Genomic DNA, 56,220 nt, shown 5'->3' with positions numbered 1-56,220 from the left:
TATCCGGCGCACAAGAGGCGCAAAGAGGGGCTTATCCGGACCACCGGGTAAGCCCCTCACTCATTTGGGTGACAAGTGGCCTCAATTTGCGTGATCGGTGCACTCGGTAGACAGAATCGACCCGGCCGTAAGGGCCGGCCTGCTTGCTCCACCGGGCCTAGGGGGGACATCGGCATGATCCGTATCAGGACTGGAGTCCCCTGCCGGGCGACGCTTCGGGGGAGAGTGCGCGCCAGATGCCCGCGCGTCCGCCGCGGAGGTCCCCGGGCAGGCGCCACCCCTCCGCTCGTGCCCATAGAGCGTCAAGGAGCCCGGCGTGTGCTCACGCTGGGCCTGCCGACGGTGTGGGGCGCCGTCGCCATCACGTACAAACTGGCCTGCCCGCTCGCCACACAGGACAGCATGGGGGCGCGGATCGTCAGCAGCGCCGTCTTCTTCGCCGTCGGCACCGGGCTCATACTTCACGTCCGCCGGGTGCTGCTGCGGGAGTTGCGGCAGATCCGCGAGGTCGCGGGCGCCGCGCAGAACGTACTCCTGAGACCGCTGCCGCCCCGCGTCGAAGGGCTCACTCTCGCCGTCGGACGGCTCTCCGCGTCGCGGGGCGCCTCTGTCGGGGGCGATCTGTACGAGGTGGCCGCCACCGAGCACGGCGTCCGTGTGGTCATGGGTGATGTGCGGGGCCACGGCCTCTCCGCCATCGGGACCGTCGCCGCCGTGCTCGGCAGTTTCCGCGAGGCCGCGCACGAGGAGCCCGAACTGCCCCTGGTGCTGCGCCGTTTGGAGCGGGCCCTCGGGCGCCATCTTCGCGAGCGCTCGCGCGGCGAGCATCCGGCGAGCGGCAACGCGGCGCCGGAGAGCCCGCTGTCCGAGGAGTTCGTCACCGTACTGCTTCTGGAGATCGGCGCGGACGGCGAGATCTCGGCGCTCAACTGCGGCCATCCCTGGCCCTACCTGCTCAGTGACACCGCCCGTCCCCTGACGGACAGTGAGCCGCTGCCGCCGCTCGGGTCCTTCCCGCTCCCCGCCGAACTTCCGGTGCTCGGCTGCGGACGGTTGCTGCCCGGCGAGGCGCTCGTCCTGCACACGGACGGCATGGAGGACGCGCGGGACGCGGCGGGGACGTTCTTCCCGTTGCGGGCCGCGCTCGCCGAAGCGGCCGACGACGCCCCGCCGGTCTCCCCGCAGGGCCTCATCCACGAGGTCTACGCCGAACTCCTGCGCCATACCGGTCAGTTGCCGTCCGACGACGCGGCGCTGCTCGTGCTGCGCAACGACCGGAAGAGGGTCCCGGTCCAGAAGTCGGAGCCGCCGGAGCCGCCGGAGCCGGAACCTGAGCGGCACGCCCGCTCCATGACCGGCGGCTGACGACCGGCGGGTGACCGGGAGACAGTTCCCGGAGAGCGGCATACGTCATCCGCCCCGCCATGGAGTTGTTCGGCAGACGGCGGGACGGATGACGCCAGTGAGGGCCACCGTGCTTTTTCGAGGGGGGAGCCGGTGGCCCGTCCGGCCTCCTTAACTGATGAGGCATCTCAGTCAAGCGATCCCACCCACCGTGCGGCAGAGCGCACACCCCCCGGATCCGGGCACTCCGTTCACACCCCGTGTGAAGGGACCTCCACTAATCTGAACAGCACCGAGCCACCGGAGGGCACCCATGCAGCCCAACACTCTGCTCGACGCGATCCTCGACGAAGCCGGCATCTCCCACGCGGGACTCGCCGCGCATGTGAACCAGGTCGGCAGGTCCCGGGGTCTCGCGTTGCGGTACGAACACACCGCCGTGTCACGCTGGTTGAAGGGCCAGCGGCCGCGCGGCCAGGTGCCCGACCTGATCTGCGAGGTGCTCGCCGCCCGGCTGCAGCGGCCCGTCACCCTGGACGACATCGGCCTCGGCCTGCCCGGCGCCCCCGCCGTCCGGACCGGCTCCGCCGCCTCCACGCTCTCCGGTTTCGTGGAACGGGCCACCGCCCTCTGGCGCTCGGACGAACAGCAGCGGCCGCACCTGCTCGGCGCGCCCGCCGTCACCGGAACGCCCGCCGTGATGCCCGTCTGGGAGTGGGAGAACCCGCCCGACGACGTCGACGTGTCCCGCGGCGGACGGCACCCCGTCAGCACGGCCGACATCGAGATGATGCGCGCCGCCCGCGCCCACTACGAGCAGATGTACCGCAAGACCGGCGGCATCGCGACCCGCACCCGCATCGTCGGCTTCCTCAACGCCGAGGCCGCACCCCTGCTGCGCGGCAGCTATACGGACGAGATGGGCCGTCAACTGCACCGTTCCACGGGCGGGTTGGTGGCCATCGCGGGGATCTGCGCCTATGACTCCGACGCGCACGGCCTGGCTCAGCGCTACTTCCACCAGGCGTTGCGCCTGGCCAAGGCCAGCGGCGACACGGGGCTCGGCGCGTATGTGATCGCGCTCCTCGTCAACCAGTCGCTGTTCATGCGCGAGTACCGGCAGGCCGTGGCGTTCGCGGAGGCGGCGCTGCGGGCGGCGGGGCGCGACCTCACCCCGGCGCTCGCCTCCGACCTGTACGCGATGCAGGCCAAGGCGTACGCGCACCTCGGCGACGGCAGGAGCGCGCTGTCCTGCATCCGGCGTGCGGAGGCGGCGGCCGATCGGATTCTGCGCGGCCGTGAGCCGGACGAGACGGGCTATGTCCAGCCCGGTCTGGTCAATGTGCAAGTGGCGGAGGCACTGCTGAGCCTCGGCGATCTGGTCAGCGCCCGCGAGCACGCCGCGGCGGCCGTGGACACTCCGGCGCACGACCGGGGGCGGGTGCACCGGCTCGCCATGCTCAGCCAGATCGAACTGCGCCAGGGCAACACCGACGAGGCGGTGGCCACGGCGGTGGAAATGGCAGAACAGGCCCGGGGAATGGAGTCCCAGAGACTGCGCGACCGGCTGCGCGCGGTGCGCGAGCACCTCGTCCGCAGTGACTGCGCGGGCACGGCCGAGGCGGCCGAACTCATCGCCGGGGCGCTGCGCGTACCGCTGTGACGCGCTCCGCGCGCCGCCGTCCGGGCGTCGCGCGCACACCGTTCTGAGCCGCGCACACGCTGCTCGGATGTTTCCCCTGCTGCGATATTGCCATCTAATCGTCGGAAGGTGGCAGAACCGTGCAGTGGACGAAACAGAGCGAACAAACTGTGTATGGAAACCGGTGGTTCACGGTCAATCTCGCCGATGTCGAACTGCCCGACGGCCGGCATCTGGACCACTTCCTGATACGGCTGCGGCCCGTCGCCGTGGCCACCGTCGTCAACGACGCCAACGAAGTGCTCCTGCTGTGGCGGCACCGCTTCATCACCGACAGCTGGGGCTGGGAGCTCGCGGCAGGCGTCGTCGAGGACGGCGAGGACCTCGCGTACGCGGCGGCACGCGAGATGGAGGAGGAGACCGGGTGGCGGCCGGGCCCGCTGCGGCACCTCATGAGCGTGGAACCGTCCAACGGGCTCACCGATGCCCTGCATCACATCTACTGGTCCGACGAAGGGACGTACATCGGTCATCCCGAGGACGACTTCGAGTCGGACCGCCGTGAGTGGGTCCCGCTCAAGCTGGTCCCCGACATGGTGTCCCGCGGCGAGGTGCCGGCCGCCAACATGGCCGCGGCGCTCCTCCTCCTCCACCATCTGCGCCTCGGTCAGGACGCGAGCTAGTCAGCGACCGATGGCCTGCCAGACCGCCACCGCGACCGCCGCGACCGCCGCGAGAGCGGCGATGGTCGGCAGTGGCCAGCGTGTGTTCTCCAGCGCGGCGACCCGGGCCTCCATGGACTCCACGTTCTTGGCGGTCTGTTCGTCGTGCTGAGTCAGCAACGCCAGCCGTCCGTCGACGCGGGCGAGCCCCACGTCCAGGCTGCGACGCAACTCAGCGAGTTCTTCCGGGACCACGGCACTCTCGCCGTCGGTGGTCACGAGACCACTCCTCTCTGTAATGGCGCATCCCCCCTTCATCCGCACAGAAAGTGAACTCGCACGGCGGGCGGGGCGGGAGAGTGTGCGATGGGCATATGCGAGCCCCCAGCGCACACGGTGTGTGAACGCCGCGGGCCCGGCACTCGAAGGAGTGCCGGGCCCGTCGGGTACGGAGAGTGTTCGTACGGGGAGTGAGAGCCTGTCGTCGAACCCCGTCAGGCGTACGTGTAGAAGCCCGAGCCGGACTTCCTGCCGAGGCGTCCGGCGTCCACCATCCGCTGCAGCAGCGGGGGAGCGGCGTACAGCGGCTCCTTGTACTCGGCGTACATGGAGTCGGCGACCGAGGCGACCGTGTCCAGGCCGATCAGGTCGGAGAGCTTGAGCGGACCCATCGGGTGGGCGCAGCCCATCTCCATGCCGTTGTCGATGTCCTCGCGGCTCGCGATGCCCGACTCGAACATCCGGATCGCGGAGAGCAGATACGGGATGAGCAGCGCGTTGACCACGAAGCCCGAGCGGTCCTGGGCGCGGATCGCGTGCTTGCCGAGGATCTTCTCGACCACGGCCTGGGCGCGGCTGATGGTGCCCTCGGACGTGGTCAGCGCGGGGATCAGCTCGACGAGCTGCTGCACCGGCGCCGGGTTGAAGAAGTGGATGCCGATGACCTGGTCGGGACGCGAGGTCGCGACGGCCAGCTTCACCAGCGGGATGGAGGAGGTGTTGGAGGCGAGGATCGCGTCCTGCCGGGTCACCACCTGGTCGAGGACCTGGAAGATCTCGGTCTTGACCTGCTCGTTCTCCACCACGGCCTCGATGACCAGGTCACGGTCGGCGAACTCGCCGAGGTCGGTGGTGAAGCTGAGGCGATCCAGCGTCGCGTCGCGCTCCTCGTCGGAGATCTTGCCGCGCTCGGCCGCCTTGGAGAGCGAGTTGTACAGCCGCGTCCGCCCGATTTCCAGGGCCTCGCCGGTGGTCTCCGCGACCTTCACGTCCAGTCCGGAGCGGGCGCAGACCTCTGCGATTCCGGCGCCCATCTGGCCACAGCCCACCACTCCGACGCGTGCGATATCGGTCATGGAGTCGGTCACCTCGTGCCTTTCGCTGATCAACGGGACCGGCAGGCCCCCGTACCCCCGTTTGGATGCGGTGCCTGCCTCGGCCGTGAACGTTACTCCGCAATGAGGGGTCCATGGCGGGCCGGGTCGGGCATGCTGTCCGCAACCGGCAAGGGGTGCCGGTGCACAGCGAGCTCAGGGGGCATGCAGATGAGGCGTATGTCACGTCGAGGTTTCTCGGTGGTGGCCGCGGCGACGGTCGTCGGTCTGGCGGCGGCGGGTGACGCGGCCGCCGCTCCCGACCGGCGCCCGAAGAAGAAGCGCGAACTGCGGGGCATGTGGCTGGCGAGCGTCGTCAACCGCGACTGGCCCTCCAAGCCGGGACTCCCGGCGGCACAGCAGCGCAGCGAGCTCCTGGCCTTCCTGGACTCGGCCGCGAGCCGCAGACTCAACGCGGTGGTCTTCCAGGTGCGGCCCACCGCCGACGCGCTGTGGCCTTCGCCGTACGAGCCGTGGTCGGAGTACCTCACCGGGACGCAGGGCAAGGACCCGGGCTGGGACCCGCTGGGCACCGCCGTGCACGAGGCGCACCGCAGGGGCCTGGAACTGCACGCGTGGTTCAACCCCTTCAGGATCGCCAACCACACCGACCCGTCGCGTCTGGTGGCCACGCACCCCGCGCGGGTGCACCCCGACTGGGTCGTGCCGTACGGCGGGAAGCTCTACTACAACCCGGGCCTGCCCGCGGTGCGGCGCTTCGTCCAGGACGCGATGCTGGACGCCGTCCGCAAGTACCCGATCGACGCGGTGCACTGGGACGACTACTTCTACCCGTACCCCGTCGCGGGCCAGGTCTTCGACGACGACGCCGCCTTCGAGGAGTACGGCGGCGGCTTCCCGGACCGGGCGTCCTGGCGGCGGGACAACATCGACCGGTTGGTGCGCGAGATGTCGGGCCGGGTGAAGAAGGCGCGGCGGCAGACGCAGTTCGGGATCAGCCCCTTCGCGGTCTGGCGCAACATCGCGACCGACCCGACGGGCTCGGACACCCGGGCCGGGGTGCAGACCTACGACGACCTGTACGCGGACACGCGCGGCTGGGTGAAGAAGAGCTGGATCGACTACATCGTCCCGCAGGTCTACTGGAACATCGGCTTCCCCGCGGCGGACTACGCCAAGCTCATCCCGTGGTGGAACGACGTCGTGCGCGGCACCGGCGTGCGCCTGTACATCGGTGAGGCGCTCTACAAGGCGGGCGACCCCGCGCAGCCCCCGGCCTGGCAGGACCCGGCGGAGCTGTCCCGGCACCTCACGTACGCCAAGGGCTACGACGAGGTGCGCGGGCACATCTACTTCTCCGCCAAGGAGGTCGGCGTCGACAGGAACGGCGCGATGGCCCGGGTGGTCGCCGACCACTACCAGGAGCCGGCGAAGCCACCGCGCGGATCCGCCTGAGCTACGGAGCCGGGTCCTGATGCCGTACGACGGTGTCGGGGCCCGGCGACATCAGGGTCTCGTGTCCGTCGTCGAAACGGACGCGGTACGGCGGGCTGCCGTCCGGGCCCAGTACCTCGATGATCTCCGCCGTCCGGTTGTGCTGCCCGACGATCCTGCCGTGCACCAGCAGTCGGTCACCTACGGTTGCGCGCATGTGGAGTGCTCCCTCGTCCGCTCTGCGGTCGCGATCCGTGGCCGTCAGTCTACGACGGGTGGCGGGAGTTGAAGCCTGGTGCGGCGTACCGCGGCTCAGCCGCGGGCCCGTTGGGTGACCGCGATGCAGACGAGGACGGCGGCGGCCGTGAGCGGCGCGGCCACGGTGAGGTGCTCGCCGAGCAGGAAGACCGACCAGACCAGGGTCAGCAGCGGCTGGGCGAGCTGCAGCTGGCTGGCCTTGGGGACACCGATCACGGCCATGCCCCGGTACCAGACGACCAGGCCGAGGAACTGGGAGCCGATCGCGGCGTACAGCAGGCCCGCCGTGCTGTGCCCGGTGAGCTGGAAGGACTCGTGGGGCAGGGCCAGCAGCGCGCCCACGATGTTGAGCGGCAGGCACAGGATCAGCGCCCAGCCGATGACCTGCCAGCCGGGCATCTCGCGGGCCAGCCTGCCGCCCTCCGTGTAACCGGCCGCACAGATCAGCAGCGCGCCGAAGAGGTAGAGGTCGGCCGTGGTCAGGGCGCCGCCGCTCTGCTGCACGGTGAACGCGATGACGGCGGCGGCCCCGGCGAGCGCCGCCGCCCAGAACGCCCGGGAGGGGCGCGCCCCGGTGCGCAGCGCCGAGAAGACGGCCGTCGTCAGGGGGAGCAGGCCGACGACCACGGCGGCGTGCGCGGTGGTGGAGGTCTGCAGCGCGAGTGTGGTGAGCAGCGGGAAACCGACGACGACGCCCGCGCCGACCACGGCGAGCCCCGCCCAGTGGCGGCGGTGCGGGACCGCGACGCGCAGGGCGAGCAGACAGCCGCCCGCGACGAGGGCGGCGAGCACGCCGCGCAGGGTCACGAAGCTCCACGGGCCGATGCCTTCGAGGCCCCAGGCGGTGGAGGGGAAGGTGAGGGAGAAGGCGGTGACGCCGAGGGCGGCCAGCACGGTGCCGGTGCGGCGGGTGCCGGAGGGGCGGGGCGTCCGAGGTGTCTCCGCGGGGGCCGGGACCGCTATCCGGTTCGGGAGAGTAGCGCTATCCTGTGCTGTCATGCATGACAGTAGCAGTGTGGCTGAACTGGCGAAAAGTCTACGGAGTGAGCTGGATCGCTACTCCCCAGGCGGAAAGCTGCCGTCGAGCCGGTCGCTCGTCGAACGGTTCAAGGTGAGTCCGGTGACCGTGTCGCGGGCCCTCGCGCAGCTGGCCGCCGAAGGGCTCGTCGTCACCCGGCCAGGCGCGGGCGTCTTCCGCGCCGAAGCGTCGGCGCCCGCCGCGCCCGCGGGGGACACCTCGTGGCAGGAGGTGACGCTGAGCGCCGACGCCGCCGCGGAACTCGTGCCGCGCTCGGTCGACGCGTCCGGGGTCCTGGCCACGCTCGCCGCGCCACCGCCAGGCGTCATCGAGTTCAACGGCGGCTACCTGAACCCCGCGCTGCAGCCCGAGCGCGCGATGGCGGCGGCCCTCGCGCGGGCGGGGCGGCGGCCCGGCGCGTGGGGGCGGCCGCCGGTCGACGGCCTGCCCGAGCTGCGCGAGTGGTTCGCCCGGGGCATCGGCGGGGCGATCACGGCCGCCGAGGTGCTGATCACGGCGGGCGGCCAGAGCGCGCTGACGACGGCCCTGCGGGCGCTCGCTCCGCCCGGCGCGCCGGTCCTCGTCGAGTCCCCGACGTATCCGGGCATGCTGGCGATCGCGCGGGCGGCGGGACTGCGGCCCGTGCCCGTCCCCGTCGACACCGACGGGGTGCGCCCCCAGCTCCTGGAGGCCGCGTTCCGGGCGACGGGCGCCCGCGTTTTCGTCTGCCAGCCGCTGTTCCAGAACCCGACCGGCGCCGTGCTGTCGGCCGAGCGTCGCCCCGAGGTCCTGCGGATCGCCCGCGAGGCGGGGGCGTTCGTCATCGAGGACGACTTCGTGCGCCGCCTCGTCCACGAGGACGCCGGGCCGCTGCCCCGCCCGCTCTCGTCCGACGACCACGACGGCGTCGTCGTCCACGTCTGCTCGCTCACCAAGGCCACCTCGCCGAGCTTCCGCGTCAGCGCGCTCGCCGCCCGCGGCCCCGTCCTCGAACGGCTGCGCGCCATCCAGGTCGTCGACCACTTCTTCGTGCCGCGGCCGCTCCAGGAGGCGGCGCTCGAACTGGTCGGCTCCCCGGCCTGGCCGCGCCATCTGCGGGCCGTCGCCGGGGAGTTGAAGGAGCGCAGGGACGCCATGTCGGCGGCGCTGCGGCTGCGCCTGCCCGAGTTCACGGTGCCGCACATCCCGGCGGGCGGCTACAACCTGTGGCTGCGGTTGCCCGACGGCGTGGACGAGTCAGCGTTCGCCTCCGCGGCCCTTCGCGCGGGCGTGGCCGTGGCTCCCGGCCGCCCGTACTTCGCGGCCGAGCCCTCCGCCGGCCACGTCCGGCTGAGCTTCGCGGCGGTCGCCGGAGTGGGGGAGATCACCGAGGGGGTGCGCCGGCTGCGGGTGGCGTGCGACGAGGTGCTGGGGTAGCCGCCGACGACCTGTCCCGCCAGGCGGAATCCGCTCGACTTCGCCGTGCGACGGCTGCGAGGCTCGTCCCATGAACGAGAGTGCTGACCTCCCCGACGGGTACGAGATATCCGCCGATCCCGCCCGTATAGACGCCGCCCGTGTCCACCACTGGCTCTCCACCGACGCCTACTGGGCGCTCGGGCGCAGCCGTGACAAGCAGGACGCGGCGATCGCGGGCTCGGTCAACTTCGGGGTGTACGAGGAGAGTTCGGGGGAGCAGGTCGCGTACGCGCGCGTGGTGACCGACCGGGCCACGTTCGCCTGGCTGTGCGATGTGTACGTCGCGCCGGACGCGCGTGGCAAGGGGCTCGGTGTCGCGCTCGTCGGCGCGGTCTGCGCGCACCTGGAGCCGTACGGCGTGCGGCGGACGCTGCTCGCCACGGCGGACGCGCACGGCGTCTACGAGAAGCTCGGCTTCAAGGCCCTGGAGACCCCGGAGAACTGGATGGCGCGCGGCACCCAGTGAGGCGCCGCGTCCGCCGGTACTCCGTGACGAGCAGCAGGTCCTTCGCCGGGCCGCCGACCCGCCACCGCGTGCGCCAGCTGTCCGAGCCGGTCACCTCGAACTCGCCGCGGTAGAGGTCACGCACGCAGGGGTGGTCCGCCGTCCAGCTGCCCGTGCGCAGGTCCAGGTCGTGGAAGAAGCGGCCGTCGGCGAACTCCACGCGGGCGGTGCCGCGCTCCTCGCCGGGCAGGAAGCGCAGCGTGCGCTCGGCCGGGCGTGCGGTGCCGTGCCAGGTGAAGGTGCCCGACTCGTGGTGGAGGAGGCCGCCGGTGTCCGGGGCGGGCAGCGGCGAGAAGAGCACCGTACCGGTGAAGCGGCCCTCGGAGCCGTCCGTGAGGTCGCGGACCGTTCGCTCGACGCGCCACTCACCCGCGAGATGGGCCAGGACGTCCGGTACGGGACGGAACGCGGAGACGGCGCCGAGGTCCGCGCCGGCACCGGTATCGGCACCGGCACCGGCACCGGCACGGGTATCGGCACGGGTATCGGCACCGACGCAGACGTCGGCGCCGATACCGGTTGTCTCGTCGGGAAAGGACATACCCGCAGGCTACGTGTCCCTACTTGTTCACGGCCGCGAGGCTGCGCTCGTCGTACCGCGTGCCCGCGACCCGGCCCGCGGGGGCCGCCGCGTCGATCGCGGCGAGCTCGTCGGCGGACAGCTCGATCGCGACGGCCCCGAGGTTCTCCTCCAGGTACTTCTCGCGCCGCGTGCCCGGGATCGGCACCACGTCGTCACCGCGGTGTTGCACCCAGGCGAGCGCGAGCTGCCCGGCGGTGACACCCTTCTCGGCGGCGAGCGCGTCGAGCGTGTCCACGATGGACAGGTTCCGCTCCAGGTTGCCGTCGGTGAAGCGGGGCTGCGTGCGGCGCAGGTCGTCCTCCGGCAGCCCGTCGAGCGAGGTGTAGCGGCCGGTGAGGAAGCCGCGCCCGAGCGGCGAGAACGGCACCAGGCCGATGCCGAGCTCGCGGCAGACCGGTGCGATCTCCGCCTCCAGATCCCGGGTCCACAGCGACCACTCGCTCTGCAGCGCGGCGATCGGGTGCACGGCGTGCGCCCGCCGCAGGGTGCGCGCACCGGCCTCGGAGAGCCCGAGGTGGCGCACCTTGCCCGCCGCGACCAGCTCGGACATCGCGCCGACGGTCTCCTCGATCGGCACGGTCGTGTCGACCCGGTGCTGGTAGTAGAGGTCGATGTGGTCGACGCCGAGGCGGCGCAGCGAGGCGTCGCAGGCCTCCCGTACGTACGCCGCGTCGCCCCGGATGAGGGTGGGCTCGCCGAGCCGGTTGGCGAAGCCGAACTTCGTGGCGACGACGGCCTGTTCGCGCCGCGGACCGGCGAGGGCGCGGCCGATGAGCTGTTCGTTGTGGCCGCCGCCGTAGAAGTCGGAGGTGTCGAAGAGGGTGACGCCGAGGTCGAGGGCGCGGTGGATCGTCGCGACGGACTGCGCGTCGTCCGACGTGCCGTAGCCGTGGCTCATCCCCATGCATCCGAGGCCCTGCGCGGAGACGGTCAGCGCGCCGAGCCGGCGCGTGGGAAGGCTGGTCATGGTGGTACCTCCTGGGATGTGCCCGGTGATCGGCTCCGACACTAGGAGCTGGAGCGGACTCCAGGTCAAGGCGGTGCTGCCGGGAACCGGAGCGCGTGTACGGGGGCTGTCCCCAGGGGGGTTCGGCCCGGTAGCCCGATGGTCCGGGGGCGCGCACGTTTCTAGCGTATGGATCACCTCTTAACCTGCCCGACGGATTACCTTCCCACCGCACCAAGGAGCACGATGCGCGTCGCGTCAGCAGTCACCGCGGGCCTCGGCCTCGTCGGATTACTCGCGAGCGGAGTGGCCGCCGCGGACCTTCCCGAAGCGCCCAAAGGCCAGCACCAGAAGCTCAGTTGGGGACGCTGCTCAGCGGAGCAGAAGGAGCTGAACGAGGCGGGCGCGCAGTGCGCGAAGGTCACCGTGCCGCTCGATCACGCCGACCCCGGCGGCCGTACGATCGAGATCGCGGTCTCCCGCGTCAAGGCGAAGTCGCCGGGTGAGCGGCGCGGCATCCTGCTCTCGAACCCGGGCGGGCCGGGCGGCTCCGGGCTCGCCAACACCCTCGCTCTGCGGCCCGCGCTGAAGGATGTGGCGGACCGCTACGACCTGATCGGCTTCGACCCCCGCTTCCTCGGTGAGAGCACCCCCGTCACCTGCGGCGAGGCGCCGCCGCCCGCCCCACCCACCGGGACGACCACGCCGCGCCGCGACTTCGAGGACTCCGTGCGGTCCGCGCGCGACACCGCGCTCCGCTGCCAGGAGCACGGCGACAACGCCGAGTTGCTCCCGCACGCCTCGACCCGCAACGTGGCCCGCGACATGGACGCCATCCGGGCGGCGCTCGGCGAGCGCAGGCTGTCGTACTACGGCATCTCGTACGGAGCCGACCTCGGCGCCGTCTACACCCAGATGTTTCCGCGCCGGGCCGACCGGATCGTCCTGGACTCCTCGACCGACCCGGCGGCCACGCAGTACGAACTGTTCCAGCGGTCGGGTGCGCCCGCGGAAGCAGCCCTGAAGGGCCAAGTGCGCGCCGATGTGCGGAAGTTGCTGGCGCGCGCCGAGCGGTACCCCATCCCTGTCGAGGGGCTCAGCCTCAACGCCCCACTGCTGCGGATCATCTTCAAGCAGCTCGTCCAGCACGAGGAGAACGACCCGCAGCTCGCCGGAGTCGTCGCCGACCTGAAGAAGGCGGCCGCGGGGGAGCAGTTCGAGCCGGGGTCGGCGCTCAAGGGCCTGCTGGAGCTGCTCTCCTCGCCGGAGCTCGCGGACAGCATGGTGGGCGGCGCGATCTTCATGTGCGGCGACGGGGGCTGGCCCGCGGGCGGCTGGCCGAAGAACCCGGAGACGTACTGGAAGAACATGCAGCGCAGCCGCGCCACCCAGCCGGTCTTCGGGCCGTACGTCAACGGAATGATCGCCCCGTGCGCGTTCTGGGGGACCCAACCCCGCGAACCCGGCACGAAGATCCGCAACGGTGTGCCCGTCCTGCTGCTCCAGGCCAAGTACGACAACAACGTCCCGTACGAGGGCGCCCTCGCCCTGCACCAGAAGCTTGAGGGATCCCGCCTCGTCACGGCGGACATCCGCTCGCACGGCGTCTACGGACGCGGCAACGACGGCCTCACCCCGGTCCCGTGCGCCGACGACGCCGTGAACACCTACCTGCGCGACGGCAAGCTGCCCGCCGAAGACATCACCTGCGCGAAGACGGAGCCGAAGGCGGACCTGAAGACGGACCCGAAGACGGACCTGAAGACGGAGAAGACCCAGTGAATGAGATCAGCAGGCGCACCGGCCTCACGGCGGCCGCAGCGGCACTGCTCGCGGGGACGGCCGCGGTCCCGGCCTCGGCCGCCTCGCATGCTCCCCATGCTCCCCGTGCCCCCCGTACCCCGCACGGCCCGCGCGGCCCACGCGGGCGTGCCCTCCAGCGCGGCGTCGACGCCATCCGCGCCACCGGCGCGAGCGGCGTCCTCGCCGAGGTGCAGGACGCGCGCGGCCGCACCACCGCACGCGCCGGAGTCGCCGACCTCGACGCCCCCGGGAAGGGCCCGGTGCCCTGGGACGCGTACTACCGCGTCGGCAGCGACACCAAGACCTACACCGCGACCGTCGTCCTGCAACTCGTCGGCGAAGGGCGGCTGAAGCTCACCGACACCGTCGAACGGTGGCTGCCCGGGGTGATCCGCGGGCACGGCAACGACGGCCGTCGGATCACCGTCACCAACCTGCTGCGGCAGACCAGCGGCCTCAACGAGTACATCACCGAGGACAGCGGCGGCTTCACCCCCGAGGCGTACCGGCGCAACCGCTTCCGCTCACAGACGGCACAGGAGCAGCTGACGGAGGCCCTCGGCAAGCCGCCGCAGTGGCTGCCGGACGCCGACGACCCGGCGAACGAGCGGCGCTGGGAGTACTCCAACACCAACTACGTCGTCGCGGGGATGCTCGTCGAGGCGGTCACCGGGCACCCCTGGGCCCAGGAGGTCCACGAGCGGATCATCGAACCGCTCGGCCTGCGCGCCACGTTCACGCCCGGCACCTCGCCCTACGTGCCGCAGCCGACGGCCACCGGCTATACGTACTTCCCGGACGAGACCCGCCCCACGGAGACGAGCCTCGGCTTCGGCGGAGGCGCGGACGGCTGCCTCATCTCCACGACACACGACCACGGTGTCTTCCTCCGTGCCCTGTTCGGCGGGCGGCTGCTGCGGCCTGCGCAGCTCGCGGCGATGAAGAGGACCGTGCCCGTGCGGGACTGGATACCGGCCGACGGGGTCCGCTACGGCCTGGGCATCGCCTGGCGTCCCGTCGCCGGGCGTGCGGACGGCGTCTGGTTCCACGGCGGGACCAGCCTCGGCTTCGTCAGCGGGGGCGGCGTCACCGCGGACGGCGCGACGGCCGTGACCAGCGCGGCGTTCACTCTGCGCGTCGACGACGCCGAGGCACACGAGGCGCAGGCGCGGGCGGAGCTTCGGCTGGTGGACGAGGTGCTGGTCGCGGGGGTGTGAGGAGGGGGCCGCGCCGTTCAGGCGGGGGAGCTCGGGCCGGCGCCGCGCGGCAGGCGGGACGTCCCGCCCGGGCCCTGGTCCCCCGGTGCCGCGCGCTCGGGCCGTGCCGCGTTCCACCGGGGCAGCCGCGTCGCTGCCAGGGCGCCGAGCGCGGCCACCACCGCCAGCGTTGTGAGCGTGGGGGGCATCGCGGAGAGGAACGCGCTGTCCGGCCACTGAGGACCACGTTCTCCCGTACGTGGCGCGAGGGCGGTCATCGAGGTCGTCGCCACGGCGATCCCCACCGTGGGGCCGACGTTCATCGCCGTCTGCTGGAGGCCGCCGGCGACCCCGGCGTCGGCCACCGGGGCATGGCGTACGACGACGGCCGTGGCGGCCACCATCACCGTGCCGAACCCCGCCCCGAGGAGCGCGAACCCGCCGCCGGTCGCGAGCGGCCCCGACGCCTCGTCCAGGCGGGAAAGGGCCAGCACGCCGAGGGTGAGCACCGCCATCGCCGCCGTGATCGTCCGCCGTGGCCCCTGCCGCCGCAGCAGTACGGCGGAGAGCGGCGCGCTCACCACCATCAGCACCGCGAGCGGCAGCGCCCACAGGGCGCAGCGCAGCGGGTCGAGCTCCAGTACGTCCTGGAGGAAGTACGTTCCGACGAACAGTGCCCCGAACATCGCCGCGGACGCCGCGACGAGTATGCCGAGCGCGGGCCCGACCGCGGTCGAGCGGAGGAGGCGGGGCGGCACCAGTGGGCTCGCCGCCCGCCGTTCGTGCCGGACGAACGCGCCGCCCGCCACGACTGCCGCCAGGAGCCCTGCCGAGGTGGTCCCCGTCCAGCCCTGTTCAGGCACGGCGACCAGCGTGTGCACCAGGCACGCCAGCGTCACCGCGAGCAGTCCGGCGCCGGCCGGGTCGAGTCCGGGAGGGGTGCCCTCCCTGTTCCGTGCCGCAGGAACCCGCACCACCAGTGCCAGTACGCCGATCAGGAGCGCGGGCACGACGCTGAGGTAGAACACGGAGCGCCAGCCCAGCTGGGTGGCGAGCGCCCCGCCAAGCACCGGGCCCGCCGCCGCGGAGAGGCCGATCGCGCTGGTCCGCAACGCGATCGGCATCCCGAGCCGCTCCGGCGGGAAAGCGGCCCGCAGCATGCCGAGCGTCGCGGGTTGGAGCAACGCCCCGAAGATTCCCTGGGTGACGCGCAGCGCGATCACCCAGCCCACGCCGGACGCGAGGCCGACCCCCGCCGACGCGGCCGCGAAGCCGAGCGTCCCCACGGCGAAGACCCGCCGGTGCCCGTACCGGTCGCCGAGCCGCCCGGCGAAGACGAGCAGACTCGCCACGGCGATCAGATAACCGGTGCTCGTCCACTGGACCTGCGTGAACGAGGCGTCCAGATCGCGTTGGAGGGCGGGCTGGACGACGGTCAGGGCGGTGCCGTCCAGCGCGACGACCATCGCGCCGACGACGCTGCAGGCGAGGGTGAGGTTCCGCTGGAGGCCCGGCCCGGTCGTGGAGTCCCGCTGGAGCCCCGGCCCGGTCGTGGAGTCCCGCTGAGCCGCCGGTCCGGTCGTACGCGGGCCGGCCCGTCCCGGAGTCATGCGCCCTCCGGTCCGAGATGCGCTTCGAGCGCCGCGTCGAGCAGCGCGTCCACGTCCTCGGCGCCCGTCGCGAGGCGCAGGCTGCCCCACCCCCACAGCTGCGCGATGCCGTGCAGGTTCGCCCAGAGCGCGCCCGCGACGACCCGCGCTCCGGGGCCGGACGCGGGACGGGCCTCGGCGACCAGGCCGACCAGGACGTCGAAGAGCGGCAGGCTCGTCTCGCGCAGGCCGAGCTGATCGCTCTCCAGCAGGTCGTGGCGGAACATCAGCTCGAACATCCCGCGGTGGGTCACCGCGAAGTCGAGGTAGGCGCGGCTCAGGCCCCTGAGCTGCGTACGAGCGTCCAAAGGGCCTTCCGCGCCGACGCCCTCACCGGCGTCCTCACCGCCGCGGCCCACCGCCCGCCCCGCCTCGGCCGCCAGCTCCGCGAAGCCGCGCCGTGCGATCGCCGAGAGCAGCGCCACATGCGTGGGGAAGTGGCGCCGGGGAGCTCCGTGCGAGACCCCCGCCCTGCGGGCGATCTCCCGCAGGGTCAGCGCCTGCACCCCCTCGGCCTCGACCAGTTCGACGCCGACATCCACCAGCCGGGCCCGCAGCCCGGCGTCACGTTCGTCCATAGACACTGTCTACCTCACCGCGTAGACAGTGTCTACCAAGATTGGGGTCCTTAGGGCCCTGTCCGTACGGGGGGAGGGAGGAGATATCTTGATGTCGAGCAATGTTGCAGACGCGGAGCGGAGCACCCGGTGACTGACTCGACCATCATCTACACCCACACTGACGAGGCCCCGGCCCTGGCGACCCATTCGTTCTTGCCGGTGGTCCAGGCCTACGCCTCGACGGCCGGTGTCGGCGTGGAGACCCGCGACATCTCGCTCGCGGGGCGCATCATCGCGAGCTTCCCCGAGCGTCTGGAGGAGAGCCAGCGCATCTCCGACGCCCTCGCCGAGCTCGGCGAGCTGGCCAAGACGCCCGGGGCCAACATCATCAAGCTGCCGAACATCTCGGCGTCCATCCCGCAGCTGAAGGCCGCGATCGACGAGCTGCAGGGCCAGGGCTACGCGCTCCCCGACTACCCGGACGACCCGAAGACCGACGAGGAGCGCGACATCCGCGCCCGCTACGACAAGGTCAAGGGCAGCGCCGTCAACCCGGTCCTGCGCGAGGGCAACTCCGACCGCCGCGCCCCCGCGTCGGTCAAGAACTACGCCAAGGCCCACCCGCACCGCATGGGTGCCTGGACGGCCGACTCGAAGACGAACGTCGCCACCATGGGCGAGAACGACTTCCGCTCCACCGAGAAGTCCGCGGTGCTCACCGAGGCCGGTTCGCTGCGCATCGAGCTCACCGGTGACGACGGCTCCACCACCGTCCTGCGCGAGTCCGTACCGGTCCTCGCGGGCGAGGTCGTCGACGCCTCCGTCATGCGCGTCGCCGCGCTGCGCGAGTTCCTCAAGCAGCAGGTCGCCCGCGCCAAGTCGCAGGGCGTGCTGTTCTCCGTGCACCTCAAGGCCACGATGATGAAGGTCTCCGACCCGATCGTCTTCGGCCACGTGGTCCGCGCCTTCTTCCCGAAGACCTTCGCCGCGCACGGCGAGACCCTCGCCGCCGCGGGCCTGACCCCGAACGACGGCCTGGGCGGCATCTTCAAGGGCCTGGACTCGCTGCCCGAGGGCGCGCAGATCAAGGCGTCCTTCGAGGCCGAGCTGGCCGAGGGCCCGGAGCTGGCCATGGTCGACTCCGACAAGGGCATCTCCAACCTGCACGTCCCGAGCGACGTGATCGTCGACGCCTCCATGCCGGCCATGATCCGCACCTCCGGCCACATGTGGGGCCCCGACGGCGAGGAGCACGACACCCTCGCGGTCCTCCCCGACAGCAGCTACGCGGGCATCTACCAGGTCGTCATCGACGACTGCCGCGCCAACGGCGCCTACGACCCGTCGACGATGGGCTCCGTCCCGAACGTCGGCCTCATGGCGCAGAAGGCCGAGGAGTACGGCAGCCACGACAAGACCTTCGAGATTCAGACCACGGGCAACGTGCGGGTTCTCGACGGCGCGGGCAACGTCGTCCTGGAGCAGGCCGTCGCCGCCGGCGACATCTTCCGCATGTGCCAGACCAAGGACGCGCCGATCCAGGACTGGGTCAAGCTCGCCGTCACCCGCGCCCGCGCCACCGGCAACCCGGCCGTGTTCTGGCTGGACGAGACCCGCGCCCACGACGCCGTGCTCATCGGCAAGGTGAAGCAGTACCTCGCCGACCACGACACCGAGGGCCTGGACATCCGCATCATGTCCCCGGTCGAGGCGACCGCGTTCTCCCTGGAGCGCATCCGCCGCGGCGAGGACACCATCTCCGTCACCGGCAACGTCCTGCGCGACTACCTCACCGACCTGTTCCCGATCCTGGAGCTGGGCACCAGCGCCAAGATGCTGTCGGTCGTCCCGCTGATGAACGGCGGCGGCCTCTTCGAGACGGGCGCCGGCGGCTCCGCCCCGAAGCACGTCCAGCAGCTGGTCAAGGAGAACTACCTGCGCTGGGACAGCCTCGGCGAGTTCCTCGCCCTCGCGGTCAGCTTCGAGCACCTCGCCACCACGACGGGCAACGCGCGCGCCCAGATCCTCGCCGACACCCTGGACCGCGCCACGGCCACGTTCCTGGAGAACGACAAGTCGCCGAGCCGCCGCCTCGGTGGCATCGACAACCGCGGCAGCCACTTCTACCTCGCCCTGTACTGGGCGCAGGAGCTGGCCAAGCAGACCGAGGACGCGCAGCTCGCGGAGGCGTTCGCGGCCCTGGCCAAGACGCTGGCCGAGCAGGAGCAGACCATCGTCGACGAGCTCGTCGCGGTGCAGGGCTCCCCGGCCGACATCGGCGGCTACTACCAGCCGGACGTGGCCAAGGCCTCCGCGGTCATGCGCCCGTCCGCGACGCTCAACCAGGCACTCTCCATCCTGGGCTGACGCTCGCACGCAGTAGTGAAGAAGGGGCCTCCCGCCATGTGGCGGGAGGCCCCTCCTGCTGTGCGCTACGAGCTGTGCGCTACGAGCTGTGCGTTACGAGTGGCGCCGGGGCTTGCCGCGCTTGGCGGGCTTGGCGGGCTTGCTGCCCTTCGCCTGCCGGGCGGGCGCCCCGCGGCGCCCCTTGTCGGCCGCGGGCTTCCGCTTCGGCTGCGCGGCGGCCTTGGCCGGAGCCTTGTCCTTCGCCGGGGTCTGCGCGCGGCCCCGCGAGCTGTTCACCGTACGGCCGCGGACGATCCCGATGAAGTCCTCCACCATGTCGGTGGTCGCGTCCTCCGGCCACGACAGGGCCACGCGCGACTCGGGGGCGCCCGTCACCGCGCGGTAGGTGAGGTCCTTGCGGTGGTGCAGACGGGCCAGCGACTGCGGTACGACGAGAAGGCCCACGCCCGCCGCGACCAGGTCGACGGCGTCCGCGGTCGTCGCCGGACGCTCGTACGCGGGCAGGCCGGGCCGCGTCTCCCAGTCCAGGGTCTCGTCGAGCGGGTGGAACACCACCTCGTCGGCGAGATCATCGGGGGACACCTCCTCGACCGCCGCGACGATGTGGTCCTTGGGGACCATGACGACCGTCGTCTCGGTGTAGAGGGGGATCGCGCTGAGATCCGTACGGTCGATGGGGAGCCGTACGAAACCGGCGTCCGCGCCGCCCGTCCGCAGCACGCCGGGCGCCTCGGCGGCGGACACCGGGAGGAGGGTCAGCGGGATGTCGGGCAGTCGCTCGTTCCAGATCCGCACCCATTTGGCGGGCGTCACTCCGGGGACGTAGGCGAGCCGGAACGACGGGGGTACTTCCGAGCCTGTCACCTCGCCAGGCTACCCGGCGTGGTCAGGAGTAGCGCACACGCTCGATACCCTGGACCCATGACGTCGCACCAGACCACCCAGACCATGAAGCCCGCGACCGCGGCGAAGAAGCTGGGTGTGTACCTCCAGGCCACACCCGCCGAGTTCCAGGAGGGTGTCGTCTCGCGCAGCGAGCTGAACGCGCTGCAGGCCGACCCGCCCGAGTGGCTCCAGGAACTGCGGCGCAACGGCCCGCACCCCCGCCCCGTCGTCGCGGCCAAGCTCGGTGTCTCCATCGCGGGCCTCGCGCGCGGCGGCGTGACCGAGGCGCTCACCACCGAGCAGATCGACGCGCTGAAGGAGGAGCAGCCCGGCTGGCTGCGCCAGGAGCGCGCCACCCAGGCTGAGGTGCGCAAGGAGACGGTGCGGATCAAGGAGAAGCAGGCAGAGCAGGCGGAGCAGCGCGCCGCACGCGCGGAGGACTAGTAGGACTTTGTTAGGTGGCTGGTCAGGTTGAGGGTCTGGTGGGCGCCGGGATCGGCGCCTGGCCTGCGGGCTCGCGGCGCGTGCGCTGCCGGTTCCTGTCCCGCATCAGCTGCCGCGTCTCGCGGTCGACGGCCCACGCGTCCGCCACGGGACCCAGATGCCCGAGCTTGTCGGGGTTGATCACCAGGCGGATGGCGTGGACGCGTCCGTCGGCCACGTCGAGCGCCAGCGTGTGGAGCACCTTGCCGTCCCGGGCGCGGAAGACCGCGCCCGGCCCGCCGTTGAGCTCGTGCGCCTCGAACGTCACGCCGGTCGCGGTCATCGCGGGGAAGCTGGCGGCGAGCAGCTGCGCCACCTTCGCGGCGCCGATGACCGACCTGGAGAGCTGCGGGCCCTTGCCGCCGCCGTCACCGGCCATCGACACGTCGGCGGCGAGCAGCTCCCGCAGGCCCGCGACGTCCCCTTCGGAGAGGGCGTCGAAGAACCGCGACGCCAGCTCCTCGCGCTCCTTGCGGGCCGCCTCGAAGCGCGGCTGCCCCGCCTCCATGTGCCGCCGCGCCCGCACAAGCAGCTGCCGGCACGCCGCCTCCGACCGCTCCACCGCCTCGGCGACCTCGTCGAAGCCGAAGCCGAACACCTGCCGCAGCACGAACACGGCCCGTTCCAGCGGGCTGAGGCGCTCCAGGAGCAGGAGCGCCGCCACCGACACCGATTCGGCCAGCTCCACCGACCGCTCCGGATCCTGGTACGGGTCGTTCAGCAGCGGCTCCGGGAACCACGGGCCCACGTACTGCTCGCGCCGCACCCGCGCGGAACGCAGGACGTCGATCGAGATCCGCGTCACCGCCGCCGACAGATACGCCTTGGTCGACGTGGGCAGGGTGGTCGTGGCGGCGAACCGCAGCCACGTCTCCTGCACCGCGTCCTCGGCCTCACTCACGCTGCCGAGAATGCGATAGGCGATCGAGAACAGCAGCGGACGCAGCTCCTCGAACTCCTCGACCTTGCTCATGCGGGCCCCCGTACCTGATGTCAGTGCATGCGCCCGGGCTCGTAGTCGCCCGCCGGCTGCTGAGTGATGATGTTCAGCCGGTTCACCATATTCATGAAGGAGATGTGCACCACCAGCGCGGTCAGTTCCTCCTCGTCATAGTGCTCGGCGGCACGCGCCCACACCTCGTCGCGGACCCCGCCGGCCGCGTCGGCGACCCGGGTCCCCTCCTCGGCCAGCTCCAGCGCGGCACGCTCGGCCTCGGTGAAGACGGTGGCCTCCCGCCACGCGGCCACCAAGTGCAGCCGCAGCGCGCTCTCGCCCGCGGCGGCGGCTTCCTTGGTGTGCATGTCGATGCAGCCCGCGCAGCCGTTGATCTGGCTGACGCGAAGGGCCACCAGCTCCTGGGTCGCCGACGGCAGCGACGTCTCCTGGAGAGCCTTGACGCCCGACAGGAAGTACTTCATCGCCTTGCCGGCGTTCGGCTGGGTCATGTAGTTCAGTCGCGCGTCCATGGTGTTCCTCCGCGGTCGTCAGTGCCTTACGACCCCTGAGACGAGGTAGCCCGGCCCCCTGTGACACGGCCCGATGTGCGCTGCGTCACGCCCGCCCGGCTCAGCCCCAGGTCTGGCCCGCCGGTTCCTTGACCGTGCGGTTGAGCCGGTTGAAGAAGTTGGTCAGCGCGATCTCCAGGCTGAGCGCGCCGATCTGCTCCTCGGTGAAATGAACATTGACCTCGTCCCAGATCTTGTCGGAGACGCCCTCCGCGCCGTCCTGAAGCCGGGTGGCGCCCTCGGCCAGCGCCAGCGCCGCGCGCTCCGCGTCGGTGAAGAACGGCGCCTCGCGCCACGCCACCACGCTGTGCAGCCGCTCGTCGGTCTCGCCGGCCTTCCGCCCTCCGGTGACGCTCGCGTAGACGCACGCCGAGCAGCCGTTGATCTGGCTGGCGCGCAGGTGGACCAGCGTCAGCAGCTTCGGGTCGACGCCCCCGGCGCCGATCGCCTTGTGAAGATGCTTGATCGCGGTCCACAGGTCGGGGTTGTCCGTGTTCTTGTTCTTGAGACGGTTTTCCATCTGCGAGTGCTCTCCTTCATCGGGTTACGTTGCGGGGCTCGTGCCCGTCACCCCTATGACGGAGCAGCTTCCAGAGAGGTAACAGACATGCCGGGCACCGATCCCACACCTTCGATCGCCGACGTCTTCGAGTCCCACCGCGACCGGCTCCGGGCCGTCGCCCACCGCGTGCTCGGGTCGCACGCCGACGCGGAGGACGTGGTCCAAGAGGCGTGGCTGCGCCTCTCCCGCCAGGACGCCGGCACCATCGACAACCTCGGCGGCTGGCTGACGACCGTGGTCGGCCGCCTCAGCCTCGACGTCCTGCGGTCGGGCCGGACCCGCCCGGAGGTCTCCCTCGACGACCGGCTGCCCGAATACACCGTGACGCTCGACGACTCTCCCGCCCCGGAAGAGCTCGTGGCGCTCGGGGACTCCGTCGGGCTCGCGCTGCTCACGGTCCTCGACTCGCTGCGCCCGGACGAACGCCTGGCGTTCGTGCTGCACGACGTGTTCGCCGTGCCCCACGGGGAGATCGGCACCATCCTCGGCAAGTCCGCCGACGCGACCAAGATGCTCACCAGCCGCGCCCGCAGGAAGGTGCGGGGCGCCCGGCAGTCGACGGACGGCGGGCGGCAACAGCGCGAAGTGGTGCGGGCCTTCCTGGCGGCGGCCGGAGAGGGGCGGTTCGAGCAGCTCCTCGAGGTTCTCCACCCCGAAGTGGAGTTCACCGTCCACACCCCGAACGGCCGGTTCGTCACCATCGGGGCCACGGAGGTCGCCGGCCGTGCGCGGCTGGCCGGCAGCGCGGCACGAGGACACGCGGCGACCGTCAACGGCCGCCCGGGCGTCATCTCCTGGAGCGAGGACGGCACCCCCCTCGCCCTCCTCGCCTTCACCGTCGCCGCCGGCCGCATCACGGAGATCACCGCTGTGGTCGACCCGGCGGAACTCGCGCTCATGGCCCTTCCGGACCCGGTGTGACCTGGTGACCCCTCGCCCCGGCGACCGGCGGCTCCCGGCGTACCCGTCCCGGTCGCCGCAGCCGCGCGTTGCAGACGTGCGTTGCATAAAACTGCGATGGAACGTATAGTCATGCCATCCAAGAGGAGGGTTCCATGAGGGTACGCGCAGCGGTGGCAGGAGCGAGTGGGTACGCGGGCGGCGAACTGCTGCGGCTGCTGCTCGGTCACCCCGGGGTCGAGATCGGCGCCCTCACCGGCAACTCGAACGCGGGCCAGCGCCTCGGCGCACTGCAGCCGCATCTGCTGCCGCTCGCCGACCGGGTCCTGGAGCCGACCACCGCGGAGGTCCTCGACGGCCACGACGTCGTCTTCCTCGCCCTGCCCCACGGGCAGTCCGCCGCCGTCGCCGAGCGGCTCGGGCCCGACGCCCTCGTCGTCGACATGGGCGCGGACTTCCGGTTGAGGGACGCGGGGGACTGGGAGAAATTCTACGGGAGCCCGCACGCCGGCACCTGGCCCTACGGCCTGCCCGAACTGCCGGGCGGCCGCGCCGCGTTGGCGGGCGCCAAGCGCATCGCCGTGCCCGGCTGCTACCCCACGGCCGTCTCGCTCGCACTCTTCCCCGCGTACGCGGCGGACCTCGTCGAGCCGGAGGCGGTGATCGTCGCCGCGTCCGGCACCTCCGGCGCGGGCAAGGCCGCCAAGCCGCACCTCCTCGGCTCGGAGGTCATGGGCAACATGTCCCCGTACGGGGTCGGGGGAGCGCACCGGCACACGCCCGAGATGATCCAGAACCTGAGCTCCGCCGCGGGCGGCCCCGTCACCGTCTCCTTCACACCGACCCTCGCCCCGATGCCCCGCGGCATCCTCGCCACGTGCAGCGCGAGGGCCAAGGCGGGCGTCACCGCCGAGTCCGTACGGGACGCGTACGCGAAGGCGTTCGCCGACGAGCCGTTCGTGCGGCTGCTCCCCGAGGGGCAGTGGCCCGCCACCGCCTCCGTGTACGGCTCGAACGCCGTGCAGATCCAGGTCGCGTACGACGAGGCGGCCGGGCGCGTGATCGTGATCAGCGCCGTCGACAACCTGACCAAGGGCACCGCGGGCGGCGCCCTGCAGAGCATGAACATCGCCCTCGGCCTCGACGAGGCCACCGGGCTCACTACGATCGGAGTCGCGCCGTGAGTGTGACGGCAGCCAAGGGATTCACGGCGGCGGGCATCGCCGCCGGCATCAAGGAGAACGGCAACCCGGACCTGGCCCTCGTGGTCAACACCGGGCCCCGCCTGGCCGCCGCGGGCGTCTTCACCTCCAACCGCGTCAAGGCCGCCCCCGTCCTCTGGTCGGAGCAGGTCCTCAAGGGCGGGCTCGTCTCCGCCGTCGTCCTCAACTCCGGTGGCGCCAACGCCTGCACGGGATCTCAGGGCTTCCAGGACACGCACGCCACCGCCGAGAAGGTGGCCGACGTGCTGTCCCTGAACGCGGGCGAGGTCGCCGTCGCGTCGACCGGACTCATCGGCGTCACCCTCCCCATGGACAAGCTGCTGCCCGGTGTCGAGAAGGCCGCCGGTGAACTCTCCGCGCACGGCGGCGAGAAGGCCGCCATCGCCATCAAGACCACCGACAGCGTGCACAAGACGTCCGTGGTCACCAAGGACGGTTGGACCGTCGGCGGCATGGCCAAGGGCGCGGGCATGCTCGCCCCCGGCCTCGCCACGATGCTCGTCGTGCTCACCACGGACGCCGACCTCGGAGCCGACGTCCTGGACCGCGCGCTGCGCGACGCCACCCGGCTCACCTTCGACCGCGTCGACTCCGACGGCTGCATGTCGACCAACGACACGGTGCTGCTGCTCGCCTCGGGCGCCGCCGAAGTCACCCCGGAGTACGCCGAGTTCGCCGAGGCCGTCCGCGAGGTCTGCGCCGACCTCGGACGCCAGCTCATCGGCGACGCCGAGGGCGCGAGCAAGGACATCAGGGTCGACGTCGTCAACGCCGCCGACGAGGCCGACGCCGTCGAGGTGGGCCGCTCCATCGCCCGCAACAACCTCCTCAAGTGCGCCCTGCACGGAGAGGACCCCAACTGGGGCCGGGTCCTCTCCGCCATCGGCACCACCTCCGCCGCCTTCGACCCGAACCGGCTGAACGTCGCCATCAACGGCGTCTGGGTCTGCAAGAACGGCTCCGTCGGCGAGGACCGCGAGCTCGTCGACATGCGCTACCGGGAGGTCGTCATCACCGCCGACCTCGCGGCCGGCACCGAGACCGCGACGATCTGGACCAACGACCTCACCGCGGACTACGTCCACGAGAACAGCGCGTACAGCTCATGAGCACTCCCACCGCGCGCAAACACACCGCGCTCCCCAAGGCCCAGACCCTCATCGAGGCGCTGCCCTGGCTGACCCGGCACCGCGGCAAGACCGTCGTCATCAAGTTCGGCGGCAACGCCATGGTCGACGAGGAGCTGAAGGCCGCCTTCGCCCAGGACGTCGTCTTCCTGCACCACGCGGGCCTCAAGCCCGTCGTCGTGCACGGCGGGGGCCCGCAGATCAGCAGGGCCCTCGACCGGCACGGCATCGTCAGCGAGTTCAAGGCGGGCCTGCGCGTCACCACCGAGGACGCCATGGACGTCGTACGCATGGTGCTCGCCGGACAGGTGCAGCGTGAGCTCGTCGGCCTGCTCAACCAGCACGGCCCGCTCGCCGTCGGCCTCACCGGCGAGGACGCCCACACCATCACCGCCACCAAGCACCGGCCCCGCATCGAGGGCGAACTGGTCGACATCGGCCGGGTCGGCCAGATCACCGAGATCGACACGGGCGCCATCGAGGCGCTCCTCGCCGACGGCCGCATCCCGGTCGTCTCCTCCATCGCCCGTTCCCAGGACGATCACCATGTCTACAACGTCAATGCTGATACGGCGGCTGCGGCACTCGCTGCGGCGCTTGATGCCGAGACCCTGATGGTCCTCACCGACGTCGAGGGCCTCTACGAGGACTGGCCGGACAGCGACGAGGTCATCAGCCGCCTCACCGCGCAGGAACTGGAGAAGCTCCTGCCGGAGCTGGCCAGCGGCATGGTCCCGAAGATGGAGGGCTGTCTGCACGCGGTGCGCAACGGCGTCGAGACGGCCCGCGTGATCGACGGACGCGTCCAGCACTCGATCCTGCTGGAGATCTTCACCGACGAGGGCATCGGCACAATGGTCGTGCCCGACCAGGACGACAGCACCACCGACGCGAAGGGGGAGTCATGAGCAACCAGGAGCTGACCGCGCGCTGGCAGGGCGCGCTCATGGACAACTACGGCACGCCCCGGCTGCCCCTCGTGCGCGGCGCGGGCACCAAGCTGTGGGACGCCGACGGCAAGGAGTACCTCGACTTCGTCGGGGGCATCGCGGTCAACGCCCTCGGCCACGCCCACCCGGCGCTCGTCGAGGCCGTGAGCACCCAGATCGGTTCGCTCGGCCACGTCTCGAACCTCTTCGTCGCCGAACCGCCCGTCGCGCTCGCCGAAAAGCTGCTGGGGCTCTTCGGACGCGAAGGCCGGGTGTACTTCTGCAACTCCGGCGCCGAGGCGAACGAGGGCGCGTTCAAGCTCGGCCGGCTGACCGGCCGCCCGCACATGGTCGCCACCCAGGGCGGCTTCCACGGCAGGACGATGGGCGCGCTCGCCCTCACCGGACAGCCCGGCAAGCAGGAGCCGTTCGTACCGCTTCCCGGAGACGTCACGCACGTCCCGTACGGCGACGTGGAGGCCCTCCGCGCGGCCGTCACCACCGACACCGCCTTCGTCATCATCGAGCCGATCCAGGGCGAGAACGGCGTCGTCGTACCGCCCGCCGGCTACCTCAAGGCGGCCCGGGAGATCACCGAGGCCACCGGGACGCTCCTCGTCCTCGACGAGGTGCAGACCGGAATCGGTCGCACCGGCCACTGGTTCGAGTACCTGGCGCACGACGGCGTGCAGCCCGATGTCGTCACGCTCGCGAAGGGTCTGGGCGGCGGGCTGCCGCTCGGCGCGACCGTCGCGTTCGGCGCCGCGGCCGGACTCTTCGGGCCCGGTCACCACGGCACGACGTTCGGCGGGAACCCCGTCGCGTGCGCCGCGGGCCTCGCCGTGCTCGACACCATCGAGGCCGAGGGACTCCTGGAGAACACGAAGCGCGCGGGCGAAAGGCTGCGCGACGGAATCGAGTCACTGGGACACCCGCTGGTACGCCATGTCAGGGGCGCGGGCCTGCTGCTGGGTATCGTGCTCACCGAGCCGCTCGCGCCGCGGGCGCAGCAGGTGGCTCAGGACGCCGGCTTCCTCGTGAACGCGCCCGCCCCCGATGTCGTACGGCTGATGCCGCCGCTGAACGTGCGCGACGACGAGGTGGACGCGTTCCTCGAGGCACTCCCCGGCATCCTGGGCAGGGCTCTTGAAGCCGACGGGGACGGACGATCCGGAGAATGAGACGACGATGAGCCAGGCGCAAGGCAACGAGCACGGCGACCACGCGGGTCCCGCCGTGCCGCAGACCCGCACCGCACGCCACCGCCGGATCGTGGACATCCTCAACCGGCAGCCGGTGCGCTCCCAGAGCCAGCTGGCGAAGCTGCTCTCCGACGACGGCCTGACCGTCACCCAGGCGACGCTCTCCCGGGACCTGGACGAGCTGAACGCGGTGAAGATCCGCAACGCCGAGGGCGACCTGATCTACGCGGTGCCGAGCGAGGGCGGTTTCCGCACCCCGCGCGCGCCGCTCGGGGAGTCGGCCAAGGAGGAGCGGATGCGGCGCCTCTCCGCGGAGCTGCTGATCTCCGCGGAGGCCTCGGCCAACCTCGTCGTGCTGCGCACCCCGCCGGGCGCGGCCCAGTTCCTCGCGTCCGCGATCGACCAGGCCGAACTGCACGACGTCCTCGGCACGATCGCGGGCGACGACACGCTGATGCTGATCAGCAGGGAGCCGTCGGGCGGCCAGGCACTGGCGGACCACTTGCTGCGCCTGGCCTCCAACGAACACTAGGTACCGTTCACGCCCGTTCGGCGCTCCGCGCCCGATGAGCCATCCACGCCGCCACCAAAGCCCCCGACACGTTGTGCCACACGGAGAACACCGCCGCCGGCAGGGCGGCGAGGGGGCTGAAGTGGGCCGTGGCCAGGGACGCTGCCAGGCCCGAGTTCTGCATGCCCACCTCGAACGCCATCGCCCGGGAGGCGGGCGGGCCGAGCCGCGCCAGCTTGCCCGCGCCGTAACCGAGCGCGAGACCGAGCCCGTTGTGCAGGAACACCGCGAGGAACACCAGTGCCGCGGCCGACTTGATGGCCGCGGCGCTGCCCGCGACGACGATCGCCACGATGGCGGCGATGGTCAGCGCGGAGAGCCACGGCAGCGCGCCGAGCACCCTGTCGACGTACCGCCCGAAGAGCAGGCGTACGACAAGGCCCGCGATCACCGGGAGCAGCACGGTCTTCAGGATGTCCGTCACCATCGAACCCGCGTCGACGGGCAGGTACTCGCCCGCGAGCAGCAGCGTCAGCGGCGGGGTGACGAGCGGGGCGAGGACCGTCGAGACGGTGGCGACCGACACGGACAGGGCCACGTCGCCGCGCGCGAGGTAGGTCACCACGTTCGACGCCGTGCCGCTCGGCGCGCAGCCCACGAGGATCACGCCGGCCGCCAACTGCGGTGACAGGCCGAGCGCGTGGGCGATCAGCCAGCCGAGCCCCGGCATGATGACGTAGTGGGCGACGAGTCCGAGCGCGACCGCCCAGGGCCGCTTGACGACGCCCCGGAAGTCCAGCGGGGTCATGGTGAGCCCCATGCAGAACATCACCACACCCAGCAGGTACGGGACGTTCGTTCCCCAGCCTTCGAAGGCGTCCGGCAGGGCGAGGCCGAGCGCGCCCGCGGCCAGCACGAGGACGGGAAAGACGGTGACGGCGCGGCGGGCGGCCTTGTCGGCCGCGCCCGTCCCGCCGACGGCCGAGCCGGTGTTCGTCTGTTCGGATTGCACGCCGCGATGCAACGCCCCGCCCGTGTGCGTGTGCAACCCCGTCTCGATATGTGGTCCCTACACGAGGTGATCGCTGCACGGAGGGCGGCAGGGGCGGCGGCAGTCCCGGGAGCCCGTCGACGACGACCCACGCTTCCCCGAGCCGCTCGGGGGTGACGCCCTTGATTGACGAAACATACGGAGCACTGCATACTCATGCATAACGCAGGGCAGCGCATGAACGCACCGCAAGGAGGGCCCCGTGACCGAGCGCGTCGTACTCGCCTACTCGGGCGGCCTGGACACATCCGTCGCCATCGGCTGGATCGCCGAGGAGACCGGCGCCGAGGTCATCGCCGTCGCCGTCGACGTTGGTCAGGGCGGCGAGGACCTCGACGTCATCCGCAAGCGCGCACTCGCCTGCGGTGCCGTGGAGGCCGAGGTCGCCGATGCCAAGGACGAGTTCGCCGAGGAGTACTGCCTCCCGGCGATCAAGGCCAACGCCCTCTACATGGACCGCTATCCGCTCGTCTCCGCCCTCTCACGGCCCACGATCGTCAAGCACCTGGTGGCCGCCGCCGAGAAGCACGGAGCCGGCACGGTCGCCCACGGCTGCACCGGCAAGGGCAACGACCAGGTGCGCTTCGAGGCCGGCATCGTCGCCCTCGCCCCCGGGCTCAAGTGCGTCGCTCCCGTCCGCGACTACGCGATGACCCGGGACAAGGCGATCGCCTTCTGCGAGGAGAAGCGGCTCCCGATCGCGACGTCCAAGAAGTCGCCGTACTCCATCGACCAGAACGTCTTCGGACGGGCCGTCGAGACGGGCTTCCTGGAGGACATCTGGAACGCGCCGATCGAGGACATCTACGAGTACACAGCGAACCCGGCGGAGCCCCGCGAGGCCGACGAGGTCGTCATCTCCTTCAAGGAGGGCGTCCCGGTCGCCGTCGACGGCGAGCCCGTCACCGTCCTTCAGGCGATCCAGCAGCTGAACGAACGTGCGGGCGCCCAGGGCATCGGCCGGATCGACATGGTCGAGGACCGCCTCGTCGGCATCAAGTCCCGCGAGGTGTACGAGGCGCCCGGCGCCCTCGCCCTCATCACCGCCCACCAAGAGCTCGAAAGTGTGACCGTCGAGCGTGAACTGGCGCGTTACAAGCGGCAGGTCGAGCAGCGCTGGGGCGAACTGGTCTACGACGGGCTGTGGTTCTCACCGCTCAAGCGGGCCCTCGACGGCTTCATCGCCGAGGCGAACCAGTGCGTCACCGGTGACATCCGGATGACCCTGCACGGCGGCCGCGCCGTCGTCACCGGGCGCAGGTCCAGTGAGTCGCTCTACGATTTCAACCTCGCCACCTACGACTCGGGCGACACGTTCGACCAGTCCAAGGCGCAGGGCTTCATCGAGATCTTCGGCCTCTCGTCGAAGATCGCCGCCAAGCGGGACCTCGCGTAGCCGCGCGGCCCGCCGTACCAGCAACAGCCTTGAGGAGCACGTGCAGTGAGCAGCAACAACGGTGACGTCCGGCTCTGGGGCGGACGGTTCGCCGACGGGCCCGCGGAGGCCCTGGCGAAGCTGTCGGCATCGGTCCACTTCGACTGGCGCCTGGCGCCGTACGACATCGCCGGCTCCCGCGCCCACGCGCGCGTGCTCCACACGGCGGGTCTGCTCACCGAGGACGAGCTGACCGGCATGCTGGCCGGGCTCGACCGCCTGGAGGCCGACGTGGCCGACGGCTCATTCGTCGGCACCATCGCCGACGAGGACGTCCACACCGCCCTGGAGCGGGGCCTGCTGGAGCGGCTCGGCCCCGACCTCGGCGGCAAGCTGCGGGCCGGCCGGTCCCGCAACGACCAGGTGGCGACCCTCTTCCGGATGTACCTGCGCGACCATGCCCGAATTCTCGGCGGCCTGCTCGCCGACCTCCAGGGCGCGCTCGTCGGCCTGGCCGAGGCGCACCCCGACGTCGCCATGCCGGGCCGTACGCATCTGCAGCACGCCCAGCCGGTCCTCTTCGCGCACCACGTCCTGGCGCACGTCCAGTCGCTGTCCCGGGACGCGGAGCGGCTGCGGCAGTGGGACTCCCGGACGGCCGTGTCGCCGTACGGTTCGGGCGCGCTGGCCGGGTCCTCGCTCGGCCTCGACCCGGAGGCGGTCGCGCGGGACCTCGGCTTCGAGCACGGCTCGTCCGCCAACTCCATCGACGGGACGGCCTCGCGCGACTTCGTCGCGGAGTTCGCCTTCATCACCGCGATGATCGGCGTGAACCTCTCCCGCATCGCCGAGGAGGTCATCATCTGGAACACGAAGGAGTTCTCCTTCGTCACCCTCCACGACGCCTTCTCGACCGGCTCGTCGATCATGCCGCAGAAGAAGAACCCGGACATCGCCGAACTGGCGCGGGGCAAGTCGGGCCGCCTCATCGGCAATCTGACGGGCCTGATGGCCACGCTCAAGGCCCTGCCGCTCGCGTACAACCGCGACCTCCAGGAGGACAAGGAGCCGGTCTTCGACTCCTGCGACCAGCTGGAGATCCTGCTGCCCGCCTTCACCGGCATGATGGCGACGCTCACCGTCCACCGCGAGCGCATGGAGGAGCTGGCCCCGGCCGGCTTCTCGCTCGCCACCGACATCGCCGAGTGGCTGGTCAAGCAGGGCGTGCCGTTCCGTGTCGCGCACGAGGTCGCGGGCGAGTGCGTGAAGGTCGCCGAGGCCGAGGGCAAGGAGCTCGACGAGCTCACCGACGAGCAGTTCGCCACGATCTCCGAGCACCTCACGCCCGAGGTGCGCACCGTCCTGAACGTGCCGGGCGCGCTGGCCTCCCGCGACGGCCGCGGCGGCACCGCTCCCTCGGCCGTCGCCGACCAGCTCGCCGACGTCAAGGCGGACCTGTCGGTGCAGAAGGAGTGGGCGGGCGCACGCAAGTGACGCAGGGGCGTCGCGGGCCATCAGGGGCGTCGCGGGTTACGTTGACGGGGAACGCCCCTACAACGAGGAGCCCGCGATGCCCTTCGCCCGGCTGGCCGAAGCCACGTCCCCGACCGCGCACATAGGGCTCGGTCTCGCCGCCGTCGGCAGGCCCGGCTACATCACGCTCGGCCGCGACACCGACCTGCCGCACCCCCGCAGCGTGGATGCCCTGCGCGAGCGGACCCTCGAACTCCTCGACGCGGCCTACGCCTCGGGCGTCCGCTACATCGACGTGGCGCGGTCGTACGGCCGCTCCGAGGAGTTCCTCGCCGACTGGCTGCGCGCCAGGCCCGACATCCGCGACGTCGTCGTCGGCAGCAAGTGGGGCTACACCTACACGGCCGACTGGCGCACCGAGGTCGAGGGCCCGCACGAGGTCAAGGACCACAGCCCGGCGGCGTACGCTCGCCAGCGCGCCGAGACCGCCGACCTGCTCGGCGACCGGCTCGACCTCTACCAGGTCCACTCCGTGACACCCGGGAGCCCGGCGCTCACCGACAAGGAACTCCACGCCCGCCTCGCCGAGCTCGCGGCCGAGGGCATCACGGTCGGCCTCTCCGTGAGCGGCCCCGAACAGGCGGCCGCGATCCGCGCCGCCCTCGCCGTGACCGTCGACGGGGAGCCGCTCTTCCGCACCGTCCAGGCGACGTACAACATCCTGGAGACCTCGGCGGGACCCGCGCTCGCGGAGGCGCACGACGCGGGACTCACCGTGATCGTCAAGGAAGGCATGGCCAACGGCCGGCTGGCCGGGCCCTACGCGCCGCCCGTGCTGCGCGAGGTCGCCGACGAGACGGGGCTCGGCTGCGACGCCGTGGCGCTCGCCGTCCTGCTGGCCGAGCCGTGGGCGGGCGTCGTCCTGTCCGGCGCGGCCACCTCGGTCCAGCTCGTCTCCAACCTGCACGCCGCCGCCGTCGACCTGGACGTGAGCCAGGTGGAGCGGCTCGTGGGGCTCGCGCAGGACCCCGCCGCGTACTGGGAGGGCCGCGCGCGGCTCCCCTGGAACTGACGGGTCGCGTCTCCGGAGCAGGCCGCCGACCACGCCGACCAGCTGCGTGAGACGAAAATGTCTCACGCGGCTTAAGCTTGTCTCATGTCAGTCGATCGCGACCAGGTCCTGCGCACCGCCGCGGCCCTGCTCACCCGCAAAGCCACCTCCACCATGGACGAGGTCGCCCGCGCCGCCGGCATCAGCAGGGCGACCCTCCACCGCCACTTCGCCGGCCGCGACGCGCTCGTCCTCGCCCTGGAAGAGCTGGGCCTCCAGGAGTGCGAGGCCGCCCTCGGCCGTGCCGCGCTCGACGAGGGCGGCGCGGGCGACGCCCTGCGGCGCCTGGTGAAGGAGATCGAGCCGGCCGCAGGGCTGCTCGCGTTCCTCTACACGGAGAACCAGCTCTTCGAGGGCGACGCGCAGCACGAGGGCTGGTCCCACATCGACGAGCGGCTCGCCGCGCTGTTCCGGCGCGGCCAGGAGAGCGGCGAGTTCCGCATCGACCTGACACCCGCCTGGCTGACCGAGGCGCTCTACGGCCTCATCGGCTCCGGCGCCTGGGCCGTACAGGACGGCCGGGTGGCCGCCAACGACGTCTCGTACATGATCGCCGAGCTGCTGATCGGCGGCGTACAGCGGAGAGTGGACTCATGACCAGCATCCACCGGCCGACAGCGGCACCGAAGGCGGAGCGCAGCCCCGGCCGCTGGCTCGCGCTCGCCGTACTCGCGCTGGCCGTGCTCCTCGTCGCCGTCGACGCGACCGTGCTCGGCCTGGCGACGCCGTACATCAGCGAGGACCTCAAGCCCTCCGGCACCCAGCTGCTGTGGATCGGAGACGTCTACTCCTTCGTCATCGCGGGCCTGCTCGTCTCCATGGGCAGCCTCGGCGACCGCATCGGCCGCAAGAAGCTGCTGCTCACCGGAGCCGTCGCCTTCGGCGCGGTGTCGGTCCTCAACTCCTACGCCACGAGCCCCGAGCTGATGATCCTGGCCCGCGCACTGCTCGGTGTCGCGGGCGCGACGCTCATGCCGTCGACGCTGGCGCTGATCCGGAACATCTTCCACGACCCGCGCGAGCGCAGCCTCGCGGTCGGCATCTGGGGCGCCATGGCGTCCGCGGGCGCCGCCGTCGGACCCGTCGTCGGCGGCTTCCTGCTCGAACACTTCTGGTGGGGCTCGGTCTTCCTCATCAACCTGCCCGTCATGGCCGTGCTCGTCCTCGTCGGCATCAAGTTCCTGCCCGAGTCCAAGAACCCGGCGCCAGGGCCCTGGGACCTGATCAGTGTCGTGCTCTCGCTCATCGGCATGATCGCGGTGGTGTACGCCATCAAGGAGGCGGCCGCGCACGGGCTGCGCTGGGACGCCGTGGCGGCCGCCGTCGTCGGCGTCGCCGCGCTCGTCTGGTTCGTACGCCGCCAACTCACGCTCCCCGCGCCGCTCCTGGACATGCGGCTCTTTCGCAACCGCGGGTTCTCCGGGGCGGTCCTCGCCGACCTGCTGACCGTCCTCGGCCTCTCCGGCCTGGTCTTCTTCCTCTCCCAGTTCCTGCAACTCGTGCAGGGCAGGCGGCCGTTCGAGGCGGGCCTCGCCGAACTGCCCGCCGCGGTGGGCGCGGTCGGAGCCGGACTGATCGCGGGCATGGTGGCCCGGCGGTTCTCGGTACGGATCGTGGTCGCGGGCGGCCTCGCGGCGGTCGGCCTCTCGCTCGCCGCGCTGACGGGGCTGAGCCAGCACACCGGCTATCCGCTGCTCGGCGCGTCGCTCCTGGTCGTCGGCATCGGTGCGGGCTTCTCGTTCACCGTGACCGCCGACGTCATCCTCTCCAGCGTCCCCAAGGAACAGGCGGGCGCGGCCTCCGCGGTCTCCGAGACGGCGTACGAACTGGGCGCGGCGCTCGGCATCGCCCTGCTCGGCTCCATCGTCACCGGCGTCTACCGCGACTTCACGGCCCCGCCGGGCACGCCGCCCGACGTCGCATCGGCCGCGCACGAATCGCTGGGCGGCGCGGTGGAGTCCTCGGCCGCGCTGCCGTCCGCCCAGGCGGACGTACTCCTTGCGTCAGCCCAGTCCGCCTTCGTGGACGGCCTGCGCCTCGCGGCGGGCGTCGGGGCGGGGGTTCTCCTCGTGACCGCGGTGGTCGCCTGGTTCCTCCTGAAGGACCAGAAACTGGAGGACGGCGGCCCGGGCCCCGAGCACTGACCGCGGGGCGGGTTCGTCACCTGCGGGCCGGTGGGGGCTGGCCGCGCAGTTCCCCGCGCCCCTAAAAGCCCCCGCAGCATCCGGCGACGGTCGGGCCCCTCAGGGGCGCGGGGAACTGCGCGACCAGCCACAGACGACCCGCAGCCGACAAACAGGCCACCCCGGTGCCGGGTGACGTAACCGAGAACGCCCGCCCCGGCACCGGGGGAAAGCCCCGGCCCCGGTGCGGGCGCACCAGTAATCCGCTCAAGCCCCGCAGGGCTACGCGGCTTTCGCCTTAGTCGCGTACATATCCACGTACTCCTGCCCCGAAAGCAGCATGACCTCCGTCATCACGGAGTCCGTCACCGCGCGCAGCACATAGCGGTCACGGTCCATCCCGTCGTACCGGGAGAACTCCATCGCCTCGCCGAAGCGGACCGTCACCTTGCCGGGGCGGGGGAGCCCCTTGCCGCCGGGCTGGAGCTTGTCCGTGCCGATCATCGCGAAGGGGACGACGGGCGCACCGGTCATCAGGGTGAGGCGGGCGATGCCCGTACGCCCCCGGTACAGCCGCCCGTCGGGAGACCGCGTGCCCTCGGGGTAGATGCCGAAGACCTTGCCGTCGTCGAGAACGCGACGACCGGTCATCAGCGCGGCGACACCGCCGCGTCCGCCGTCACGGTCCACCGGGATCATGCCGACGCCGGTGAAGAACCACGCCATGAGGCGGCCCTTGAGACCCTTGCCGGTGACGTACTCGTCCTTGCCGATGAAGAACACCGGCCGGTTGGCCACGAGCGGCAGGATCATCGAGTCGATGAACGTCAGGTGGTTTCCGGCCAGGATGACGGGTCCGGTCCCCGGGATGTTCTCGGCACCTTCTACCCGTGGGCGGAACATCAGGCGCAAGATCGGTCCGAGCACTGCCTTGATGAGCGCTAGACGGGACAACAGGCCCTCCGGTGTCAACGGGTCGACGACGAGTAAGTGCAGGTGAGTACGGTACTCGCGGGCCACCGCCGTTTGCACATCGGGTACATGCACCCGATACGCAGTGTTGACCTGATTTCGTGCGGTGCCGCCCAGGGCCGTCGCCTGTGGGACGACCGTATCCGGGCGGGGTCGCTGTGGCCCGAATCAGTGGTTCTTGTCACGCACCCGCATCGCTCTGCGTGGCGGCCGGCGCGCAGAGGCCGCCACCCCCATGGTGCGCCCACTCGACACGCCGCGTCAGCCCGCCGTTCCTTCCAGGGTCTCCCACAGGTCACTTGTGGCCACCTACGATCAGTCCCGCTTTGTCAGGTGCAAGGCATGCGTACATCGGGAGGAGCGCCAATGGCGACGCAGGAGTCGGGTCAGCAGCAGCCGGGGACAACCCCGGGGCGTCGAGCGGTACTGGGGGCGGCGATCCTCGGCGCGGGCACGGCCGCGGTCGGGCTGCCCGGCGTCGCGAGAGCCGACGAACGGCACGGCGGGGGACAGGGCGGACACGGCGGACATGGCGGATACAAGTCCCTGCCGGTGCCGACCGTCGTCGCGCACCGCGGGGCCAGCGGCTATCGGCCGGAACACACACTCGGCTCGTACCAGCTCGCCCTCGACATGGGCGCCCACGTCATCGAGCAGGACGTCGTGCCCACCAAGGACGGCCATCTCGTCTGCCGGCACGAGAACGACATCACCGCGACGACGGACGTCTCGGCGCGCCCCGAGTTCGCGTCCCGCAAGACCACCAAGTCCGTGGACGGCACCTCGCTCACCGGCTGGTTCACCGAGGACTTCACGCTCGCCGAGCTGAAGACGCTGCGCGCCAAGGAGCGCATCCCCGGCACCCGCCAGCGCAACACCCTCTACGACGGCCGCTGGGACATCCCCACCCTCGAAGAGGTCTTCCGCTGGGCCGAGAAGGAAGGGCGCAAGCGCGGCAAGCCGGTCTGGCTGCACATCGAGACCAAGCACCCCACCTACTTCCGCAAGCTGGGCCTCGGCCTGGAGGAGCCGCTCGCCAAGCTCCTGCGCCGCTACGGCCGCCACAAGAAGAACTCGCCGAACTTCCTCCAGTCCTTCGAGCCCAGCAGCATCCAGCGCCTGGCCAAGCTGGTCTCCGCGCCGCGCGTCGTGCTCCTGTCGACCGCGAGCTCCCGCCCCTGGGACTTCGTCGAGGCGAACGACCCGCGCACCGTCGCCGACCTGATCACGCCCAAGGGCCTGCGGTGGATGGCCGGTTTCGCGCAGGGCATCGGCCCGACCCTCGACCTGATCATCCCGCGGAAGGCCGACGGCAGCCTCGGCACCCCGACCACCCTGGTCAAGGACGCGCACGCGGCGCACCTGATCCTGCACCCGTACACGATGCGCAACGAGAACACCTTCCTGCCCGCGAACTTCAGGAAGGGCACCGACCCGAGCGCCTACGGCGACGCCTTCGGCGCCTTCAAGGCCTACTTCGAGACGGGAATCGACGGGATCTTCTCCGACAACTGCGACACCGCACTGCTCGCGGCCGCGGACTTCGTCAACCGGTGAGGCCCCGGCCCCGGTTGGGGTGATCGACGGCCGCTCCGGAAACCTCGTACCGGAGCGGCCGCGTCCAGGCGTGCATGACCTACGAGCTCCACCCCACCCTCATCCCCTCGCTCCGGCCGCTGCTCGCGGCCGAGGCGTCGGCCGAGGCGCTCGGCTCGGGCGCCGACCCCGGCGACCTCGAACAGGCCGTCTGGCTGCGCCTTCTGGAACGTCTGGAATCCGACGGGCCGCCCGCAGACCCGGCGCTGTGGCTGCGCGGCGCCGTCCAGTCCGAGGCGCGCCGCACCCGGCGTACGAGCCGACGGGAAGCGGCGTACGCGACCGAGCCCCGCGACGACGCCGAGCGGGGCCCCGAACAGCGCGCGCTGACCGCCGACCGGGACCGCACCCTGCACGCCGCGGTGCGCAGGCTGCCCGGCCGCTGCCCCCGCCTCATGGCCGCGCTGCTGTCCCCCGAGGACCTCACCTACCGGGAAATCGCAGGAGAGTTGGGAATGTCACAGGGGAGCCTGGGGCCGGAACGTTCCCGTTGCCTGGGATGCCTGCGCAGAATGCTGGCGGCGGAGGTTGCGGCTCCCACGCCTTGGGCAGTGGAGCGATAGACAACCGGTGGAGCAGGTGAGCGGGAGGCATGCACACATGGGCATGAGCGTGACCATCTCGGCGGCGGCGGCCGACGACACGGACGCCGCCGAACAGATCCTCAAACTGCAGTACCTCTGCTACCAGAGCGAGGCCGAGCTCTACGGCGACTACTCGATCGAGCCCCTGACCCAGTCCCTGGACTCCATCAGGGCCGAACTGGCCGCGGGCACCGTCCTGGTGGCCAAGCTCGGCGACGAGGTGGTGGCTTCCGTGCGCGGCACGGTCGACGCCGACGGCACGGCGCGCATCGGCAAGCTCATCGTCCACCCCAGGATGCAGCGGCACGGCCTGGGCGGGCGGCTCCTCGACGCGATCGAGCTCCGCCTCGGCGAGGGCGGCACGGCCAAGTGCTTCCAGCTCTTCTCGGGGCACCGCAGCGAGCAGAACCTCCAGCTCTACCGCAAGCACGGGTACGCGCTCGTGAGTACGCAGCGCGTGAACGAACGGCTCACCATCGTGACCCTCGCCAAGGACTCCGACACGCGCGCGTACGTGGCGAGCGCCTAGCGATGAAAACAGCGGCCCACAGCCCAAGATCCGCGTCAAGAACGCGGTGAGCGGTCCGCGAGGGCTCAGTGCTCCGTGCGCCGGGCCTTCGCCAGCCAGAAGATCGCCGTCACCGGCAGGATCACCGGGATGAAGAGGTAGCCCATCCCGAAGTCCGACCAGACCGTGGAGTCGGGGAAGGCGGACGGCTCCACCAGCGTCCAGGTGCCCACGCCCAGCACGCCGACCAGCTCGGCGGCGCAGCACACCAGCGCCGCCGTGCGGGCCGCCGACCCGCCGCGCACCAGTGAGTACGTGATGAAGCCGTAGACGAGGCCCGCGACCGCGGACAGCGAGTACGCGAGCGGGGCCTTGTCGAAGTCGGCGGAGATCTGCACGGCCGAGCGGGACACCGCCCCGACGACCATCACGCCGTACAGCCACACCAGCAGGATGCCCGGGCCGGTGATCAGCTTCTGGCGGGTCTCGCCGGGCTCGCTCTCTTCGGTCACCGTCACCTCAGCCTCCCCAGATGTCGTAGAGCCGCACTTCGAGCCCGGCGAGGACCACGCCGCCCGCGGCGACCGTCACGGAACCCCAACGGCTGCGCTCGGCGAGGGACATGAAGCCCGCGGCGGGGATACAGGCGAATGCGCCAAGGAGATACGCCACGAAGATCGTCGTGCCCTGGTCCGCGTGCTCGCCGCGCGCGAGCTGGACGATGCCGGCGACCAGCTGAACGGCGGCCAGGAGGGTCACCACGGCCATGCCGATGAAGTGCCAGTCCTTGGTCGGCTGGTCGCGGTACGCGGCGAAACCGCACCAGGCGGCGAGGGCGAGCGCGGCCACCGAGGTCGCGATCGTCAGGGCAACAAGCATGCTCTTGACTTTATTACGGGACCTCCGGCCCGGTGCGCGCGGCCCTCGGGCCCGTGCACGGCCCGCGGGGACGCCCCGTACGCTCGATGATTATGAAGATCCACGCTGACGCGCTCCTGTTCGACAACGACGGCACCCTCATCTCCTCCATGGAGTCGGTGTACCGCTGCTGGACGCGGTGGGCGCAGGAGTACGGGATCACCGCCGAGGAATTCGGCCGGGTCGAGCTGCACGGGCGCCCCGCCGCCGACATCGCCGCCGACCTGCTGCCGCCGGAGAAGATCGCCGAGGCCGTCGCCCGCATCGAGGAGCTGGAGGTCTCCGACGTCGCGGGCGGTGTCGTGCTGCTGCCCGGCACCCGCGAGCTGCTGGACTCGCTGCCGATGGACCGCTGGGCCGTGGTGACCTCCGCGACGCGCGTCCTCGCCGAGGCGCGGCTCGCCGAGGTCGGCATCCGTCCCGGTCTCGTCATCGCCGCCGACGACATCACGCACGGCAAGCCCGACCCGGAGCCCTTCCTCCTCGCCGCCGGCAAGCTCGGCGCCGACCCCGCCCGCTGCGTCGTCTTCGAGGATGCCCCGGCAGGTTTGCAGGCGGGTCGGGCCGCGGGCATGACGACCGTGGCGTTGGCCACAACGCACGATGCCTGCGAGCTCTCCGCCGACGTGGTCGTCACCGACCTCTCCGTCGTGTCCGCGCAGGCCACGGAGGCCGGCGTGGAGATCGTCCTCGCCGACTGAACCGCCCGTCACCGGCGTCCGCGGCCGTCCCACCGCTGTCCGTATACCGGACAGCGGTGGTGGACACCGACCTCACGCGTGTTTTACTTGGCCCCATGACCACGACGAGCAGCCGCACCCTTGCGACCGAGGCGATCACGACGCCCGGTGCTCGTTGTATGTGTCGAATGTGCGCCTTCTGAGGGCCCCCGCACCACCTCTGAGCCTCGCGCCCCGAAGCGAAGCCGCTGTGCCGCACTCCTGATCGACGTACTCCGTGAACCGCATCTCGATGAACTCCATGGAGTCGACAAGTCGATGCATGAGGCGAGCCGGCCCCGCGCACACGTCCTCCGGTTCCCCCGCACCACCACCGCGAGAACCGTGCCGCGTTCCGAACGAATGCCCCGTGCCCGGCGATCCCGCGCCGCGCACTCGACAGTGACGGAAACCCCTGTGATCACCACTTCCGGCCTCACCAAGGTCTACCGCTCACGCGGTCGTGAAGTAACCGCCCTCGACGGAGTCGACCTGCACGTCCGCGAGGGCGAGGTGTACGGCGTCATCGGCCAGTCCGGCGCCGGCAAGTCCTCCCTGATCCGCTGCGTCAACCTCCTGGAGCGCCCCACCTCCGGCACCGTGACCGTCGCCGGCCAGGACCTCACCGCCCTGGCGGGACGCGGCCCGCGCGCGGGCAAGGAACTGCGCCAGGCCCGCAGCCGCATCGGCATGGTCTTCCAGCACTTCAACCTGCTGTCCTCGCGCACCGTGCAGGACAACGTCGAGCTGCCCCTGGAGATCCTCGGCCTCTCCGGCCAGGAGCGCTCCCGCAAGGCCCTCGAACTCCTCGACCTGGTCGGCCTCGCCGACAAGGCCAGGTCCTACCCGGCCCAGCTCTCCGGCGGTCAGAAGCAGCGCGTCGGCATCGCCCGCGCCCTGGCAGGCGACCCGAAGGTGCTGCTCTCCGACGAGGCGACCAGCGCCCTCGACCCCGAGACCACCCGCTCCATCCTCCAGTTGCTGCGCGACCTCAACCGGCAACTCGGCCTGACCGTGCTGCTCATCACGCACGAGATGGACGTCGTCAAGAGCGTCTGCGACTCCGCCGCCCTCATGGAGCGCGGGCAGATCATCGAATCAGGCACCGTCAGCGAACTGCTCGCCACCCCCGGCTCCGAGCTCGCCGCCGCGCTCTTCCCGGTCAGCGGCGAGGCCACGGGCGAGAACCGCACCGTCGTCGACGTGACCTTCCACGGCGAGGCCGCCACCCAGCCGGTCATCTCCCAGCTGTCACGCACGTACAACATCGACATCTCGATCCTCGGCGCCGCGATGGACACCGTCGCGGGCAGGCAGGTCGGACGCATGCGGATCGAGCTGCCCGGCCGCTTCGAGGAGAACGTCGTCCCGATCGGCTTCCTGCGCGAGCAGGGCCTCCAGGTCGACATCGCGGGCGAAGACGCCGAGCCGACGCCGAAGAGCGAGACGCTGCTGGTCAAGGAAGGTGCCAAGTGACCTGGTCGGAGATGCAGCCCCTGCTGGAGCAGGCCTGTTGGGACACCCTCTACATGGTGGGCTGGTCGACGCTGATAGCCGTCGTCGCCGGACTGCCGCTCGGCGTCCTGCTCGTCCTCACCGAGCGTGGTGGCCTGTTGCAGAACGCCATCCTCAACAAGGTGATCGGGCAGATCGTGAACATCGCCCGCTCGATGCCCTTCATCATCCTGATGGTCGCCCTGATGGGCTTCACGCGCTGGATCACCGGCACCACGATCGGCCGCGAGGCCGCCCTCGTGCCGCTGGCCATCGGCGCCATCCCGTTCTTCGCGCGCCTGGTGGAGACCTCCATCCGTGAGGTCGACGGCGGGCTCGTCGAGGCCGTGCAGTCGATGGGCGGCTCCACCTGGACCGTCGTGCGCAAGGTCCTCGTCCCCGAGTCGCTGCCCTCGCTGATCTCGGGCGCCACCACCACGATCGTCGCGCTCATCGGCTACTCCGCCATGGCGGGCACCGTCGGCGGCGGCGGCCTCGGCGACCTCGCCCTGCGCTACGGCTACCAGCGCTTCGAGACCGAGCTGATGTGGATCACCGTGGCGGTCCTCGCCGTGGTCATCTCGATCATCCAGTTCGTCGGCGACTACGCGGCCCGCAGGCTGCACAAGCGCGGCGGCGGCTCCGGCCGGCTGCTGCTCTTCCGGCCGCTGCGGGGCGCGCAGCCCTCCGCCGTCGCCGCTGAGTCGACGACGAAGACCGGCTGACCGGCTGACCGGCCCGCCCCGCGCCACCGCAGACTTCCCCGCGCACCACCACCGCGGGGCTGCACCACCCATGGAGAAAGGCACTTTTCGTGCGTAACACCGCCAAGATCACCACCGCTGTCCTCGCCGCCGGAGCCCTCACCCTCGGGCTCTCCGGATGTGGCGCCGACAAGGGCTCCGACAAGGACGGCCCGCTCGTCGTCGCCGCGACCCCGACGCCGCAGGGCGAGATCCTGGACTACGTCCAGAAGAACCTCGCCAAGAAGGCAGGACTCGACCTCGAGGTGAAGGAATTCACCGACTACATCACGCCGAACACCGCCGTGGAACAGGGCGAGGTCTTCGCGAACTACTTCCAGCACAAGCCGTACCTGGACGACTTCAACAAGAAGCGCGGCACCGACATCGTGCCCGTCCCGGGAGCCACGGTTCACCTGGAGCCGCTCGGCGTCTACTCGAAGAAGGTCAAGAAGCTCGGTGAGCTGAAGAACGGCGCCACCGTCGCCATTCCGAACGACACCACCAACGAGGCCCGCGCGCTCAAGCTCCTCGCGGACAACGGCATCATCGAGCTCAAGAAGGGCGTGGGCTACGAGGCCACCCCCAAGGACGTCGCCAAGAACCCCAAGAACATCAAGTTCAAGGAGCTCGAGGCCCCCACGGTGCCCCGCACCCTGGACGACGTCGACGCCGCGGTGATCAACGGCAACTACGCCCTGGAGGCCAAGCCCGCGCTCAGCCCCGCCAAGGACGCCATCGTCGCCGAGCCCGCCAAGGGCAACCCCTACGGCAACTTCCTCGCCGTGAAGAAGGGCGACGAGAACGACCCGCGCGTGAAGAAGCTCGCCAAGCTCCTCACCTCGCCCGAGGTCAAGAAGTTCATCGACGACAAGTACGACGGCGCCGTCGTCGCGGCGTTCTGACCGTGCGTACGTCCGCCATCGCCGCCGCGGCGGGGACCCTGACCCTCGCTCTGGGCCTCACCGCGTGCGGCGCGGACACCGGGAACGACGGCGAGCTCGTGGTCGGCGCCACCCCCACACCGGCCGGCGAAGTCCTCGCGTACATCGAGCAGAACCTCGCGAAGAAGGAGGGCCTCGACCTCCGGATCACGGAGTTCACGGACTACGTCACGCCGAACACCGCACTCCAGGAGGGCTCCCTCGACGCCAACCTGTACCAGCACACCCCCTACCTCGAAGACTTCAACAAGTCGAAGAAGGCGGACCTGGTACCGGTCACCGAGGTGTACCTGCCTCCGATGGGCGTGTACGCGAAGAAGGCCAAGGGCATCACTGACGTCACCGACCTCCCCCAGGGTGCGACCGTGGGCGTTCCGAACGACACGACCAACGAGGGACGGGCGCTCCAACTGCTCGCCTCCCAGGGCGTCATCGGGCTCAAGAAGGGCGTCGGCGGCACCGCGACGCCCGAGGACATCACGTCCAACCCGAAGAAGCTCGACATCAAGCCGCTCGAACCGGCCCAGCTGCCGCGCTCGCTCGACGACCTCGACGCGGCGGTCATCAACAACAACTACGCGCTCGACGCGAAGCTCAGCCCCAAGAAGGACGCCATCCTCCTGGAGTCGCCGAAGAGCAACCCCTACAACAACGTCCTCGCCGTCAAGAAGGGCGACGAGAACGATCCGCGGGTCAAGAAGCTGGCGAAACTGCTGACGTCACCCGAGGTCAAGAAGTTCATCGAGGACAAGTACAAGGGTTCCGTCCTGCCCGTCGAGGCGGGCTGAACGGCCTCCCGCGCGCGTGACACCCACGGGGTCCTCCTCCACACCGGGAGAGGACCCCGTGGTGCGTCTGCGCCCGCGCATGCTGCATGCTGGCACCTCAGAAGACCGAAAGGTGAAGGTCCTTCAGGTCTATGAAGTTATGGAGCGGCGCATGACTACAGCCTCCTCGGGCTCGGCGGGCGCATCGGGCGCAGCGGGTGCAGCGGGTTTGTCGGAGTTCCCCGACATCTCGATCAGTACCGAGCGGTTGGTGCTGCGCCCCCTCGAAGAGGCGGACGTCCCCGCGTACGCGGAGATGATGAACGACGAGCAGGTCACCGCCTGGACCTCCGTGCCCCAGCCCTTCACAGAGGCCGACGCCGGCGACTGGATCACCCGCCTCGCCCCCGCCGAGCGCTCCGAAGGACGCGGCATCGTCCTCGCCGTCACCGAGTTCCTCACCCAGCGCCTGGTCGGCATCATCCAACTCCGGGGCACCGACTGGCGGGTGCGTTCCACCGAACTGAACTACGTCGTCGCCCCCTGGGCTCGCGGCGAGGGCTACGCGTCCGAGGCGGCCCTCGCCACCGCCCAATGGCTCTTCCACGACCAGAAGTTCGAGCGCATCGAGCTGCGCACCGCCGCCGACAACACCGCCGCCCAGCAGGTCGCGCAGAAGATCGGCTGCATCAGCGAGGGCGTCCTGCGCGGCGCCTGGATAGCACGCACCAGGAACGGCGGCGACCCCTTCGGCGGCTGGCTCCAGGTCCGCACCGACCTGATCGTCTGGAGCCTCCTCCCCGAAGACCTCGAAGGCGTCTCCGAGAGCCTCGCCGACAGCGGCTTCTCCGCCTTCTCCGACTGGAACTGAGCCCGATCCCAGCAGGTACGCTCGTTCCTGGCCGCGTGCCCGGCTGCCCCCGCGCAGCCGCTGCCCCGCACTGACGACCCGCGAGAACCCAGGAGACAGACGACGATGGCCGACCGGGTCACGGTGATCGGCTGGGACGGTACGCCGCTGACCGCCGCGGCACGCTCCGCGCTCGGCGCGGCGACGCTCGTGGCGGGCGCCGCCCACCACCTGGCGCTGGACGAGCTCCCCGCACGCGCCGAACGCATCCGCCTCGGCAGCGTGGGCCTCGCCGCCCGCCGCATCGCCGCCCACCGCGGCACCGCCGTCGTCCTCGCCGACGGCGACCCCGGCTTCTTCGGGGTCGTACGCACCCTGCGCGCCCCCGAATTCGGCCTCGAGGTCGAAGTGGTGCCCGCCGTCTCCTCCGTCGCCCAGGCCTTCGCCCGCGCCGGCATGCCCTGGGACGACGCCGAGGTGGTGGTCGCCCACCGCCGCACCTTGCGCCGCGCCGTGAACGTCTGCCGCGCCCACACCAAGGTCGCCGTCCTCACCTCGCCCGGCGCGGGACCCGCCGAACTCGGCCTGCTGCTCCAGGGCGTCCACCGCACCTTCGTGATCTGCGAGGAGCTCGGCACCGAGCGCGAGCAGGTCTCCGTCGTCACCTCCGACAACGCCGCCGACCACAGCTGGCGCGACCCGAACGTCGTCATCGTCATCGGCGGCGCCGCCGCGTCCGCCGACACCGGCTGGATCATGGGGCGCGAGCCCGGCCCGCGCGGCTGGGCGCTGCCCGCCGCGGAGTACGGCGGCGACATCTGGCTCGGCGAGGGGGAGAGCGACCGGCTGCGGGCCGCGCAACTCGCGCGTCTCGGCCCGCGCGTGGGGGACCTCGTCTGGGACATCGGCTGCGGCAGCGGCGCCTTCACCGCGGAGGCGGCGCGCTTCGGCGCGGCCGTCATCGCCGTCGACCGCGACCCCGACGCCCTCGGCCGCACCACGGCGGCGGTCCGCCGCTTCGGTGTCCAGGCGCAGACCGTGCACGGCGTCGCCCCGCACATCCTCGAAGACCTGCCGGAACCCGATGTCGTACGCGTCGGGGGCGGGGGAGCCGCGGTGGTGTCGGCGGTCGCCGACCGGCGCCCGGAGCGCATCGTCACGCACGCCGCGACACGCGACGCGGCCGAACTCATCGGCAGGGACCTGAGCGAACACGGGTACGCCGTCGAATGCGCTCTCCTGCAGTCCGTGGAGCTCGACACACGAGCCTGGCGCGAGGAGAAGCGGACGGTGGTCTTCCTCCTCTCGGGCCGACTGCCCGACCGCTCCCCGTGACCCTGCGGGCACAGAGCGCGGGGTAGGCTGGCCGATTGTTGTACTGCACCCGGGCGCCCAGCGGTTCGCTGGCCGATGTGCGGAAAGCTCGCCCGTTTTCGGGGGGTGTGTGGTACGGCGTGACCGGAGGACGCGCAACGTGGCGCAGTCCACAGCGGGCCGTGGCCGATCAAGCTGCCACGGCGGCGGACCGACAGGGAGAATGCCTGTGGTCCGGCGCGCGGTTCGTGCCGCGGGGCGCACACGCTCGTTGAGGATGACGGGCGGTCGGTGCGCCGCTCCGGGCGATGGGGCCTCCCCGGCCGAAGGCTGAGGGGCGGTCGAAGAAGCACTAACCGATGGGCGAGGGGTTACGCATGACCGACACCGGCCAGGTCCCGGGAGAGGGACTGCCGGAGGGCGCAGGCAACGGTGTACCTTCCGGGCCCGCGCAGGGCATGGGGGCACAGCAGCCGGGCGTTCCCGCTCCGGGTGCGCATACCTTCGTGGACCCGGCCGACCCCTCCGAGAACCCCGCTGACGACGACGACCTGCTGCTGATGCCGAGCGCCCAGGGCGCGTGGAACGAGGCGCAGCAGCAGACGGGCCATGTCGGCCATATCGGTCACGCCGGTGCCGTCCACGCCGTCCATCAGCCGGGACCGCACGAGACGTCCGGCCGGGACAGCGGCTCGGTCGACCTGACCGGTGTCCGTATGCCCGGCGGCATGCCCGCCGCGTCCCACCCCGGCCCGGCCCGCCGCCCGCTCCACCACGGCCCGTCCGGCCCGGCCGTGCCCGACGGCACGGGCAGCCCGGTGCGTTCGCTCGCCGACCGGGGGCCCGCCGGCGCGCCCCCCGCGCAGCAGCAGCAGCCCGCCGCGCCGGCGCGCCACGCGGGTCCGCCGACGACCGGCCCCGAGTACCTGGACATCCCGCGCGACGACGCGGAGCTGCCGGGCCCGCAGCTCGGCCGGATCCAGCCGCAGGGAGCCGAGGCGTGGGCGCCGCAGGACGACCAGGCGGCCCGTTCCGTACCAGCGGATTCCGTACCAGCAGAAACGGTCGTCCCAGACGCCGCAGAGGCCGCAGACGCCTCAGCCGTAACACCGGCACCGCAGTCCCCGGAAGCCGTTCCCTTCGGGCTGCCCGCCGAGGCGCAGACACAGTCGGACGTACCGGACGCACCGGACGTACCGGTGCAGTACGCCGCGCCGGAGGCGCCCGAGGCCCCCGCGTTCCCGCACGCGGCGGATGCCGCGGAGGCCGGACCGGATCAGGCCGCCCCTATGGCGCAGCAGGCCGACGAGCTCGGCCAGGTCCCGGCGGAAGCGCAGCAGTTCCCCGTCGCGCAGCAGCAGTTCCCCGTCGAGGAGCAGCAGTTCCCGATGGAGGCGCAGCAGTTCCCGACGGGTGAGCAGGCCGGTGAGCAGCAGTTCCCGGCGGAGGAGCAGCCCGCGCCCGCGTTCGCCCACGCCGGGCCCGCCGCCGTCGGTCACGGCGCGTTCGCCGTCGCCTCCGCCCAGCCCTGGGACGGCGCGCAGGTCCCGCACGCCGACGAGGCCGCTCAGCCCGGCTTCGCGCCCGAGGCGAGGCACGCCGCGCCGGGCCCGCACACCCCCGAACCGCACACCCCCGCCCCGCAGACTCCGCAGGACTCCGCGGCGCCCGTGAGCGCCCCGTACCCCGGCGACTTCGGCGGTGCCCAGGAACCCGCTCCCGTGGGGCAGTTCGTGCCGGTCGACGGCTCGGTCCCGACCACGCCGCACCTGGCCCCGACACCGCCGCACCCCTTCGTCGTCCCCCAGCAGGACCCGGCCGCCGAGAGCGCCGTCGACGAGGAGGCCCCCGCTCCGGACGCCCCCGTCGTCGTACCGGCCATGGAGACGGCGGAGACGGCGGAGGCAGCCGGGCCGGCACAGGTGACAGAGGTCGCGGCTCCCGAGGCCGTGACTGCCGCTCCCGAGGCTGTGCCCGCCGCTCCCGAGTCGGTGCCTGCCGCTCCGGAGGCCGTGCCCGCCGTGCCCGCAGGGACCACAGGGACCGCCGAGCCCGCCGAGCCCGTCGTTCCCGAAGCCCCGGCAGCCGCCGAGGGGAGACCCGAAGCCCCGCAGCAGCCCGCTGTGACGCTGCCCGGCCCGCGCGACGGCAGCGAGCCCGCGACGGCGCTCGCCGCCGAGCCGGCCCTCGCGCCGGAAGCGGAGGTTCAGCAGGACGGCGAGAGCGCGGCGGACGAGGCACGGGCCGAGGCGTCGGTCGAGACGCCTGCCGAGGCACTGACCGAGGCGCCTGCCGAGGTCACGGAGGCCCCCGGGACCCCCCAGGGACCGGACGTCTCCGCTGTGCCCCGTATTGTCTCCTCTGCGGCGGCTCCGACCGAGTTCCCGGCCGCCCCCGAGGCCGACCCGGCCGACGAGTTGGACGAGGCCGACGAAGTCATCTCGTTCGAACCGATCGAAGCGAACGAAGTGACCGAAGTGGCCGAAGCACCTGAGATGGCCGAAGCGCCTGAAGCCCCCGCCCCCGCACACGTCCTGACGCCGGGCTTCGTGCCCGGGACGGCCGAGGCTGCCGAGGCCCCCGAATTCCCCGAAGCCCCCGCGCCCCTCGCCGCGCAGGAAGCCCCCGAGGCGCCCGAAGCGCACGTCGCCGAAGCCCCGGAGCCCTTGGCCGCGGCAGAGGCCGTGACCGAAGCCGTGGCCGTGGCCGTGGCCGACGTCGTGACAGAGCCCGTGGCCGAGGCGGGCGCGGACCCGGCCGAGCCCGTCATGTCGCCCGGCACCGCCGCTCCCGGCTACGCCGACGCCGAGCGCGAGGCCGTCCTGCGCGTCATGCGCGAGCGCCGCGACATCCGCAACGGCTTCCGTTCGGACCCGATCCCGCACGAGGTGCTGCTGCGCGTCCTGGAGGCGGCCCACACGGCGCCCTCCGTGGGCCACTCCCAGCCGTGGGACTTCGTCGTCATCAAGTCCGCGGAGACCCGGCGCACGATGCACGAACTGGCCGCGCGCCAGCGCGACGCGTACGCCAAGTCCCTCCCCAAGGGCCGCGCGAAGCAGTTCAAGGAACTGAAGATCGAGGCCATCCTCGACACCCCGGTGAACATCGTGGTCACCGCCGACCCCACCCGCGGCGGCCGCCACACCCTCGGCCGGCACACCCAGCCGCAGATGGCCCCGTACTCCTCCGCCCTCGCGGTTGAGAACCTCTGGCTCGCCGCCCGCGCCGAAGGCCTCGGCGTCGGCTGGGTCAGCTTCTTCGACGAGCGCGAGATGGTCCGCGCGCTGGGCCTCCCGGAGCACCTGGAGGTCGTGGCCTACCTCTGCGTCGGATACGTCGACGAGTTCCCGGACGAGCCCGAGCTGATGCAGGCCGGCTGGTCCAAGCGCCGCCCGCTCTCCTGGGTCGTCCACGAGGAGACGTACGGCCGCCGCGCCCTGCCCGGCGAGGACCCGCACGACCTGCTCGCCGAGACCGTGGCCAACATCCGCCCGCTGGACGCCAAGGCGCTCGGCGAGGCCTGGGAACGCCAGAAGCGGATGACGAAGCCGCCGGGCGCGCTCGGCATGCTGGAGATCATCTCCGCCCAGCTCTCCGGACTCTCCCGGATGTGCCCGCCGCCCATCCCGGAGCCCGCGGCCGTCGCGATCTTCGCGGGCGACCACGGCGTGCACGCCCAGGGCGTCACCGCCTGGCCCCAGGAGGTGACCGCGCAGATGGTCGCCAACTTCCTCGGCGGCGGCGCGGTCTGCAACGCCTTCGCCAACCAGGTGGGCGCCGAGGTCTGCGTCATCGACGTGGGCGTGGCGAGCGAACTGCCCGCCACCCCCGGCCTGCTGCCCCGCAAGGTCCGGCCCGGCACGGCCGACATGACGACGGGACCCGCCCTGACCCGCGAAGAGGTCAAGGCGGCGATCGAGGTCGGCATCGAGACGGCCCGCGACCTGGTGGCCGCCGGCAACAAGGCGCTCCTCACCGGCGAGATGGGCATCGCGAACACGACCGCGTCCGCGGCCCTGATCTCCGTCTACACCGAGGTGGACCCCGCCGAGGTCACCGGCCGCGGCACGGGCATCAACGACGAGATGCACACCCGCAAGGTCGAGGTGGTCCGCCGCGCCCTGGACCTCCACAAGCCCGACCCGGCGGACCCGATCGGCGTCCTCGCGGCGATCGGCGGCCTGGAGCACGCGGCCATGGTCGGCCTCCTCCTCGGCGGCGCGTCCCTGCGCACCCCCGTGATCCTGGACGGCGTCAGCGCCGGCGCCGCGGCCCTGGTCGCCCGCGCCATCGCCCCGGAGGTCCTCGCGGCCTGCATCGCGGGCCACCGCAGCGCGGAGCCGGGCCACGTGGCGGCCCTGAACAAGCTGGGCCTGCGCCCCCTGGTCGACCTGGACCTGCGCCTCGGCGAGGGCACTGGCGCGCTCCTGGCCCTGCCGATCGTCCAGAGCGCCGCCCGCGCGATGCACGAGGTGGCCACGTTCGACTCGGCCGGCGTCACCGAGAAGTAGCCGCCCAGGGCCTGTCCGGACATGATCCGCCGGACAGGCCCCAGGGGCGAAGCCGCCGTTTTCGGTACCGGGGCGGGGCTGGGGGAGACCTCCGGCCTCGCCCCAGCCATACTGAACCCGCACGTCAAGCAGCCGCTCCAGCGCAGCAGCGGTAGCGCACCACGAAGACTCCGCCCGCACGAGGAGCCCCAGAGCCATGGCCGAAAACCCCGCCTACCCCGTAGGTCTCCGCCTCGCGGGACGCCGCGTCGTCGTCCTCGGCGGCGGCCAGGTCGCCCAGCGCCGCCTCCCGGCGCTGATCAAGGCCGGCGCCGACATCCTCCTTGTCTCTCCCTCGGCGACGCCGTCCGTCGAGGCCATGGCGGACGCGGGCGAGATCACCTGGACGAGGCGCCGCTACGAGGACGGCGACCTTCAGGACGCCTGGTACGCCCTCATCGCCACCAGCGACGACGAGGCGAACACCCGGGCCTCCGCCGAGGCCGAGCGGCACCGCGTCTGGTGCGTGCGCTCCGACGACGCGGAGGCGGCCACCGCCTGGACCCCCGCGACCGGCCGCTCCGAGGGCGTCACCGTCGCGGTCCTGTCCAGCGACGTCCACGACCGCGACCCCCGCCGCACCGCCGCCATCCGCGACGCGGTCGTCGAGGGCCTGCGCGACGGCAGCCTCGTCGCCCCCCACCTGCGCGCCAGGACCCCCGGCGTCGCCCTGGTCGGCGGCGGTCCCGGCGACCCCGACCTGATCACGGTCCGCGGCCGGCGCCTGCTCGCCGCCGCGGACGTCGTCATCGCCGACCGCCTCGGCCCCCGCGACCTCCTCGACGAGCTGCCGCCGCACGTCGAGGTCATCGACGCCGCGAAGATCCCCTACGGCCGCTTCATGGCGCAGGAGGCGATCAACAACGCGCTGATCGAGCACGCCAAGCAGGGCAAGGCCGTCGTCCGTCTCAAGGGCGGCGACCCCTACGTCTACGGCCGCGGCATGGAGGAGCTCCAGGCGCTCGCCGAGGCGGGCATCGCCTGCACCGTCGTACCCGGCATCTCCAGCTCGATCTCGGTCCCCTCGGCCGCCGGCATCCCGGTCACCCACCGCGGCGTCGCCCACGAGTTCACCGTGGTCAGCGGCCACGTGGCGCCGGACGACGAGCGCTCCCTGGTCGACTGGCAGTCCCTCGCCAAGCTGCGCGGCACCCTGGTGATCCTCATGGGAGTCGACAAGATCGGCAAGATCGCGGAGGCCCTCATCGCCCACGGGAAGAAGGCCGACACCCCGCTCGCCCTGATCCAGGAGGGCACGACGGCCGCCCAGCGCCGCGTCGACGCGACGCTCGGCACGGTCGCCGAGGCGGTCCGAACCCACGAGGTGAAGCCCCCGGCCGTCATCGTCATCGGCGACGTGGTGAAGGTCGGCCCCGAGCCCCTCGCGTAACCCGCCCCGCACACCCCCACGTAACCAGCGGTAACGGAACCCGTCCGCAGCCGTTGGCACCACACCCAGGACAAGGCAGTATCACCCTGTGGCTGATCTCATCACCGTCGACGACCCCGACGACCCCCGCCTGCGCGACTACACGGGCCTGACCGACGTCGAGCTGCGCCGCAGGCGCGAACCGGCCGAGGGCCTGTTCATCGCGGAGGGCGAGAAGGTCATCAGACGGGCCAAGGACGCCGGTTACGAGATGCGCTCCATGCTGCTCTCGGCCAAGTGGGTCGACGTCATGCGCGACGTCATCGACGAACTCCCGGCGCCGGTGTACGCGGTCAGCCCCGAACTCGCCGAACGGGTCACCGGCTACCACGTGCATCGCGGCGCCCTCGCCTCCATGCAGCGCAAACCGCTGCCCACCGCCGACGAACTCCTCTCGGCCACCCGCCGCGTCGTCGTCATGGAGGCGGTCAACGACCACACCAACATCGGCGCCATCTTCCGCTCGGCGGCGGCGCTCGGCATGGACGCGGTCCTGCTCTCCCCGGACTGCGCGGACCCGCTCTACCGCCGTTCGGTGAAGGTCTCCATGGGCGCCGTCTTCTCGGTCCCGTACGCCCGCCTGGAGTCCTGGCCCAAGGGCCTTGAGGGCGTCCGCGAGGCGGGCTTCAACCTCCTCGCGCTCACCCCCGACGAGAAGGCCAAGTCGCTGGACGAGGTGGCGCCGCACCGCATGGACCGCGTCGCGCTGATGCTCGGCGCGGAGGGCGAAGGACTCTCCACCCAGGCCCTGGTCGCCGCCGACGAATGGGTGCGCATCCCGATGGCCCACGGCGTGGACTCGCTCAACGTGGGCGCGGCGGCGGCGGTCGCGTTCTACGCGGTCGCGACGGGCCGCCCGCAGCTCTGACTCCGCAGCTGTGACCCCGTAGCTCTGCCCGGGCAGCTCTGTCCGGGCAGAACAGGCCCTCAGCCCCGGATGCCGGGCCCCGGATCGGCCTGCTCGGCCTGCGGGCCGTGCGATGGTGACTGCTGCTGGTGTACGCCGGTGGGGCCGAGGCTCCGCGCCGGCCCCTGGCACCCCTGGGCCGCCGCGATGCCGAGCGCGACCAGCAGCGTCACGACGACGAACACGGTGAGCCGCTGGCGCAGCAGCCGCGGATTGGCGGGCACCCGACGGCCCGTTCCCGTGGTGCGCGGTCCCTGGCGCCCGGTGCCGCTGCGCGGGGCGGACCTGCCGCCGGAGCGGGTGGTGTTGCGGGGCGCGGAGGGCCGGGAGCCGGACCGTGGCGCGGCGGTTCGGGACGCGGCGGGTCGGGAGGAGCCGGTCCGCGCCGGTCCGGACCGCGGCGGGGGAGTGGCGCCGGGAGCGGGCCGCCGCTGGGTGCGCTCGTCCAGGTAGCTCTCGGCGAGCCTGCCCGTGGGCCGGTCGTGGTCCTGGCGGGGCGCGGGCGGCCGGGTGTCGCTGATGCCCTGCGCCTCGCGGGCGGCGATCTCCTTCAGCCTCAGCGAGAGTTGGAGCGTGCTGGGCCGCTCCTCCGGGTCCTTGGCGAGACAGGCCCTGATGAGCGGCGCGAGGGCGTCGGGCACGCCGTGCAGCTGCGCCTCCTCGTGCACGACCCGGTAGAGCATGACCTCGGAACTGCCGTGCCCGAAGGGCGAGTCCGCCATGCCCGCGTACGCGAGCGTGGCGCCGAGCGCGAAGACGTCGGTGGCGGGCGTCACGGCGGCGCCGCGCACCTGTTCGGGAGCGAGGAAGCCGGGCGAGCCGACGGCGGTGCCGACATGGGTCAGCGTCGAGGCCCCCGTGGCCCAGGCGATACCGAAATCAATGATCCGCGGCCCCTTCGGGGACAGCAGAATGTTCGACGGCTTGAGGTCGCGATGCACGACACCGGCCTCGTGCACGGCCACGAGCCCCTCGGCCAGCGCCGAGCCGACCACTGCCACGTCCGCCGCGGAGAGCGGCCCTTCGGCGGCGACCTTGTCGTGCAGCGAGGGTCCCGGCACGTACTGCGTGGCGAACCACGGCCGGTCCGCGTCCAGGTCGGCGGCGACGAGCCGCGCGGTGCAGCCGCCACGGATGCGCCGGGCCGCCGAGACCTCCCGCGCGAACCGTGACCGGAACTCCTGATCCTCCGCCAGGTCGGGCCGGATCACCTTCAGGGCGACGCGCTGCCCCCGCCGGTCCGACCCCAGATAGACGACCCCCATGCCGCCGGCGCCCAGGCGCCTGTGCAGCCTGAACGAGCCGACGACACGCGGGTCCTCGCGCCGGAGCCGCATCATCGCCATGTCCATCCCCGCTACCCGGTCCGTCTGACGAGCCACAGCTTACGTTTCCGCGGCCGGGCACGTGCAGAGGCCGCGCCCTCGCGGGGCGATCGATTGTCAGTGCCGGGTGGGAAACTTGAAAAGTGGTCAGGGGACGGGGGGCGGGCGGTGGTTGCCGTCACCCTGCTCCCCAACCAACCATCACTGAAGGGGGATTGATCCCGTGAAGGGTGATCGTGTGGAGATAGTCGTGGACGCCGGTGACACGACTCGGACGTACGAAGTGGTGGCGAGCAGGGCCGGTCGGCGGGTGGAGACGGCGGTCCGCAGGGGAGTGGTGGAAGTGAGCGAAGTCACCCGTAGTGGCTCCGTGGTGCGGACGGCGCGCTTCATGGCGACCCGCGTCCTGGCTCTGGTGGAACAGCCCGTCCCCAGGGAGGACGCATCCGAGGCGACGGCCGCCCCCTCAGGGAAGACCCTGACTCCTGAGACGGGGTCCTAGGACCCCGTCTCCACCCACGGGAGTACGTGCGCATCGACCGCTCATCCTCGGGGAGGCCCGGCAATCGGTACGAGGGCATGACGCCTGGGACTTCCCGTGCCCCTAGATTTGAGGTCAAGCGGCGGGTGTAGCACTCGTCCCCCGAGGTCAGACACTCGCCGCTCCAAATTCACAACGAAGCGGTCAGGAGAGGAATCATGGCGGACACGGCACCGCGGACCATGATCCGCACGCAAGGGCGCAGGTTCTCCGCGTTCGGCGTCCGCCCGTCCGGTACGCGCCATCCCTTGGTGGCGACGGCCATGGTCCTCCCCCTGGCAGCCCTGCTCGTGGTCGTCTTCGGCGGCTGGGAGGCAGTGGTCACACAAGCGTCGTCCGTAGGCGTGATGCTGGGGCGCTGAGCGGCGCCCCAGGCCCGGAAGAGCGGTCCGGGCGGGGACATCCGGCCTTGAAACCCCGTGGGGACGGGGGTGCGGCGGACGGCAAAATGCCCGCGCAGCTGGGGAGCTGCGCGGGCATTGCCACGCCCACACCCCACCTCCCCACCACGCCCTCTCCCCCCGACCCAGCCAGACCCCACGCCCCCCTCCCAACCACCCCAGCCAGGCCCCTCCCGACCAACAGCCAGGCCCCGTCCCGACCACCCCAGCCAAGCCGCCTCCCGACCACCCCAGCCAAGCCGCCGCACCGCCACGCCCACCACGGCCCCACCCCCGCCCGCTCCTCCGCCGGCCCGCCACGGCCGCCCCCCCCAGCGGGCCCGCCGCCGCCCCCTCAGCCGGTCCACCACCGCGTTCACCGCCGCCCGGCCACCGCGCGGGCAGCGCCCCCCCGACAGCGCGCAAGACCACCCGACGCAACACCAGACACAGGCCACC

General features: G+C 71.8%; 53 protein-coding genes. 36 read left to right on the top strand and 17 right to left on the bottom strand.

Features of this window, described 5'->3' with window-relative positions; all coding sequences use genetic code 11:
- Nucleotides 1–402 precede the first annotated feature (402 nt).
- The 3 genes from AB0N81_RS14555 (at nucleotide 403) to AB0N81_RS14545 (ending at nucleotide 3,669) form a co-directional block, all read left to right on the top strand.
- Nucleotides 403–1,365 (top strand): PP2C family protein-serine/threonine phosphatase, encoded by a 963-nt coding sequence (locus tag AB0N81_RS14555; protein WP_365358422.1) that lies wholly within the window; start codon nucleotides 403–405, stop codon nucleotides 1,363–1,365.
- A 292-nt stretch (nucleotides 1,366–1,657) separates the two neighbouring features.
- Complete coding sequence (locus AB0N81_RS14550) at nucleotides 1,658–3,007, top strand: transcriptional regulator (protein WP_365358158.1); 1,350 nt, start codon at nucleotides 1,658–1,660, stop codon at nucleotides 3,005–3,007.
- Between the two features lie 119 nt (nucleotides 3,008–3,126).
- Complete coding sequence (locus AB0N81_RS14545; RefSeq protein ID WP_365358157.1) at nucleotides 3,127–3,669, top strand: NUDIX hydrolase; 543 nt, start codon at nucleotides 3,127–3,129, stop codon at nucleotides 3,667–3,669.
- On the opposite strand, the gene AB0N81_RS14540 is transcribed toward AB0N81_RS14545, so the two are convergent.
- Together AB0N81_RS14540 and AB0N81_RS14535 are read right to left on the bottom strand one after the other, a co-directional pair.
- Entirely contained in the window at nucleotides 3,670–3,927 is a 258-nt protein-coding gene (locus AB0N81_RS14540) for a hypothetical protein (protein ID WP_365358156.1), read from the bottom strand. It lies immediately after the preceding gene.
- A 215-nt stretch (nucleotides 3,928–4,142) separates the two neighbouring features.
- On the bottom strand, nucleotides 4,143–5,003 hold the full coding sequence (locus tag AB0N81_RS14535; RefSeq protein WP_361733701.1) for a 3-hydroxybutyryl-CoA dehydrogenase: 861 nt from the start codon (nucleotides 5,001–5,003) through the stop codon (nucleotides 4,143–4,145).
- Nucleotides 5,004–5,192: 189 nt separating this feature from the next.
- Here AB0N81_RS14535 and AB0N81_RS14530 point away from each other — a divergent pair, with 189 nt between their 5' ends.
- Complete coding sequence (locus AB0N81_RS14530; protein ID WP_365358155.1) at nucleotides 5,193–6,437, top strand: family 10 glycosylhydrolase; 1,245 nt, start codon at nucleotides 5,193–5,195, stop codon at nucleotides 6,435–6,437.
- Nucleotide 6,438: 1 nt separating this feature from the next.
- Here the strand turns inward: AB0N81_RS14530 and AB0N81_RS14525 are convergent, their stop codons facing one another.
- Both AB0N81_RS14525 and AB0N81_RS14520 read right to left on the bottom strand, forming a co-directional pair.
- Nucleotides 6,439–6,633, bottom strand: a complete 195-nt coding sequence (locus tag AB0N81_RS14525; RefSeq protein ID WP_365358154.1) for a DUF1918 domain-containing protein — start codon at nucleotides 6,631–6,633, stop codon at nucleotides 6,439–6,441.
- A 95-nt stretch (nucleotides 6,634–6,728) separates the two neighbouring features.
- Nucleotides 6,729–7,673 (bottom strand): DMT family transporter, encoded by a 945-nt coding sequence (locus AB0N81_RS14520; RefSeq protein ID WP_365358153.1) that lies wholly within the window; start codon nucleotides 7,671–7,673, stop codon nucleotides 6,729–6,731.
- Here AB0N81_RS14520 and AB0N81_RS14515 point away from each other — a divergent pair.
- Nucleotides 7,672–9,108, top strand: a complete 1,437-nt coding sequence (locus tag AB0N81_RS14515) for a PLP-dependent aminotransferase family protein (RefSeq protein WP_365358152.1) — start codon at nucleotides 7,672–7,674, stop codon at nucleotides 9,106–9,108. The genes AB0N81_RS14520 and AB0N81_RS14515 overlap by 2 nt on opposite strands.
- 70 nt (nucleotides 9,109–9,178) lie before the next feature.
- A complete protein-coding gene (locus AB0N81_RS14510) occupies nucleotides 9,179–9,616 on the top strand; it encodes a GNAT family N-acetyltransferase (protein ID WP_365358151.1) in 438 nt (145 codons plus the stop codon).
- Here AB0N81_RS14510 and AB0N81_RS14505 read toward each other — a convergent pair.
- Complete coding sequence (locus AB0N81_RS14505; protein ID WP_365358150.1) at nucleotides 9,567–10,196, bottom strand: DUF6314 family protein; 630 nt, start codon at nucleotides 10,194–10,196, stop codon at nucleotides 9,567–9,569. The genes AB0N81_RS14510 and AB0N81_RS14505 overlap by 50 nt on opposite strands.
- A 19-nt stretch (nucleotides 10,197–10,215) precedes the next feature.
- A complete protein-coding gene (locus tag AB0N81_RS14500) occupies nucleotides 10,216–11,205 on the bottom strand; it encodes an aldo/keto reductase (RefSeq protein ID WP_365358149.1) in 990 nt (329 codons plus the stop codon).
- 225 nt (nucleotides 11,206–11,430) lie between these two features.
- On the opposite strand from AB0N81_RS14500, the gene AB0N81_RS14495 reads away from it, so the two are divergent.
- Nucleotides 11,431–12,966, top strand: coding sequence for an alpha/beta fold hydrolase (locus tag AB0N81_RS14495; protein WP_365358148.1), 1,536 nt, complete (start codon nucleotides 11,431–11,433; stop codon nucleotides 12,964–12,966).
- Entirely contained in the window at nucleotides 12,963–14,204 is a 1,242-nt protein-coding gene (locus AB0N81_RS14490) for a serine hydrolase domain-containing protein (protein ID WP_365358147.1), read from the top strand. The genes AB0N81_RS14495 and AB0N81_RS14490 overlap by 4 nt, the downstream gene beginning before the upstream one ends.
- 17 nt (nucleotides 14,205–14,221) lie before the next feature.
- Here AB0N81_RS14490 and AB0N81_RS14485 read toward each other — a convergent pair whose 3' ends face one another.
- Nucleotides 14,222–15,649 carry an MFS transporter gene (locus AB0N81_RS14485; RefSeq protein ID WP_365358420.1) on the bottom strand — a complete coding sequence of 476 codons (1,428 nt, stop codon included), beginning with the start codon at nucleotides 15,647–15,649 and terminating at the stop codon, nucleotides 14,222–14,224.
- 140 nt (nucleotides 15,650–15,789) lie between these two features.
- The gene (locus AB0N81_RS14480; protein WP_365358146.1) at nucleotides 15,790–16,410 is read right to left on the bottom strand and encodes a TetR/AcrR family transcriptional regulator; all 621 of its coding nucleotides are present in this window, start codon (nucleotides 16,408–16,410) and stop codon (nucleotides 15,790–15,792) included.
- Nucleotides 16,411–16,539: 129 nt separating this feature from the next.
- Here AB0N81_RS14480 and AB0N81_RS14475 point away from each other — a divergent pair, with 129 nt between their 5' ends.
- On the top strand, nucleotides 16,540–18,759 hold the full coding sequence (locus tag AB0N81_RS14475; protein ID WP_365358145.1) for an NADP-dependent isocitrate dehydrogenase: 2,220 nt from the start codon (nucleotides 16,540–16,542) through the stop codon (nucleotides 18,757–18,759).
- A 93-nt stretch (nucleotides 18,760–18,852) separates the two neighbouring features.
- On the opposite strand, the gene AB0N81_RS14470 is transcribed toward AB0N81_RS14475, so the two are convergent.
- Entirely contained in the window at nucleotides 18,853–19,623 is a 771-nt protein-coding gene (locus tag AB0N81_RS14470; RefSeq protein ID WP_365358144.1) for a LysR family substrate-binding domain-containing protein, read from the bottom strand.
- 57 nt (nucleotides 19,624–19,680) lie between these two features.
- Here AB0N81_RS14470 and AB0N81_RS14465 point away from each other — a divergent pair, with 57 nt between their 5' ends.
- Complete coding sequence (locus tag AB0N81_RS14465) at nucleotides 19,681–20,088, top strand: DUF5997 family protein (RefSeq protein ID WP_365358143.1); 408 nt, start codon at nucleotides 19,681–19,683, stop codon at nucleotides 20,086–20,088.
- 22 nt (nucleotides 20,089–20,110) lie between these two features.
- Here AB0N81_RS14465 and AB0N81_RS14460 read toward each other — a convergent pair whose 3' ends face one another.
- From AB0N81_RS14460 to AB0N81_RS14450, 3 genes are all read right to left on the bottom strand, one after another.
- Nucleotides 20,111–21,100: an RNA polymerase sigma-70 factor gene (locus AB0N81_RS14460; RefSeq protein WP_365358142.1), complete on the bottom strand. Its 990-nt coding sequence runs from the start codon at nucleotides 21,098–21,100 to the stop codon at nucleotides 20,111–20,113.
- Nucleotides 21,101–21,120: 20 nt separating this feature from the next.
- Nucleotides 21,121–21,594: a carboxymuconolactone decarboxylase family protein gene (locus tag AB0N81_RS14455; RefSeq protein ID WP_365358141.1), complete on the bottom strand. Its 474-nt coding sequence runs from the start codon at nucleotides 21,592–21,594 to the stop codon at nucleotides 21,121–21,123.
- 100 nt (nucleotides 21,595–21,694) lie between these two features.
- Nucleotides 21,695–22,153 carry a carboxymuconolactone decarboxylase family protein gene (locus AB0N81_RS14450; protein WP_365358140.1) on the bottom strand — a complete coding sequence of 153 codons (459 nt, stop codon included), beginning with the start codon at nucleotides 22,151–22,153 and terminating at the stop codon, nucleotides 21,695–21,697.
- 87 nt (nucleotides 22,154–22,240) lie between these two features.
- Between AB0N81_RS14450 and AB0N81_RS14445 the strand changes: the two genes are divergently transcribed.
- The 6 genes from AB0N81_RS14445 (at nucleotide 22,241) to AB0N81_RS14420 (ending at nucleotide 28,108) form a co-directional block, all read left to right on the top strand.
- Nucleotides 22,241–23,116: a sigma-70 family RNA polymerase sigma factor gene (locus tag AB0N81_RS14445; RefSeq protein ID WP_365358139.1), complete on the top strand. Its 876-nt coding sequence runs from the start codon at nucleotides 22,241–22,243 to the stop codon at nucleotides 23,114–23,116.
- A 134-nt stretch (nucleotides 23,117–23,250) separates the two neighbouring features.
- Nucleotides 23,251–24,279 (top strand): N-acetyl-gamma-glutamyl-phosphate reductase, encoded by a 1,029-nt coding sequence (gene argC, locus AB0N81_RS14440; RefSeq protein WP_365358138.1) that lies wholly within the window; start codon nucleotides 23,251–23,253, stop codon nucleotides 24,277–24,279.
- Nucleotides 24,276–25,427, top strand: coding sequence for a bifunctional glutamate N-acetyltransferase/amino-acid acetyltransferase ArgJ (argJ, locus tag AB0N81_RS14435; RefSeq protein WP_365358137.1), 1,152 nt, complete (start codon nucleotides 24,276–24,278; stop codon nucleotides 25,425–25,427). Before argC ends, argJ begins: the two co-directional genes overlap by 4 nt.
- Nucleotides 25,424–26,353 (top strand): acetylglutamate kinase, encoded by a 930-nt coding sequence (gene argB / locus AB0N81_RS14430; RefSeq protein WP_365358136.1) that lies wholly within the window; start codon nucleotides 25,424–25,426, stop codon nucleotides 26,351–26,353. Before argJ ends, argB begins: the two co-directional genes overlap by 4 nt.
- Entirely contained in the window at nucleotides 26,350–27,555 is a 1,206-nt protein-coding gene (locus tag AB0N81_RS14425) for an acetylornithine transaminase (RefSeq protein ID WP_365358135.1), read from the top strand. Before argB ends, AB0N81_RS14425 begins: the two co-directional genes overlap by 4 nt.
- Nucleotides 27,556–27,562: 7 nt before the next feature.
- The gene (locus tag AB0N81_RS14420) at nucleotides 27,563–28,108 is read left to right on the top strand and encodes an arginine repressor (protein ID WP_365358134.1); all 546 of its coding nucleotides are present in this window, start codon (nucleotides 27,563–27,565) and stop codon (nucleotides 28,106–28,108) included.
- Between the two features lie 7 nt (nucleotides 28,109–28,115).
- Here the strand turns inward: AB0N81_RS14420 and AB0N81_RS14415 are convergent, their stop codons facing one another.
- Nucleotides 28,116–29,099 (bottom strand): bile acid:sodium symporter family protein, encoded by a 984-nt coding sequence (locus AB0N81_RS14415; RefSeq protein WP_365358133.1) that lies wholly within the window; start codon nucleotides 29,097–29,099, stop codon nucleotides 28,116–28,118.
- Nucleotides 29,100–29,340: 241 nt separating this feature from the next.
- Between AB0N81_RS14415 and AB0N81_RS14410 the strand changes: the two genes are divergently transcribed.
- The 5 genes from AB0N81_RS14410 to AB0N81_RS14390 all read left to right on the top strand — a co-directional run bounded on the left by AB0N81_RS14410 (nucleotide 29,341) and on the right by AB0N81_RS14390 (nucleotide 35,241).
- Complete coding sequence (locus AB0N81_RS14410) at nucleotides 29,341–30,534, top strand: argininosuccinate synthase (protein ID WP_365358132.1); 1,194 nt, start codon at nucleotides 29,341–29,343, stop codon at nucleotides 30,532–30,534.
- A gap of 45 nt (nucleotides 30,535–30,579) precedes the next feature.
- Nucleotides 30,580–32,007, top strand: coding sequence for an argininosuccinate lyase (gene argH / locus AB0N81_RS14405; protein WP_365358131.1), 1,428 nt, complete (start codon nucleotides 30,580–30,582; stop codon nucleotides 32,005–32,007).
- 76 nt (nucleotides 32,008–32,083) lie between these two features.
- Nucleotides 32,084–33,058, top strand: coding sequence for an aldo/keto reductase (locus tag AB0N81_RS14400; RefSeq protein WP_365358130.1), 975 nt, complete (start codon nucleotides 32,084–32,086; stop codon nucleotides 33,056–33,058).
- An 84-nt stretch (nucleotides 33,059–33,142) separates the two neighbouring features.
- Entirely contained in the window at nucleotides 33,143–33,694 is a 552-nt protein-coding gene (locus tag AB0N81_RS14395; RefSeq protein WP_365358129.1) for a helix-turn-helix domain-containing protein, read from the top strand.
- Entirely contained in the window at nucleotides 33,691–35,241 is a 1,551-nt protein-coding gene (locus tag AB0N81_RS14390) for an MFS transporter (RefSeq protein WP_365358128.1), read from the top strand. Before AB0N81_RS14395 ends, AB0N81_RS14390 begins: the two co-directional genes overlap by 4 nt.
- A gap of 261 nt (nucleotides 35,242–35,502) precedes the next feature.
- Here the strand turns inward: AB0N81_RS14390 and AB0N81_RS14385 are convergent, their stop codons facing one another.
- Complete coding sequence (locus AB0N81_RS14385) at nucleotides 35,503–36,123, bottom strand: lysophospholipid acyltransferase family protein (protein ID WP_365358127.1); 621 nt, start codon at nucleotides 36,121–36,123, stop codon at nucleotides 35,503–35,505.
- Nucleotides 36,124–36,558: 435 nt separating this feature from the next.
- Between AB0N81_RS14385 and AB0N81_RS14380 the strand changes: the two genes are divergently transcribed.
- From AB0N81_RS14380 to AB0N81_RS14370, 3 genes are all read left to right on the top strand, one after another.
- Complete coding sequence (locus AB0N81_RS14380) at nucleotides 36,559–37,749, top strand: glycerophosphodiester phosphodiesterase (protein ID WP_365358126.1); 1,191 nt, start codon at nucleotides 36,559–36,561, stop codon at nucleotides 37,747–37,749.
- A gap of 74 nt (nucleotides 37,750–37,823) precedes the next feature.
- Nucleotides 37,824–38,351, top strand: coding sequence for a sigma-70 family RNA polymerase sigma factor (locus AB0N81_RS14375; protein WP_365358125.1), 528 nt, complete (start codon nucleotides 37,824–37,826; stop codon nucleotides 38,349–38,351).
- Nucleotides 38,352–38,388: 37 nt separating this feature from the next.
- On the top strand, nucleotides 38,389–38,901 hold the full coding sequence (locus tag AB0N81_RS14370) for a GNAT family N-acetyltransferase (RefSeq protein ID WP_365358124.1): 513 nt from the start codon (nucleotides 38,389–38,391) through the stop codon (nucleotides 38,899–38,901).
- A gap of 65 nt (nucleotides 38,902–38,966) precedes the next feature.
- Here AB0N81_RS14370 and AB0N81_RS14365 read toward each other — a convergent pair whose 3' ends face one another.
- Nucleotides 38,967–39,398, bottom strand: a complete 432-nt coding sequence (locus AB0N81_RS14365; RefSeq protein WP_365358123.1) for a hypothetical protein — start codon at nucleotides 39,396–39,398, stop codon at nucleotides 38,967–38,969.
- Nucleotide 39,399: 1 nt separating this feature from the next.
- Nucleotides 39,400–39,759, bottom strand: a complete 360-nt coding sequence (locus AB0N81_RS14360; RefSeq protein ID WP_365358122.1) for a hypothetical protein — start codon at nucleotides 39,757–39,759, stop codon at nucleotides 39,400–39,402.
- Between the two features lie 92 nt (nucleotides 39,760–39,851).
- Between AB0N81_RS14360 and AB0N81_RS14355 the strand changes: the two genes are divergently transcribed.
- The 10 genes from AB0N81_RS14355 to AB0N81_RS14310 all read left to right on the top strand — a co-directional run bounded on the left by AB0N81_RS14355 (nucleotide 39,852) and on the right by AB0N81_RS14310 (nucleotide 53,476).
- A complete protein-coding gene (locus AB0N81_RS14355) occupies nucleotides 39,852–40,499 on the top strand; it encodes an HAD family hydrolase (protein WP_365358121.1) in 648 nt (215 codons plus the stop codon).
- 435 nt (nucleotides 40,500–40,934) lie between these two features.
- Entirely contained in the window at nucleotides 40,935–41,993 is a 1,059-nt protein-coding gene (locus AB0N81_RS14350; protein ID WP_365358120.1) for an ATP-binding cassette domain-containing protein, read from the top strand.
- Nucleotides 41,990–42,736 carry a methionine ABC transporter permease gene (locus AB0N81_RS14345; RefSeq protein WP_365358119.1) on the top strand — a complete coding sequence of 249 codons (747 nt, stop codon included), beginning with the start codon at nucleotides 41,990–41,992 and terminating at the stop codon, nucleotides 42,734–42,736. Before AB0N81_RS14350 ends, AB0N81_RS14345 begins: the two co-directional genes overlap by 4 nt.
- Before the next feature lie 89 nt (nucleotides 42,737–42,825).
- A complete protein-coding gene (locus AB0N81_RS14340; protein ID WP_365358118.1) occupies nucleotides 42,826–43,659 on the top strand; it encodes a MetQ/NlpA family ABC transporter substrate-binding protein in 834 nt (277 codons plus the stop codon).
- Between the two features lie 2 nt (nucleotides 43,660–43,661).
- Nucleotides 43,662–44,486: a MetQ/NlpA family ABC transporter substrate-binding protein gene (locus AB0N81_RS14335; protein ID WP_365358117.1), complete on the top strand. Its 825-nt coding sequence runs from the start codon at nucleotides 43,662–43,664 to the stop codon at nucleotides 44,484–44,486.
- Nucleotides 44,487–44,637: 151 nt separating this feature from the next.
- Nucleotides 44,638–45,336, top strand: a complete 699-nt coding sequence (locus AB0N81_RS14330) for a GNAT family N-acetyltransferase (protein WP_365358116.1) — start codon at nucleotides 44,638–44,640, stop codon at nucleotides 45,334–45,336.
- A 105-nt stretch (nucleotides 45,337–45,441) separates the two neighbouring features.
- Nucleotides 45,442–46,650: a precorrin-6y C5,15-methyltransferase (decarboxylating) subunit CbiE gene (gene cbiE, locus AB0N81_RS14325; protein WP_365358115.1), complete on the top strand. Its 1,209-nt coding sequence runs from the start codon at nucleotides 45,442–45,444 to the stop codon at nucleotides 46,648–46,650.
- Between the two features lie 356 nt (nucleotides 46,651–47,006).
- Complete coding sequence (cobT, locus tag AB0N81_RS14320) at nucleotides 47,007–51,140, top strand: nicotinate-nucleotide--dimethylbenzimidazole phosphoribosyltransferase (protein WP_365358114.1); 4,134 nt, start codon at nucleotides 47,007–47,009, stop codon at nucleotides 51,138–51,140.
- Between the two features lie 196 nt (nucleotides 51,141–51,336).
- Nucleotides 51,337–52,569 (top strand): uroporphyrinogen-III C-methyltransferase, encoded by a 1,233-nt coding sequence (gene cobA, locus AB0N81_RS14315; protein ID WP_365358113.1) that lies wholly within the window; start codon nucleotides 51,337–51,339, stop codon nucleotides 52,567–52,569.
- An 88-nt stretch (nucleotides 52,570–52,657) separates the two neighbouring features.
- Nucleotides 52,658–53,476 (top strand): RNA methyltransferase, encoded by an 819-nt coding sequence (locus AB0N81_RS14310; RefSeq protein WP_365358112.1) that lies wholly within the window; start codon nucleotides 52,658–52,660, stop codon nucleotides 53,474–53,476.
- A gap of 59 nt (nucleotides 53,477–53,535) precedes the next feature.
- Here the strand turns inward: AB0N81_RS14310 and AB0N81_RS14305 are convergent, their stop codons facing one another.
- Nucleotides 53,536–54,867: a protein kinase gene (locus AB0N81_RS14305; RefSeq protein WP_365358418.1), complete on the bottom strand. Its 1,332-nt coding sequence runs from the start codon at nucleotides 54,865–54,867 to the stop codon at nucleotides 53,536–53,538.
- A 196-nt stretch (nucleotides 54,868–55,063) separates the two neighbouring features.
- On the opposite strand from AB0N81_RS14305, the gene AB0N81_RS14300 reads away from it, so the two are divergent.
- Together AB0N81_RS14300 and AB0N81_RS14295 are read left to right on the top strand one after the other, a co-directional pair.
- The gene (locus AB0N81_RS14300) at nucleotides 55,064–55,342 is read left to right on the top strand and encodes a hypothetical protein (protein WP_365358111.1); all 279 of its coding nucleotides are present in this window, start codon (nucleotides 55,064–55,066) and stop codon (nucleotides 55,340–55,342) included.
- Nucleotides 55,343–55,539: 197 nt separating this feature from the next.
- The gene (locus tag AB0N81_RS14295) at nucleotides 55,540–55,743 is read left to right on the top strand and encodes a hypothetical protein (protein ID WP_055569527.1); all 204 of its coding nucleotides are present in this window, start codon (nucleotides 55,540–55,542) and stop codon (nucleotides 55,741–55,743) included.
- The last annotated feature ends 477 nt before the right edge of the window (nucleotides 55,744–56,220 follow it).

The organism is Streptomyces sp. NPDC093510, assembly GCF_040683555.1.
GTDB lineage: Bacteria > Actinomycetota > Actinomycetes > Streptomycetales > Streptomycetaceae > Streptomyces.
The sequence above is the reverse complement of the archived record's forward strand: the minus strand, read 5'-3'. Positions and strand labels throughout refer to the sequence as shown.

Bases quoted from the DNA above. Each gene is read 5' to 3' on its own strand.
- AB0N81_RS14295 (WP_055569527.1), top strand. From the start codon at position 55,540: ATGGCGGACACGGCACCGCGGACCATGATCCGCACGCAAGGGCGCAGG.
- AB0N81_RS14525 (WP_365358154.1), bottom strand. From the start codon at position 6,633: ATGCGCGCAACCGTAGGTGACCGACTGCTGGTGCACGGCAGGATCGTC.
- AB0N81_RS14370 (WP_365358124.1), top strand. From the start codon at position 38,389: ATGGGCATGAGCGTGACCATCTCGGCGGCGGCGGCCGACGACACGGAC.
- cobT (WP_365358114.1), top strand. From the start codon at position 47,007: ATGACCGACACCGGCCAGGTCCCGGGAGAGGGACTGCCGGAGGGCGCA.
- AB0N81_RS14305 (WP_365358418.1), bottom strand. From the start codon at position 54,867: ATGGACATGGCGATGATGCGGCTCCGGCGCGAGGACCCGCGTGTCGTC.
- AB0N81_RS14465 (WP_365358143.1), top strand. From the start codon at position 19,681: ATGACGTCGCACCAGACCACCCAGACCATGAAGCCCGCGACCGCGGCG.
- AB0N81_RS14400 (WP_365358130.1), top strand. From the start codon at position 32,084: ATGCCCTTCGCCCGGCTGGCCGAAGCCACGTCCCCGACCGCGCACATA.
- AB0N81_RS14355 (WP_365358121.1), top strand. From the start codon at position 39,852: ATGAAGATCCACGCTGACGCGCTCCTGTTCGACAACGACGGCACCCTC.
- AB0N81_RS14485 (WP_365358420.1), bottom strand. From the start codon at position 15,649: ATGGTCGTCGCGCTGGACGGCACCGCCCTGACCGTCGTCCAGCCCGCC.
- AB0N81_RS14445 (WP_365358139.1), top strand. From the start codon at position 22,241: ATGCCGGGCACCGATCCCACACCTTCGATCGCCGACGTCTTCGAGTCC.
- AB0N81_RS14500 (WP_365358149.1), bottom strand. From the start codon at position 11,205: ATGACCAGCCTTCCCACGCGCCGGCTCGGCGCGCTGACCGTCTCCGCG.
- AB0N81_RS14380 (WP_365358126.1), top strand. From the start codon at position 36,559: ATGGCGACGCAGGAGTCGGGTCAGCAGCAGCCGGGGACAACCCCGGGG.
- AB0N81_RS14495 (WP_365358148.1), top strand. From the start codon at position 11,431: ATGCGCGTCGCGTCAGCAGTCACCGCGGGCCTCGGCCTCGTCGGATTA.
- AB0N81_RS14550 (WP_365358158.1), top strand. From the start codon at position 1,658: ATGCAGCCCAACACTCTGCTCGACGCGATCCTCGACGAAGCCGGCATC.
- AB0N81_RS14555 (WP_365358422.1), top strand. From the start codon at position 403: ATGGGGGCGCGGATCGTCAGCAGCGCCGTCTTCTTCGCCGTCGGCACC.
- AB0N81_RS14535 (WP_361733701.1), bottom strand. From the start codon at position 5,003: ATGACCGATATCGCACGCGTCGGAGTGGTGGGCTGTGGCCAGATGGGC.
- cobA (WP_365358113.1), top strand. From the start codon at position 51,337: ATGGCCGAAAACCCCGCCTACCCCGTAGGTCTCCGCCTCGCGGGACGC.
- AB0N81_RS14480 (WP_365358146.1), bottom strand. From the start codon at position 16,410: ATGGACGAACGTGACGCCGGGCTGCGGGCCCGGCTGGTGGATGTCGGC.
- AB0N81_RS14420 (WP_365358134.1), top strand. From the start codon at position 27,563: ATGAGCCAGGCGCAAGGCAACGAGCACGGCGACCACGCGGGTCCCGCC.
- AB0N81_RS14390 (WP_365358128.1), top strand. From the start codon at position 33,691: ATGACCAGCATCCACCGGCCGACAGCGGCACCGAAGGCGGAGCGCAGC.
- AB0N81_RS14395 (WP_365358129.1), top strand. From the start codon at position 33,143: ATGTCAGTCGATCGCGACCAGGTCCTGCGCACCGCCGCGGCCCTGCTC.
- AB0N81_RS14425 (WP_365358135.1), top strand. From the start codon at position 26,350: ATGAGCAACCAGGAGCTGACCGCGCGCTGGCAGGGCGCGCTCATGGAC.
- AB0N81_RS14515 (WP_365358152.1), top strand. From the start codon at position 7,672: ATGCATGACAGTAGCAGTGTGGCTGAACTGGCGAAAAGTCTACGGAGT.
- AB0N81_RS14450 (WP_365358140.1), bottom strand. From the start codon at position 22,153: ATGGAAAACCGTCTCAAGAACAAGAACACGGACAACCCCGACCTGTGG.
- argC (WP_365358138.1), top strand. From the start codon at position 23,251: ATGAGGGTACGCGCAGCGGTGGCAGGAGCGAGTGGGTACGCGGGCGGC.
- AB0N81_RS14455 (WP_365358141.1), bottom strand. From the start codon at position 21,594: ATGGACGCGCGACTGAACTACATGACCCAGCCGAACGCCGGCAAGGCG.
- AB0N81_RS14460 (WP_365358142.1), bottom strand. From the start codon at position 21,100: ATGAGCAAGGTCGAGGAGTTCGAGGAGCTGCGTCCGCTGCTGTTCTCG.
- AB0N81_RS14530 (WP_365358155.1), top strand. From the start codon at position 5,193: ATGAGGCGTATGTCACGTCGAGGTTTCTCGGTGGTGGCCGCGGCGACG.
- AB0N81_RS14520 (WP_365358153.1), bottom strand. From the start codon at position 7,673: ATGACAGCACAGGATAGCGCTACTCTCCCGAACCGGATAGCGGTCCCG.
- AB0N81_RS14330 (WP_365358116.1), top strand. From the start codon at position 44,638: ATGACTACAGCCTCCTCGGGCTCGGCGGGCGCATCGGGCGCAGCGGGT.
- AB0N81_RS14505 (WP_365358150.1), bottom strand. From the start codon at position 10,196: ATGTCCTTTCCCGACGAGACAACCGGTATCGGCGCCGACGTCTGCGTC.
- argB (WP_365358136.1), top strand. From the start codon at position 25,424: ATGAGCACTCCCACCGCGCGCAAACACACCGCGCTCCCCAAGGCCCAG.
- AB0N81_RS14375 (WP_365358125.1), top strand. From the start codon at position 37,824: ATGACCTACGAGCTCCACCCCACCCTCATCCCCTCGCTCCGGCCGCTG.
- cbiE (WP_365358115.1), top strand. From the start codon at position 45,442: ATGGCCGACCGGGTCACGGTGATCGGCTGGGACGGTACGCCGCTGACC.
- AB0N81_RS14360 (WP_365358122.1), bottom strand. From the start codon at position 39,759: ATGCTTGTTGCCCTGACGATCGCGACCTCGGTGGCCGCGCTCGCCCTC.
- AB0N81_RS14385 (WP_365358127.1), bottom strand. From the start codon at position 36,123: ATGTTCCGCCCACGGGTAGAAGGTGCCGAGAACATCCCGGGGACCGGA.
- AB0N81_RS14510 (WP_365358151.1), top strand. From the start codon at position 9,179: ATGAACGAGAGTGCTGACCTCCCCGACGGGTACGAGATATCCGCCGAT.